Raw genomic sequence first — 55,256 nt, 5'->3', positions numbered from 1 at the left:
CGTCGGGCAGGTGGATGTCGTCGACGGTGATGTTGACCTCGGTGACCTCCAGGCCGGTCATGCGCTCGACCCCCTGGATGACGTTGCGGCGCACCGCGCCGGCGAGGTCGGGGATGGCGACCCCGTACTCCACCACCAGGTCGATGTCGACGGCGGCCTGGCGTTCGCCGACCTCGACGGCCACGCCGCGCGCGGCCGAGGCGGTGGTGCCGCCCCCCGAGACCCGGTCGCGCACGGCGCCGAACGCCCGGGTGGAGCCGCCGCCCATGCGGTGGACGCCGTCGACCTCGCGCGCGGCCATGCCCGCGATCTTGGCGACGACGTGGTCGGCGATGGTGGTGCGGCCGTTGGCCGTGACCAGTTCGCGTCCGGCGCCGCCCCGGGCGCCGCCGGTGGCGCCGCTTTCGCGGGCGCCGGGCACGGTCGGCTCCGCACTGGTGTTCGTCACAGTCGCTCCCCCTGGTCGAATCGGACCGGCCGCCATGCGCGCGGGCCGCGGGCCCTGCGGCGGCTCCCGCACCGGCGCTCGCGGCCGGTGCGCCCCCCTGGCGGACGGCCGCCGGCCGTCGATGTCACGCACTTAAGGACACGGGGAATCGCCGGCGCTCACGCCACCACACAGGTGGCGTGCGCCACAGAAATCCCCGTGCGAGTGAGATTTCACTGTAGCGCTACCGAGGGTAATCAACAATGGTCATGCCGTAATTACACCTGATGAAGTGGGGTGACCGACGACGATGCGAGCGTCGCCCCCGCCACCGCCCGGGCCCCGCCCGCCGGGCGCGCCCGACTCCGCGCTGGTCGCCCGCGCCCAGGACGGCGACGCCGACGCCTTCGAGGCCCTGGTGCGGCGCCACCAGGACACGGTGTACCGGATCGCGCTGCGGGTCCTCGGCCACGAGGGCGACGCCGCCGACGCCGCGCAGGACGCTCTCGTCGCGGCCTGGCACCGGCTGCCCGACCTCGCCGACCCCGCGAGCTTCCGGGCGTGGCTCTACCGCATCGCCGGCCGCCGCGCGCTCAACCTCGCCCGCGCCCGCGCGCCGGAGGCCCCGGCCGACCGCGTCGAGGCCGCGGCCGGCCTGCCCGGACCCGAGCAGCACACCGTCGCCGGCGGCCTGCGCCGGGCGCTCGCGCGGGCGCTGGCCGCGCTCCCACCGGGCCAGCGGGCCTGCTGGGTGCTGCGGGAGCTGGAGGGTATGGGCTACGAGGAGATCGCCGAGGTCGTGGGAGCCGGACCGGACGCGGTGCGCGGGCGCATCCACCGCGCCCGCGCCCGGCTCGTGGAGGAGTTGGCGCCATGGCGGTAGACCCCGGACCCGGCGGCGCGCTGCCGTGCGGCACCGACCCCCAGGAGCTGATCGAGCACCTGGCCGCGGGCGCGCCCACCGGCCACGAGCGCGCCTGCCCGCACTGCCGCGCCGCCGCGGCGGAGTTCGCGCCGCTGCTGGCCGCCCGCGACCGGCTGGCCGGCGAGCCGGTGGCCGCCCCGCCCCGCCTGCTGGACGACGTCATGCGCACGGTGCGCGCCGACCCGCGCTCCCGCCGCGTCTACCGGCTGCCCGGCCAGGAGGCAGGCACCACGCGGGTGCGCCGGCGGGTGGCGGCGGCCCTGCTGCGCACCGCCGCCGAACAGGTGCCCGGGGTGCGGCTCGTCCGCGTGCGCGAACTGCGCCAGGACGCCGACGGCGTGGCCGTGGTGGTCGCGGCGGTGCTGGAGGCGGGCGCGCCCATCCCCGAGACGGCGCGGGCGCTGCGGGAGGCGGTGCGCGCGGCCGGGCGCGCGGGGCTGGGCTGGGAGGTGGCCGCGGTCGACATCGAGGTGGCCGACGTGCGGGGCGGCCCCGAGGGGTGAGCGCGCGCCGTGCGGCCGCACGGCGCGGGCGGGGTCAGCGGAAGACGACGGTGCGCCGGCCGTTGAGCAGCACGCGGCGCTGGGCGTGCCAGTTGACGGCCCGCGCCAAGGCCACGGACTCCAGGTCGCGGCCGATCGCGGTGAGCTGCTCGGGGCTGTGGGTGTGGTCGACCCGCGCGACCTCCTGCTCGATGATGGGGCCTTCGTCGAGGTCGGCGGTGACGTAGTGCGCGGTGGCGCCGATCAGCTTGACCCCGCGCGCGTGCGCCTGGTGGTAGGGCCGCGCGCCCTTGAAGCTGGGCAGGAAGGAGTGGTGGATGTTGATGATCCGCCCCGCCATCTTGGCGCACAGCCGCTCCGACAGCACCTGCATGTAGCGCGCCAGCACCACCAGGTCGATGTCGTAGGAGTCGACCAGTTCCAGCAGCCGCGCCTCCTGGTCGGCCTTGGTGTCGGGGGTGACCGGCAGGTGGTGGAAGTCGAGGTCGTAGGAGCGCGCCAGGAACTCCAGGTCGGGGTGGTTGGAGACCACCGCCGCGATGTCGGCGTCGAGCAGGCCGCTGCGCCGGCGGTAGAGCAGGTCGTTGAGGCAGTGGCCGAACCGGGAGACCATGACGAGCACGCGCGGCCGGACGTCGCGCGGGCGGAGGTCCCACTCCATGTCGAAGTCGGCCGCCAGCGAGGCGAACGCGCCGCGCAGCAGGTCCTCGGCCGCGCCGTCGGCGGGGGCCGCGGTGAACTGCGTGCGCAGGAAGAAGCGGTTGGCGTAGGGGTCGCCGTACTGCTGGCTCTCGGTGATGTTGCAGCCGTGCTGGTACAGCAGGTCGGCCACGCCCGCCACGATGCCCCGGGTGTCGGGGCAGGACAGGGTCAGCACGTACTCGCGCTCGTTGGCACCGGCGCTCATGGGTGGCACTCCCAGGGGTCCGCGGTCGGCATCGAGGTTGCCGGGCCTTTCAGCCTAGCGGCGCCCCGGGACGGCCGGAGCCCTTTCGCCCCGCCTGTGGACGACCGCGCGCCGCCGCGTCCGCCCACGTCAGGCGCTGCCCGGGACACGAAGCCCCCACCGGCGGCGAATCGGACATGAACCTTTTTCACCTTGATGTGCGATCCTCGGGGCATGCCGAGCGACCGCGAGTACTACGACGGGGCCACCAGCCGGCTCAGCGCCCCCTTCGCCATCGTGGACATGGCCGCCTTCCGCGCCAACGCCGCCGACCTCGCCCGGCGCGCCGGCGGGGTACCGGTGCGCGTCGTCACCAAGTCCCTGCGCTGCCGCCACCTCATCCGCGAGGCCCTGGCCCTGCCCGGCTTCGCCGGGGTCATGGCCTTCACCCTGCCCGAGGCCCTGTGGCTGGCCGCCGGCGACGCCGCCGGGCCCGTCAGCGACGACATTCTGGTGGCCTACCCCACCGCCGACACCCGCGCCATCGCCGCCCTGGCCGCCGACCCCGAGGCCGCCGCGCGCATCACGCTCATGATCGACCACACCGACCACCTGGACATGATCTCCGCCGCCGCGCCCGGCCCCGCCCACCCCGTCAAGGTGTGCCTGGACATGGACACCAGCTGGCAGCCCCTGGGCCCGCGCACCCACATCGGCGCCCGGCGCTCCCCCGTGCGCACCCCCGCCCAGGCGGCCGCGCTGGCCCGCGCCGCAGCCGCCCGCCCCGGCCTGCGGCTGGAGGGCGTGATGGCCTACGAGGCGCAGATCGCCGGGGTGGGCGACGCCCCGCCCGGCCGCCCGCTCTACGGCGCCGTGCTGCGCTGGGTGCAGGGCCGCTCGCGGCGGGAGCTGGCCCGGCGCCGCGCCGCGCTCGTGCGGGCGGTGCGCGGTGTCGCCGACATCCGGTTCGTCAACGGCGGCGGCACCGGCAGCGTGCACACCACCCGCCGCGAGCGCGCGGTGACCGAGGTCGCGGCCGGCTCCGGGCTGTACCACCCGGCGCTGTTCGACCACTTCACCGGGTTCACCGGGCGCCCGGCGGCGCTGTTCGCGCTGCCCGTGGTGCGCCGCCCCGGCCCCGGGGTGGCGACCGTGCTGGGCGGGGGCTACCTCGCCTCGGGCCCGCCCGACCCGGCCCGCCTGCCCCGGCCGCACCTGCCGGCGGGGCTGTCCTACAGCCCCACCGAGGGCGCCGGCGAGGTGCAGACGCCGCTCCTGGGCGCCGCCGCCGACTCCCTGCGGATCGGCGACCGCGTGTGGCTGCGCCACGCTAAGGCGGGCGAGCTGTGCGAGCGGTTCGGCGAACTCCACCTGGTCGAGGGCCCCGACCCCGACGACGTCACCGCCGTGCCCACCTACCGGGGCGAGGGCAAGGCGTTCCTGTAGCGCGCGCCCGGGCGGGGCCCCGGACACGCCGAAGGGGAGGGCGGGCGCCCTCCCCTTCGCGGTGTGCGCGGATCAGCGGCCGCGCCGCGACCTGCGCACCATGGCGATCAGGCCGACCGTGAGGGCCAGCCCCACGCCCGCGCCGAGGATCAGGACCTCGGGCGAGAGCCGGGCGCGCGAGGTGTAGGTGGACACCACCTCGCCGTCGCCCTGGACGAGCACGCTGCCCTCCGGGGGCTCGACGACGTGGCTGTCCAGCCGCACCGCGCCGCCGCCGGCCACCAGCGCGCGCGCCTCCTCGGCCAGGTGGGAGCCCGCGCCGCGGACCCGCTGCCAGCCGCGCCGCGCGACGTTGGCCGGCTTGGTGCGGTCGGCGATCTCGTCGACCGTCTGGGCCAGGCGGCGCTGCACGCGTTCGATCTCGGCCTGCACAGTCGCGGGGTCGCGCGGTGCCGCCGCGGGGTCGCGTTCCTCCATAAAGCGCTTCCTTCCGCTACCGCAGGGTGGTCGCCTGAGAGGAGCCGGGGGTGGCCTCCCGCTCTGAGGCACCCCCTCCGGGGTCGTCGGAGCGCGTGAAGCCCAGGGCGCCTTCGATTCCGTCCACGACACGGAAGAAGTCCAGCGTGGACAACCACAGTTTATAGACGATCGCCACCTCGAACGCGAGGAGCAAAACACCCGCGATCACGGCGATCGCGACAATCGCGGACGGGGCGGCCGCACCGGCCAGCGGCGCCAGCACGAACACCGCCATCTGGAACTCGATGCCGCTGACCAGGTGGGTGCGCACCCGGTGGGCGCGCAGGAACTCCCAGAACCGCTGGTACCAGGGGAACCGGGACCGGAACTCCTGGTGCAGGTCGACCTTTGGCAGCCGCACGTCGGGCTGCTTGCCGGCGTCGCGGTCGTAGCGCGACTCCTTCTCGGTCTGGGTGCGCAGGATGTGCTCCAGCACCGAGATCCCGTGCCGCAGCACGGCCTGCTCGCCCTGGTCGCTCAGCGGGCGCCGGGCGCCGGTGTCCTCGGGCTCCAGCATGGACAGCTCGGCGCGGGCCCGCTCCAGGGCCCCGGCGATGCGCGAGCGCATCTCGCGGCGCACCTTGTAGACCTGGAGCGCGTTGAGGTAGCGCAGCATGTCCACGAACACCACGGCCAGCGCCATCCAGACGAACACCACCTGGCCGGTGAGCACGTACTGGCCGCCCATCAGGGCGATGGCGCACACCAGCACCCGCAGCCGGTCGAAGAGGTAGTCCATCCACGAGCCGAACAGGGTCTCGCGGTCGGTGAGCCGGGCCAGCTTGCCGTCCATGCAGTCGACCAGGAAGCACAGGTAGTACAGCAGGGCGCCCAGCAGCAGGAACGGCCACCACGCCACCGCGAAGGCCGCCGCCGCGCCAAGACCCAGGAACAGCGCGCTGACGGTGAGCTGGTTGGGGGTGATGCGCGTCCGGTTGGCGATCACGCGGACGAGGCGCACGGCGAGGGGGTCGGCGAACGCGACGGTCCACCAGGAGTCACGCGTCCGCAGCGTGCGCTCCTTGACCTCCTCCAGCGTGAAACCAGACATCGTCGAAAGAACTCCAGACGCGAAGCGGATGAGCTTCCACCCTGCGCGGCCCGCCGGGCGCGTCCGGCGGCCGGGGGACGCCGCCCGAGTCTACGCAGCCCACGGCCGCTGTACGCGCACCCAGCGCGCAGGTGCCGACCACCCTAGGGGATGTCCGGGCGCGACGCCCCTCCCGCCGGGCAACCGAGTTCTGTTCGCAACCGAACGCGCGCCGTGTTCACCACCGCGCAACACCGGCCGCCGCTCCCCGGGCGTCCGCGCGGCGCCTAGGCTGGATCGGCGAAGCCCCATTGACCAGCGGTTCAAGGAGACCAGTGAGCGAGACCACCGTCCGGCTGCAGCCCGGCGACACCGCGCCCGACTTCACCCTCACCGCCGACGACGGCGGCAAGGTCAGCCTCGCCGACGTGCTGGCCGGCGGCAGGCGCGTCGTGCTGTACTTCTACCCCGCGGCGATGACCCCGGGCTGCACCACCGAGGCGTGCGACTTCCGCGACAGCCTCGGCGACTTCTCCGGCGCCGGCGTCGCCGTGCTGGGCGTCTCCCCCGACGCCCCCGAGCGCCTCGCGCGGTTCCGCGAGCAGGAGGGCTTGACCTTCCCGCTGCTCAGCGACCCCGAGAAGGAGGTGCTGCGCGCCTACGGGGCTTTCGGCGAGAAGAAGAACTACGGCCGCGTCGTGCAGGGGGTCATCCGCTCCACGTTCGTGATCGACCCCGACGGCACCGTGGCCAAGGCGTTCTACAACGTGAAGGCCACCGGGCACGTCGCGCGGATCAAGCGCGAACTCGGCCTGGGCTGAGGCGCTCCCCGGCGCCGGCCGGGCGGCCCGGTCGGCGCCGCCCGGCACCCGGCTTCCCGGCGGCCCGCGCCGGGCCGGCGGGGGCGCTGACCAGCGGATCGGGCCGGTGCGGGCGGCGGGTGCGGCGCGCCCGGCCGGCCCGCCGCCGACTTGCGCATCGGCGGTGGCGGTGCCACCCTCGGACGGACGACCCGGCCGCCGCCCGCCCGCACCGGCCCGCGCCGCCGGTCGTTCGGGGCCGTAGCCCAACGGCAGGAGGCACCAGGTTTAGGTCCTGTTCAGTGCGGGTTCGAATCCCGCCGGCCCCACAGCGGCAGCCGTCGCCTTCCGGGTGCCGCCGCGCACCGGCGCGGCGGCATCCCTCGTGCTCTCCGGCGCGTGCTCAGGATCGTGTTCAGGCCAGTCGGCCCCGTTGAGGGTGAACGCCTCGGGCGCCGGGTCGGCCCCCGACCACGTGCCGTTGAACCCGAGGTCCACCGACGCGCCCGGGCCCAGGCGGCCGCTCCAGGCGGCGTTGGCGGCCGTGACCCGCGTGCCCTCCTGGGGCCACACCGCGTTCCAGCCCGCGGCCGGCCGCTGCCCGGCGGCCGGCTCGCAGCCGAGTCCGCCGCTCAGGTCGGGGTCGCCTGCTTCCTGCTCAGCGGGTCGGCGATGTTCTCCAGCGACCGGCGGGCGACCTCGATGCCCAGCATCCACTGCACCAGCCCGGCGCCGATCATCAGCCCCGCGCCCAGGTAGTAGCCGGACGCCACCATCGCGACCTCCCCGGTGGCCACCAGGGCGCCGAACAGGCCCGGCCCCAGCACGCCGCCCAGCGCCGTTCCCACCGCGTAGAACAGGGCGATGGCCTGCGGGCGCGTCTCCATCGGGAACACCTCGCTGACGGTCAGGTAGGCCGAACTGGCCCCGGCCGAGGCGAGGAAGAACACCGCGCACCAGCAGGCGGTCACGGTCACCGCGTCCAGCGCGCCGGCCTGGAACAGCAGCCCGGTGCCTACCAGCAGCAGCCCCGATCCGGCGTAGGTCCCCGCGATCATCGGCCTGCGCCCCACCGAGTCGAACAGCGGCCCCAGCAGCACCGGGCCCAGGAAGTTGCCCAGCGCCAGCGGGATGATGAACAGCGGCGCGGTGTCGGAGGACACGTCGAAGAACGCGGTCAGCACCAGCGCCTGGGTGAAGAACACCGCGTTGTAGAGGAACGCCTGCCCGGCGAACAGCGCCAGCCCCACCACCGTGCGCCTCGGGTAGGTCCGCGCGAAGGTGCGGGCCAGTTCGGCGAAGGTGGTCCGGCTGCGCTGCTCCAGGGTGATGCCCTCGCCCGCCGGCGGCAGCCGGTCGCGGTGCGTCTCGCGCTCGACCTCCTCCTCGATGCCGCGCACCACCCGCTCGGCCTCCTCCTCGCGGCCGTGGATGACCAGCCAGCGCGGGCTCTCCGGGACGATCCGGCGCACCACCAGGATGACCAGGCCCAGCACCCCGCCCACGGCGAACAGCAGCCGCCAGCCCACGAACTCCGGGAGCAGGTCGGGGTTGAGCAGCGGGTAGGCCATGGCGGCCCCCACCGCCGCGCCCAGCCAGTAGGAGCCGTTGACCATGAGCGACACCCGCCCGCGCAGCCGCGCCGGGACCATCTCGTCGATGGCGGAGTTGATGGCTGCGTACTCGCCGCCGATCCCGAACCCGGTGAAGAACCGGCAGAGGTAGAACCACCAGACGCTGCCCGAGAACGCGGTGAGCACGGTCGCCGCCAGGTACACCCCGAGGGTGACCAGGAAGATCTTGCGCCGCCCCAGCCGCTCGGTGAGGTGGCCGAAGAACAGCGCGCCCAGGCACGCGCCGACCACGTAGACCGACGCGGCCGTGCCGACCTGCCCCTCGGTGATGCCCAGGCCGCTCGCGTCCTCGGTGATGCGCGAACCGATCGACCCGACGATGGTGACCTCAAGGCCGTCGAGGATCCACACGCTGCCCAGGCCCAGGAGGATCAGCCAGTGCCAGCGCGCCCAGGGGAGCCGGTCGAGTCGTGCGGGGATGTCGGTGGTGACGCTCATGGAGCACCACCTACCTCGGCCGCCGGAGGTTTAACTCCGGTTGCCCCGCGGTCGGGCGGTGGCACCGCGCCCACCTGGGCCGACGCGCCGCTCCCGGTTCAGCACGAGGCCGTCAGGGCCGGAACAGCAGCGCCCACAGCACCACCGCCAGCAGCGCGAGCACGCCCACGGCCACGGCGGCCACCACCGGCAGCGGGCTCCCGCCCCGGTGCTTGCCCGAACTGGTCAGCCCCAGCGTGTCGGTGGAGTCGCGGATGGAGGTCAGCAGGTGCCCCACCGACTCCGGCCGGTGGCGCTGCAGCCGTTCCTGGAACTGCGACACCGAGTCCGAGACGGAGTCCTGCAGCTCGCTCACCGACTCCTGCAGGGAGTGGCGCAGCACCTGCGCGCCCTGCCGGAAGTGCTCGCGGGCGGCCTCCATGCCCTTCTCGGATTCGGCCGCCGGATCGCCGGGATCGGGGTCGCCGTCCTCGCCGCCGTCGGGGTCGTCGGCGCCCTGCTCGTGGCGGCCGCCGCCCGCGCCCGCGCCGGCGGTCGAGGCGCCGCGCCGCTCGTGCCGGCCCTCGCGCGCCGGAGGCGGCACCACCGGGCGCGGCGAGGTCTGCTCGGCCGACCGCGCCGCGGTCTCGGGGCTGGTCTCGGGCGCCCACGGCGCCAGGGCCGCGATCCGCAGCATCTTGGTGGCGTTCTCGGCGGTGAGGCGGTCGCCCGGCTGGACGTGCAGCAGCCCCGCGAGCACCGGCGCCAGCGGCCCGGCGTTCTGCGCGATGGCGGGCTCCTCCAGTTCGGCGCCCTTGAGGATGCGGATGTAGCCCTTGCGGTCGTAGGGCGGGTGGCCCTCGACGGCGGCGTAGAGCGTGGCGCCCAGCGACCACAGGTCGGACTCCGGTCCGACGGGGCCGGCCTTGGCGCGCTCGGGCGGGATGTAGGACGGCGAGCCGATGATGCGGCCCGAGGCGGTCAGCGCGGACTCCCCGGTCCAGGCGGCCAGCCCGAAGTCGGTGAGCACGACGCGGCCGCTCTCGCTGATCATGACGTTCTCGGGCTTGACGTCGCGGTGCACGATGCCCTCGTCGTGGGCGACCTTGAGCGCGTCGATCAGCTGGAGGCCGATCTCGGCCACGCGCTGGTAGGGCAGCGGCCCGGCGACCTGCACGATCTCGGCGAGGGTGCGCGCCTCGACGTACTCCATGACGATCCAGGGGCGGTCGTCCTCGTCCACCACGTCGAGCACGGTGACCACGCCGGGGTGGGTGAGGCGCGCCGCGACGCGGGCCTCGCGCGTGGTGCGCTGAAGCAGGGACTCGCGCTCGGCCGAACTGACGTCGCTGGGCAGCCGCAGCTCCTTGACCGCGACCTGGCGGTCGAGGACGAGGTCGGTGGCCAGCCAGACGGTGCCGACACCGCCGCGCGCGATCTCGCCGCGGAGTTCGTAGCGGCCCGCGAGCACGCGGCCCGCCGCCGTGGCGGCGGGGTCCGCCGGGAGCACGGACCCGGACCGCCGCACCGGCCGGTCCGTCTCGGGCTTCTCGATGGAGGACACGGTCAGTCAGCGGGTCTCGTCACGGGCCACGGCGGCCTCCTGCTGGCTCTTGCGGTCGCTGCGCGTGCCGCGCTCACATGCACGGATCATCGTTTATACCAGGCGGAACCGGCGTTGAAGCAGGTGGTTGCCGGATCACAGTCGATTAGGTTCGGTTTCGTTATGTGTCCACCGGGGGGCGGCGCGCACCGCGCCGCCCGTCCGCGGGGGTCAGCTCCACAGCGACTCGGGGTCGCGCACCGTGACCGGTCCGATCGCCAGCTCGCCCAGCGGGCCCTCTAGGCGCTTGGCGTCGCCGGCCACGATGGTCACCAGCTCCTCGGGGCGCAGGTACTCCCGCGCGCCCTCGGCGAGGTCCTCGGCGGTGATCGCCTCGAAGCCGGCGCGCAGCCGGTCGACGTGGTCGTCGGGCAGGTCGTGCACGACGATCTCGACGAGCGCGGCGGCCAGGCTGCGCGGGGTGGAGTAGGTGACCGGCAGGCCCACGGTGTTGGACTCGCGCACCGCCGACAGCTCCGCCTCGGTGACGCCGTCGCGGCGCAGCTTGTCGATCTCGCCGAGGGTGGCGGTGATGGAGTGCGCGGTGGTGTCGCGCTCGACCTGGGTGCTCACCAGGAACACGCCGCTGTCGCGGCGCAGGTCGAACCGGCAGCCGGCGCCGTAGGTGTAGCCCAGGCGCTCGCGCAGCTCCAGGTTGAGCCGCGAGGTGAACATGCCGCCGAGGACGTCGCCGACCCCGTCGGCGCGGGGCAGGTCGATCTCGGCGCGCGAGGGCGCGCGGTGCGCCATGATCAGCGCCGACTGCACGGAGTCGGGGCGGTCGATGACGAGCACGCGGGGCAGCTCCCCCGGCGCGGACTCCGGCGCGGTGCGGGGGACCTCGGGGGTGGCCGCGGCGTCGCCGAAGACGCGGGCGCCCAGCTCCTCCAGGTCGACGCCCGACAGGTCGCCCACCACCACGAGCGTGCCCGCCACGCCCGCGATCGATTCGGCGTGGAACGCGCGGACGGCGTCGGGCGTGATGTCCTTGAGCCGGACCGGGGCGCCGCTCAGCGGTGTGGCGTAGCGCCCGGTGAAGAGCTGCCCGCCGATGGCGCGGGTGGCCAGCGTGGAGGGCACCGAGGCGTCCAGCCAGAACCGCTCCAGGATCTGGTCGCGGCGGCGCACCACGTCGTCGTCGCGCAGCGCCGGGGTGCGCACGGCCTCGGCGAGCAGCGCGGTGGCGTCGGCCAGCCGGTTGGTGGGCGCGTCGACGCCGGTCACGAAGCTGTCCCAGGTCACCCGCGAGACCCACTCGGCGCCGTGCCGCTCCAGCGCGGGCGCCAGCGAGCTGTTGCCCTGGACGCCGTCCTCCAGCGCCTCGTTGGTGAGCGCGGCGACCCCCATGCGGTCCAGCGGCTCGCTCCCGCCGCCGGCCGGGTGCACCAGCCGCACCGAGGCGAACAGCTGGCCGGGGGCGTCGATGGCCACCACGGTGCCGTTGTTCACGCGCAGGCGGCGCGGCTTGGGGAACGCGTAGGACTTCGGGTCGCCGAGCACGGGGCGGGTCTGCAGCATGCGGGTCGGACTCTCTCTTCGCGGATGAGGGCGCCGGGAACGGCCCGGCGGCGGACTCGGGGTGCGGGGCGCGGCGGGCCGGGTCAGGCCGCCGGCCGCTCGCCCGCCTCGGTGTCGTCGGGGTCGAAGCGCACCGACAGCATGTTCTCGGGCACCAGCACCCGCTTGGCCTGGTCCACGATGTCGTCGGTGGTGACCTCGGCCCAGCGCTGCGGCCAGGTGTAGGCCAGCTCAGGGTCGCCGAAGAGCTGCGTGCAGGCGCTGATGCTGTCGGCCAGCCCGCTGGGGTGGGACAGGGTCTGGAGGTGGTCGCGCTCCAGCACGGCGCGGGCGCGCTCCAGCTCCTCGTCGGTGATGCCCTCGGCGAGCTTCTCGGTCTCCTCGATCATGGCGGCCTCAAGGTCGTCGCCGCTCACGCCCTCGCGGGCGATCATGTTCACCAGCATCAGGCTGGGGGTGTAGCGGAACGGCAGGAGGTCGGCCGCGGCGCCGCCGTCGTCGGCGGCCAGGCCGCGCTCCAGCACCAGGCGGCGGTACAGGCGGCTGCCCTGGCCCTGGCCCAGCACGGCCGAGGCCAGGTGCAGGACGTCGAAGTCGCGGTCGCCGTAGGGCGCCACCCGGTAGCCCAGGAACACGCCGGGGGCGGGCACGGCCTCGACGACGCGGTCGCGCACCGGGCCGCCGATGGGGCCGGTGAGGGCGGCGTCGGGCGCCTCGGCCGCCGAGGGCCGCGCGGGGATGCCGCCGAAATAGCGCTCCACGCGGTCGCGGACGTCCTGGGGGTCGAGGTTGCTGACCACGGTGAGCACGGCGTTGTCGGGGCCGTAGTGGCGCTTGTGGAAGGACAGCACGTAGTCGAGGTCGGCGGCGTCGAGGTCGGCCATCGACCCGATCGTGGAGTGGTGGTAGGGGTGGCCCTCGGGGTAGCCCAGCCGCAGGATGCGCTCCAGCGCGGTGCCGTAGGGCTGGTTGTCGTAGCGCTGGCGGCGCTCGTTCTTGACGACGTCGCGCTGGTTGTCGAGGACCTCCTGGGACATGCCCTCGCGCAGGGTGGCCAGGCGGTCGGCCTCCAGCCACAGCACCAGGTCGAGGGCGTGCTCGGGCACGGTCTCGTAGTAGTTGGTGCGGTCGGTGGAGGTGGAGGCGTTGATGTCGCCGCCCAGGCGCTCGACGGCGTCGAAGTGCTCGCCCTTGGCGACGTTGCCGCTGCCCTGGAACATCAGGTGCTCGAAGAGGTGGGCGAACCCGGTGCGGCCGGGCAGCTCGTGGCGGGAGCCCACGCCGTACCACAGGTTCACGGCGGCCACCTGGGGGGTCGCCGCCGGCGCGGTCACCAGGCGTAGTCCGTTGTCCAGCGTGAATTGGCGGACCCGTCGCGCCGCACCGTTGGTGGTCACCTGTTCTCGCACCCCTTGCCCACTGGTCGTCCGGCAGTCGTCCTTGTGCCCCGAGCCTATGTCCTCACGCCCCCGCGCGGGTACGGGACGCACACGAAATCGCCCTGTGCGACCGGCCCGGCGCGCCGCGCGCCCTCACGAGCGCTCCCACACCGCGTCTCCGGAGGGGGCGGTGAGGTCGACCTCGGCTCCCCAGTCGCGAAACGTCATCTCGACGTGGCCGGGGCCGTCGTCGGTGTCCATGTCGGCCAGCACCACGCGCGGCAGGTAGTGGTCGTCGACCCACACGGTGAAGCTGATCTCGCGCACGCCCTGGGCGTAGAGGTCCTGGAGCACCCGCCAGGCCCCGCCGGTGCCGCCGACGTGGGCCATGCCGTCGACCACCGCGAAGGTGGCCCGGTAGCCGCTGGTGCGGACGCCGTCGACGGTGCGCCCGCCGGCGGGCACCAGGTCGCCCGCCCCGGCGATCATGCTCCAGTCGCGGATGCCGGCGATGGCGCGGATGGCCTCGCTGTAGAGCGCGCGCGGCTCGGGCGGGTCCTCGAAGTCGGCGCGGGAGCGCCGGATCCAGGTGGTGCCCTCGGGCATGCCCTCGGTGGTGGGCGGCCGCAGGAAGAACGCGTCGCCCACGGCCACGGCGCGCGCGGAGTAGTCGTCGCCCTCGCGGCTGGTCATGTCCAGGCGGGCGGTGAAGTCGATCGACTCCGCGGAGTGGAAGGCGTAGCCGCCCTCGGCCGCGGCGCGGCGCACCCCGCCCAGCGAGGCGGTGGCGCTGTAGCGGGCGGTGCCGCGGGTCAGCACGGCCTCCTCGATGGCCGCCACCAGCGCCTCGGGGTCCTCGGGGGTGGCCTCGGGCGTGGGGACGGGGGTGTCGGGGTCGCCGGCGGTGGGGCCGGACCCGGGAGGGGCCGGGGGGCCGCCGGAGGGCGTGCCGGACCCGGGGGTCTCGGCGCCGGAGCCCGGGGAGCCCTCGGCGGAGGGGGAGGCCGACTCCGCGGAGCCGCCTCCGGCGCCGCCCTCGGGCGCGCTGACGCAGCCGCCCACGGCGACGGCGAGGGCGCCCGCGGCGAGCGCCATCGGGAGGGAGCGTCTACCCATGGTGCCCATGGCGGCCATTCTCCCCGAAGCGCCCGCGCGGGGATACGGGATCGCGGACGCGGATCGGCCGGTGGGGGCGCCAATCCGGGCGCGTGCGCCCCAGGCGGCGCACCGGTCCCGCCGGCCCCGCGCGGGGCGGCCCGGCGGCCCGGTCGGACGACCCGGCCACCCGGTCACCCCGGCACCCGGCGGCCCGGTTCGCGCCCGCCGGCGGGCGGGTGCGCGGGTCCTCAGCCGGTGCGGCGCAGCAGCCGCAGCGACCCGCGGGCGCCGATCTCGGTGAAGGCGCCGCCCTCCAGGGCCCGGCGGTAGATGTTGTAGGGCGGCCGGCCGCCGTCGGCGGGGTCGGGGAACACGTCGTGGATGGCCAGCACCCCGCCGGGCGCCACGTGCGGGCTCCAGCCCGCCAGGTCGGCCTGGGCGGCCTCCTCGGTGTGGCCGCCGTCGATGAAGAGCATGCCCAGCGGCACCGTCCACAGCCGGGCGGCGGCGGCCGAGCGCGCCACGACGGCCACGACGTGGTCCTCCAGGCCGGCCGCGGCCATGGTGCGGCGGAACTCGCGCAGGGTGTCGATGCGCCCGGTGCGGGGGTCGACCAGCTCGGGGTCGTGGTACTCCCAGCCCTCCTGGTGCTCCTCGGAGCCGTGGTGGTGGTCGACGGTGACGACCGTGCCGCCGGCCGCGCGCGCCGCGGCGCCCAGGAACACGGTGGACTTCCCGCAGTAGGTGCCGATCTCCAGCACCGGGCCCAGGGCGGCGTGCTCCAGGGCCGCCCGGTACAGCGCCAGGCCCTCGTCGGTGGGCATGAAGCCCTTGGCCGCCTCGGCGACGCGCACCAGGTCGGCCGGCATCGGGGCAAAGTCCTCCGCCTGCGCGGTGCCGCTCACGCGCCGCCCCCCTTGGCTCCCAGGGCGGCCACCAGCCGCTCGGCGGCGGCGTCGAGCACCTCGTCGCGCTTGCAGAACGCGAAGCGCACCAGGTGGCGGCCCTCCTCGACGTTGTCGTAGAGCACCTGGGCGGGCACGGCGGCCACCCCGGCGCGGTGCGGCAGCGAGCGGGCCAGCTCGATGCCGTCGGCAAACCCCAGCGGCCGGATGTCGGTGAGGACGAAGTAGGTGCCCTGGGGCCGCAGCACGTCCAGCCCGGCGGAGCTCAGCCCCGCGCACAGCCGGTCGCGCTTGCGCTGGAGCGCGTCGCGCTGGGCGCGCACCCAGGCGGCCTCGCCCTCCAGCGCCTCGGCCACCGCCAGCTGCAGGGCGCCGTTGGCGGTGAAGGTGAGGAACTGGTTGACGGTGCGGGCCGCGCGCACCAGCGGCTCGGGGCCCATCACCCAGCCGGTCTTCCAGGCGGTGACGGAGAACGTCTTGCCCACCGAGGACACCGACAGGGTGCGCTCGGCCATGCCGGGCAGGGTGGCCAGCGGCACGTGCTCGGCGCCGTCGAAGACGAGGTGCTCGTAGACCTCGTCGGTGAGGGCGATGAGGTCGTGCTCTTGGCAGACCGCGGCGATCTCCGCCAGCTCCGCGCGGGTGAACACGGTGCCGGTGGGGTTGTGCGGGGTGTTGACCACGACCATCCGGGTGCGCGGGCCCACGGCGGCGCGCAGCTCGGCGGGGTCGAAGGTGAACCGGCCGCCGTCGGCGGGGGCGGGGCGCAGGGTGACCGGCCGCCGCACGCCCCCCGCCAGGGCCACGACCGCGGCGTAGGAGTCGTACATCGGCTCGAACAGCACGACCTCGTCGCCGGGTTCCACCAGGCCCAGGACGCCGGCGGCGATCCCGGCGGTGGCGCCGACGGTGACGTAGACCTCGGTGTCGGGGTCCAGTTCGACGCCGTAGCGGCGGCGGCGGTCGGCGGCCACGGCCGCGCGCAGCTCCGGCCGGCCGGGGCCGGGCGGGTACTGGTTGACGCCCTCCCGGATGTGGCGGGCCGCGGCCTCCAGCAGGGAGCGCGGGCCGTCGGTGTCGGGGAAGCCCTGGCCGAGGTTGATGGCGCCGGTCTCGGCGGCCAGCCGGCTCATCTCGGCGAAGATCGTCTCGCCGAAGGGGCGCATGCGCGCAACTAGGGGTTCGTCCACACCGGGCAGCATAGACGTCCGGCCCCGCGCGCCACGGGGCGGCGGCGGGGTCAGGACGCGCGGGCGCGCCGGCTGCGGACCTCGCGGAGGGCGGCGCCCAGCCGGGCCATGTCCTCGTCGCTGCAGCTCTCGACGAACCGCAGCATGGTGGTGTGGGGGTCGCCGCAGCCGCTGAAGACCTCGCGCATGACGCGGGCGGTGTGCTCCTCGCGGGACTCCCGCGGCCAGTACTGCCAGGCACGCCCGCACTTGCGGCGGTCGAGCAGGCCCTTGTGGAAGAGGATGTTGGTCACGGTCATGACCGTGGTGTAGGCGACGTCGCGGTCGTAGTCCATGGACTCGCGGACCTCGCGCACGGCCAGGGGGCGGTCCGCCCGCCACAGCGCGTCCATGATGGCCGACTCCAGCTCACCGAACTCCCTGATCGCCACCCCGCCCCTCCCCCTTCGCGCCGCCCGGACCGCCTGTGTCTGCGCGTCATGCTAGAAGCGCCGGGGGCGGCCGGGGGGTGGAACGCGTGGCGGCGCGCAGATCCGGCGGCGCACCCGGGCACGAGGTTGCGTTCCACTGTGCACACGTGCGCGGCGGCCGAGCTTTCGCGCGCGGGGGCCGGGGCGGCCGGGTGCCGGAGGCGGGGCCGGCCGGTCAGACCGGACGGCCGATGATCTCGGCCAGGTAGGCGCGGGTCTGCTCGCCGAGGTCGCGCGGCACCACGTAGGGGCGTTCGGCGTTGACGTCGGGCCACAGGTCGCGCAGGTCCTCGGCGCTGCCCTCGCCCAGCGCGGCGCCGGGGCCCTCGGCGACGAACACGCGGGCCACCCGGCCCCCGCCCACCGAGTAGACCTCGCCGGTGGTCTCGCAGTCCTCGTGGACCAGCCAGACCACGGCCGGGGTGACGCGCTCGGGGCTGAGCAGGGTCTCGGCACCGGCCGGGTACAGGCCCTTGGCCTCGGGGCTGTAGGCGACGGGCGCGATGGCGTTGGCGGTGATGTCGTACTTGGCGCCCTCGATGGCCAGGGTCTTGGTGAGCCCGATGACGCCCATCTTGGCGGCGGCGTAGTTGCTCTGCCCGAAGTTGCCGAACAGCCCCGAGGGCGAGGTCGTGTTGACGATGCGGCCGTAGCCGTTGCCGCGCATGTGGCCGAAGGCGGCGCGGGTGACGAGGAAGGTGCCGCGCAGGTGCACGCCCACGACGGTGTCCCAGTCGGCGGTGCCGAGGTTGACGAACGCGCGGTCGCGCAGCATCCCGGCGCTGTTGACGACGATGTCGACCCGGCCGTAGGTGTCCAGCGCGGTCTCGACGAGCGCCTGGGCGCCGTCCTCGGTGGTGATGTCGTCGGTGCTGACCGTCACGGTGCCGCCCTTGGCGCGGACGCGTTCGGCGGTGGACTCCACGGACTCGGCGGCGGTGTCGGCGGTACCGGGGTCGGGCGAGGAGCCGCCGGACTCGTTGGCGACCACCTTGGCACCCCGCCGCGCCAGCTCGACGGCGTGCGCGCGGCCCAGGCCCCGGCCCGCGCCCGTGACGATCGCGACACGCCCGTCGAAGCGCAGCTCCGGCATTGTCTTCCTCCAGTGGTGCGTTGGGCGCCGTATGAGGGGGGTCGGGAGTCCGTCCGGCGCACACGTGTTTCCTACCCCGTTCGGCCGCCGGTCTCCCAGCGGGGGCCGGGGGTCCCCGGCGGTCACCCTACGTCGCGCGGCGCGGCGGACACGCCCGGAGGGGCGGCGCCACGCCGGGCGCCCGTTCCCGCCCGGCCCGGCGGGCCCGGGTAAGCGCGGGGCGCGGTCCGGACCTGCCCCCTCGCCCGGCGAAACCCCCGTGTTCCGCCGGACTCGGAACCAGCCGTCCTGTCCGGACCGCGCACATGACGTGAGACGCGGCCGCCCGCGGACCGGTTCCCGGCGGGCCACGGCGCGGCCCCGGGCGAAACCGCGGCGGAATCCGCCCCGCGGGGAGGGTTGAGGGGCGCGGCGAGCGGGCATGGTGTGCGGCACCGGCCGTCGGTCACCCCCGCGGCCGCGGCGGCGGCCCGCCGCCGCGGACCCCGCCCTGACCTGTCCTTTCACCGTCGCCCCGGTGCTTGGCAGGTCACGCGGAGGTCCGCCGGCGGTCAAGCCGCGTTCATCGGCGTGTGAAGGATTGTTAGGTATCTCCCAGTCCGGTACCGGTCTCGGTTCCCCATTGCCGTGCCTGGACAAGTAGCCTGTTACCCGAGATTGCTGACCCGGGCGCGTGTCCCGGCGGCCTTGTGGAGCCGTCACACCTTGAGCCCGCCCTGAGTAGCGGCCATCTCGGTATACACACATTCACAAGCGAGCTGCGGAAGAGGGCGATCTCCGCCGTGTCGTCTGAGGCGTCTCAACCCCTGACAGATTTCGGCCCCAACGAGTGGCTGGTCGAGGAGCTGTACGAGAAGTACCTGAACGACCCCAACTCCGTTGACAAGGCATGGTGGAACTTCTTCGCCGACTACAAGTCCGGCGTTCCCCAGAAGAACAACGGAGCCGGCAAGGGTGCGTCGGCCACGGGCACCCCGGCCGCCAAGGGCGCTGACAGCGCCGCCAAGGGCGCGCCGTCCGGCGGCGCCGGGGCCCCTGCCGCGTCCGGCGGCTCCGCCAACGGCAAGGCCAAGGCCGCGCCGGCCGCGGAGTCCGGCAAGCCGGTCGACGAAGCGCTGAAGGTGACCGAGGAGCGCCTGCGCGGCGCCGCGGCCCGCACGGCGACCAACATGGAGTCCAGCCTCACCCTGCCCACCGCCACGAGCGTGCGCGCGGTGCCGGTGAAGCTGCTGTTCGACAACCGCATCGTCATCAACAACCACCTGCGGCGCGGCCGCGGGGGCAAGGTGTCCTTCACCCACATCATCGGCTACGCCATGGTGAAGGCCCTGGAGTCGATGCCGGAGATGAACTACTCCTACACCGAGGTCGACGGCAAGCCGGGCGTGGCAAAGCCCGAGCACGTCAACTTCGGCCTGGCCATCGACCTCCAGAAGCCCGACGGTTCGCGGCAGCTGGTCGTGCCCAGCATCAAGGCCGCCGACACCATGGACTTCAAGGAGTTCTGGAACGGCTACGAGGACCTCGTCCGCAAGGCCCGCGGGAACAAGCTGACGGTCGCCGACTTCCAGGGCACCACCATCAGCCTGACCAACCCCGGCGGCATCGGCACGGTGCACTCGGTGCCGCGCCTGATGCCCGGCCAGGGCGTCATCCTGGGCGTGGGCGCCATGGAGTACCCCGCCGAGTTCCAGGGCGCCGCGCCGGAGACCCTGAACAACCTGGCGGTCAGCAAGGTCATGACGCTGACCTCCACCTATGACCACCGGATCATCCAGGGCGCCCAGTCGGGCGAGTTCCTGCGCCGCATCCACCAGCTGCTGCTGGGCGAGGACGGCTTCTACGACGAGATCTTCCGGTCGCTGCGGCTGCCCTACGAGCCGGTGCGCTGGGTCCAGGACATCGCGGTCACCGGCCACAACCAGCTCGACAAGGCCAGCCGGGTCCAGGAGCTGATCCACGCCTACCGGGTCCGCGGCCACCTCATGGCCGACACCGACCCGCTGGAGTACCACCAGCGCCGCCACCCCGACCTGGACATCCTCCAGCACGGGCTGACCCTGTGGGACCTGGAGCGCGAGTTCCCCACCGGCGGGTTCGGCGGCAAGCCGGTCATGAAGCTGCGCGACGTGCTCGGCGTGCTGCGCGACACCTACTGCCGCACCGTCGGCATCGAGTACATGCACATCCAGAGCCCCGAAGAGCGGGAGTGGATCCAGGCGCATGTCGAGCGCGAGCACGAGAAGGTCAGCCGCGACGAGCAGCTGCACATCCTGCGCCGGCTGAACAACGCCGAGGCGTTCGAGACCTTCCTGCAGACCAAGTACGTCGGCCAGAAGCGGTTCTCGCTTGAGGGCGGCGAGTCCCTGATCCCGCTGCTCGACGGCGTGATCACCCGCGCGGCAAAGGCCGAGCTGGACGAGGTCGTCATCGGCATGGCCCACCGCGGCCGGCTGAACGTGCTCGCCAACATCTGCGGCAAGTCCTACGCCCAGATCTTCGGCGAGTTCGAGGGCAACCTCGACCCCCGCAGCGCGCACGGCTCGGGCGACGTCAAGTACCACCTGGGCACCGAGGGCACGTTCGAGACCCCCGACGGCGAGAAGATCGCGATCTCGCTGGCGGCCAACCCGAGCCACCTGGAGACCGTCGACCCGGTCGCCGAGGGCATCGTCCGCGCCAAGCAGGACGTGCTGGACAAGGGCCCGCACGGGTTCACCGTCCTGCCGCTGCTGGTGCACGGCGACGCCGCGTTCGCCGGGCAGGGCGTGGTCGCCGAGACCCTCAACCTGTCGCAGCTGCGCGGCTACCGCACCGGCGGCACGGTGCACGTCATCGTGAACAACCAGGTGGGCTTCACCACCTCGCCGGCCGACAGCCGCTCCAGCGTCTACGCCACCGACGTCGCCCGCATGGTGCAGGCGCCGATCTTCCACGTCAACGGCGACGACCCCGAGGCCGTCGTCCGGGTGGCCCAGCTGGCGTTCGACTACCGGCAGACGTTCAACAAGGACGTCGTCATCGACCTCGTGTGCTACCGCCGCCGCGGCCACAACGAGAGCGACAACCCGGCGTTCACCCAGCCGCTGATGTACGACGTGATCGACTCCAAGCGGTCCACGCGCAAGCTCTACACCGAGGCGCTGATCGGGCGGGGCGACATCACGCTGGAGGAGGCCGAGCAGGCGCTGCGCGACTACCAGCAGCAGCTGGAGCGCGCCTTCACCGAGACCCGCGAGGCCGTGCGCAAGCCGGTCGAGCCGGGCGCGGTGATCAAGCCCGAGGTCTTCGACGAGGTCCGCATCGACCACGCGGCCGTGGGCACCGCCATCAGCGCCGAGGTCGTCAAGCAGGTCATCGACACCCAGGTCAGCCTGCCCGAGGGCTTCACGGTGCACCCGCGCCTCAAGCCGCAGCTGGAGCGGCGCGCGCAGATGGTCGAGGACGACGCCCTCGACTGGGCCACCGGCGAGATGCTGGCGATGGGCTCCCTGCTGATCGAGGAGCACCCGGTGCGCCTGGTCGGCCAGGACACCCGGCGCGGCACGTTCGGCCAGCGGCACGCCGCCCTGGTCGACCGCAAGACCGGCGAGGTCCACACCCCGCTGAAGAAGTTCGACAAGGGCACCTCGAAGTTCTACGTGCACGACTCCCTGCTCAGCGAGTACGCGGCGCTGGGCTTCGAGTACGGCTACTCCGTGGTGCGGCCCGACGCCCTGGTGGCGTGGGAGGCCCAGTTCGGCGACTTCGTCAACGGCGCCCAGACCGTCATCGACGAGTACATCAGCGCCGGCGAGCAGAAGTGGGGCCAGCGCTCCAGCGTGGTGCTGCTGCTGCCGCACGGGTACGAGGGCCAGGGCCCCGACCACTCCTCGGCCCGCATCGAGCGGTTCCTGCAGCTGTGCGCGCAGGAGAACATGACCGTCGCGCTGCCGACCACGCCGGCCAACTACTTCCACCTGCTGCGCTGGCAGGTGAAGTCGCAGTACCGCCGGCCGCTGATCGTCTTCACGACCAAGGTCATGCTGCGCCTGAAGGCCGCCACCTCGCCCGTCAGCGACTTCACGTCGGGCGCGTTCCAGCCGGTCATCCCCGACCCGTCGGGGGTCGACCCCAAGGCCGTGCGCCGCGTGGTGCTGTGCTCGGGCAAGGTCTACTACGAACTGGCCGCCGCCCGGCAGCGCACCGGCGACACCACCACCGCCCTGGTGCGGGTGGAGCGCCTGTACCCGCTGCCGATCGACGAGATCCGCCAGGTGCTGTCGGCCTACCCCAACGCCGGCGAGGTGCTGTGGGTCCAGGAGGAGCCCGCCAACATGGGCGCCTGGCCGTTCGTGGCCCTGGTGTTCTCCGAGCAGCTGGACCGCCCGTTCACCCGGGTCTCGCGCCCGGCCAGCTCGGCGCCCGCCGCGGGCTCGGGCAAGCGCCACGACGTCGAGCAGCAGGCCCTCATCAACACGGTGTTCCCCCCGGCGGACTGACCTCCGCACCGGGCCGGCCGGGCGCCCGCGGGCTGCCCGGCCGGCCCCGCGGACGTCCCGTCCGGGGCCGGCCACCGGCGACAGGACAGCGCGATGTACTACACCGACCGTGGAATCGAGGAGCTGGAGCAGCGCCGCGGCGAGGACGAGGTCACCCTGGCCTGGCTCGCGGAGCAGCTGCGCGTCTTCACCGACCTCCACCCCGAGTTCGAGACCCCCGTGGAGCGGCTCGCCACCTGGCTGGCCCGCCTCGACGACGACGTCGACGACCTTGAGGACTGACGGCTTTTCCCACCCCTGAGCGGGCCCCGGGCACACGCCCGGGGCCCGCTCCGCGTACGGCGCCGGTCGGCGCCCGCCGCCCCCGGAGGCGGTGCGGCCGGAGGGGGTCCTCCGGCTCGGACCGGGCGGCGGCCGCCCCTCCCCACCCCCGGCGGTGCTCCGGGTCATCCCTGGTCGACCCCCGAAGAATCGCGACATATCTTGAAAGGGCGGCACTCGCGACATAACGTGAGTTGCATCAGCACTTCGAGCCGAAAGGTATCGCGATGGCGCGTTGGACCATCGACCAGCCGACGACACGGACCCTCGACGGGATCGTGGCGCTGCGCGTCCGTATCATCGGCGGTCATGTCAACATCCTGCCCACGGACGACCCGGTCACCGTGGAGGTCTCCGACATCGTCGGCGAGCCGGTGCTCCTCACGCAGGAGGCGGGCATCCTCACCGTCACCTATGAGGACCTCACCGGCAGCGGGCTGCTGGAGCGCCTGCGCCCGGTGCAGCTGTCGGGGTACCGGGGGGTGAACCGGCGCGCCGCCACGGTGAGTCTGCGGGTGCCGCGCGACTGCCCGGTCGAGGTGACCACGCTCTCGGCGCCCGTGGTGGTGGCCGGGCTGACCGCCAAGACGCAGCTGCGCACCGCCTCGGCCGACATCACCGCCGACGGGCTCGGCGGAGAGGTCGAGGTCAACACCGTCTCCGGCAGCGTCTCCGCCCGCAACCTCCACGGCAACCTGCGCTTCAACACCGTCAACGGGCAGGTCGCGGTCGCCGGCGGCCGGCTGTCCGACCTCAGCGGCAAGACCGCCTCGGGCGCGTTCCTGGCCGATGTCGAGGTCGCGCCGTCGGGCCGGGTCCGGCTGGGCTCCATCTCCGGCGAGATCGCCCTGCGCGTGCCCGCCGAGACCTCGGCCGCCGTCGAACTCCGCTCGGCCACCGGCAAGCTGTCCTCGGACTTCACCCTGGACCGGCGCGACCTGCCCGGCCGCGGCGGGCTCAGCGGGAAGATCGGCGGCGGTGTCGACCCCGCCGCGATCTCCACCACCACCGTCTCGGGCTCGGTCGCGCTGCTCCGCCGCGAGCCCGACGCCCCTGCCGCCATCCCGAGGGGGAACGACGCATGAGCACCATCTTCGGACACGGACGCCTGCGGCTCTACCTGCTCAAGCTGCTGGACGAGAGCCCGCGGCACGGCTACGAGATCATCAGCCTGCTGCGCGACCGCTTCCTGGGGGTGTACTCCCCCTCCCCCGGCACCATCTACCCTCGCCTGGCGCGGCTGGAGGAGGAGGGGCTGGTCACCCACGAGGAGGTCAACGGCCGCAAGGTCTACCGCCTCACCGACAAGGGCCGCGAGGAGCTGCGCAACCGCCGCTCCGACCTGGACGACCTGGAGCGCGAGATCACCGACTCGGTGCGCGACGTCGCCCAGGCGGTCAAGGAGGACGTCCGGCACACCATCAGCTCGCTGCGCCGGGATCTGAAGTCCGCCGGGGCCGGTCGGCGCCCGCGCGGCGAGGAGCGGCGCGCCGGGGACTCCGCCGGCACGGGCGCCCAGGCCGGCGCCGGGACCGGTGCGGGCGCGGCCGGGTCGCCCTCGGGCGAGGGCGAGGCCACCGGCCAGGGCACCCGCTCCGGGACCTGGTGGGGCCGCGACTGGGAGCGGTTCGCCACCGGGTTCGGCCCGTGGGGCAGGCGCTCCTCAAGCGAGCGCCCCGAGTTCGACGAGGCGCTGCGCGACTTCACCGAGCGGGTGCGCGGCGTGGTGCGCGAGGCCGGCCACGTGGGCGAGTCGGCGGCGCACGATTTGCGGCGCATCCTGGACGACACCATCGAGGTCATCCGCCGCGACGTCGCGGCGTGGGGCCCGCGCGAGTCCGGAGGGGCGTCCACGCCGGAGTCCTCCGGCACGGCCGACCGGCCGGACGCCGAAGGCACGGCGGGTGCGGCGGCCTCAGCGGACGCGCCGGGGTCGGCGGGCGCCCCCGGCGCGGCGGGCGGCACCCGGCCCGGCGGCGCGGCCGAGGCGGTGCAGGACTCCTCCCCCGACGGCGGCGCCGGGACACCGGCGGCGGGCCCGCGCGACCCCTGGGGCGCCGCGGTGGGCGAGGAGGCCCCTCAGCCGGGCTCCGGCCACGGGGGCACCCCCTCCGCCACCGAGACGGCCGCGGGCGACCCCTGGGGCACCGCCGTGGGCGAGGGAGCCCAGGAGCGGTCCGGTACCGGAGCGGCGCAGGGCGCGGCCGAGGACGGCCCCGCCGAGAACCCGGCCGGCGCCGGTGGCACCGGTGCCACCGGCGCGCCCGCGGGCGACCCCTGGGGCACCGCCGTCAGCGAGGACGCCGAGCAGCGGCGCGAGGAGCGCGGCAACGGGTCCACCGGCGGCTGACCCCGCGCCGCGCGGCGCCTCGGCGCCGCCCACGGGCGGAGGCGGAAACGAGCACGCGGCGGGCGCCGTCCTGGGACGGCGCCCGCCGCCGCGTGCGCTCCCGCCGCCGGGCCGTGCGGGACCGCCCGCGCGGTGTGCGGGCGGGGCGCGGCCGCCGCCCCGCTCATCCCGCGGCGGCACCGCTCAGGAGCCGACCCGGAACACGACCTTGCCGAACAGCTCCCCCTGCTCCATCGCCGCGAAGCCCTCGGCCGCGCGCTCCAGGGGGAGCACCCGGTCGATCTCGGGGCGCACCCCGGTGCGGGCGCAGAACTCGGTGAGGCGGCGGAGTTCGTCGCGGGTGCCCATGGTGGAGCCGATGACCGACAACTGGAGGAAGAACGTCCGCGTCAGCTCGGCCGGCGGCGCCTCGCCGCTGGTGGCGCCGCAGACGATGATCGAGCCCCCGGGCCGCAGGGACCGCACCGAGTGCGCCCACGTGGCCTCGCCGACGCTCTCGAACACCGCGTCGACCTTCTCCGGCAGCCGCTCGCCCGTGGGCAGGGCCGCGTAGGCGCCCAGGCGCAGGGCGCGGTCGCGCTTGGCGGCGTCGCGGCTCGTGGCGTACACCCGGTGCCCCGTGGCGCTCGCGAGCCGGATGAGGGCGCTGGCGACACCGCCCCCGGCGCCCTGGACCAGCACGGTGGAGCCCGGGCCCAGCGCGGCGCGGGTGAACAGCATGCGGTAGGCCGTGAGCCAGGCGGTGGGCAGGCAGGCCGCCTCCTCGAACGACAGCTCCGGCGGCTTGGGCACGAGGTTGCGGCGCGGCACCGCGACCTTTTCGGCCAGCGTGCCGGGGTGGACCTCCGACAGCAGCGAGCGGCGGGGGTCGCGGGTCTCGTCGCCGCCGCCGGCGTCGGGGTCGCCGATGACGGCGTGCACCACCACCTCGTTGCCGTCCTCGTCCACACCGGCGGCATCGCATCCCAGGACCATCGGCAGCCGGTCCGGTGACAGCCCCACGCCGCGCAGGCTCCACAGGTCGTGGTGGTTGAGCGCGGCGGCCTTCACGGTGACCGTGGTCCAGCCCTCCGGCGGCGCGGGATCGGGACGCTCACCCGCTTCGAGACCGGACAGGGGGTTCGTCTTGTCGATGCGTGCGGCGGTGATAGCGAACATGGCCCCGACCCTAACCACTGCCGCCCCGGCCGGGCACGGCGGCCCGCTTGGGCATTCGCGCCCCGGCCGCCACCGCTTTCCCATCTCGGACACCTGGTCGGGGTATCGGATACTCGTAGAATGTCCGCCAAGAGACATTCCCGGGTGGAAATCGACGGCCCGGGGGCGCGACGGCATTGGGACCCGGCGGCGCGGCCGGCGCCGTCCGCCTCCCCTGACCACAATCGGCGTTTTCGGCCGGACCGCGCGGGCTCTCCCGTCGAGTAGCCTTCCCCCATCCCGCTTCGGCCTCTCCCCCCGAATAGGAGGCTCCCGTGGCACCCGCTCACAACCCCACGGCCCGCCGACGCCGCCTGGGCGTCGAATTGCGCCGTCTTCGGGAAAACGCCGGAATGACCGGTGAAGAGGCCGCCGAGCTCATGTCGTGGTCGGGCAGCAAGCTGTCCCGGATCGAGCGCGGCCAGGTCGCCACGAATTCCGACGACGTTCGCGACCTGCTCGAACTCTACGGCGTCGACGACCCCGCGCTGCGCCAGACGCTGGTGATGCTCGCGCGGGAGTCCCGCCGCCGCGGCTGGTGGCATGTCTACGGCGACGTGATGCCCGAGCGCTTCGAGGTGTACCTCGGCCTCGAACCCGAGGCGACCATGCTGCGCTTCTTCCAGGCCCAGATCGTACCGGGGCTTTTCCAGACCGCGGAATACGCCGAGGCGCTGATGCAGGCGCACCCCGCCCCGGTTTCGGACGACGAGGTCAAACGCCGCACGGAGCTGCGCATCCGGCGCCAGGAACTGCTCTTCAGCGAGTCGCCCCCGCACATCTGGGCACTCCTGGACGAGTCAGTACTCTACCGACCAATCGGCGGTCCGCAGGTCATGGCCGCACAACTACGGCATTTGCTTGAGATACATGAAAGATCGCACGTAACCATACAGATCGTGCCGTTCAACGCCGGTGCTCATTCAGGTCTTAACGGATCTTTCGACATCCTTGAGTTCCCAGAGTCCGACATCCACGCGCCGCGCCTCGTACATGTGGAGAATCTGACGAGCAGCCTCTACATCGAAAAGGCCAAAGAAGTGCGCTTCTACACCGTCGCGTTCGAGCACCTGCGGACTGCGGCGCTGCATCCCGAGCGCACCCGCGAGGTCATCGGCGACGTGGAGCGGCGCCTTCGGGCCGAGGTGGAGAGGGGGAATGAAGTTGAGACATGAGAGGAGCGCGGCATGTCCGCGACTGAATCCGGTGAACCCGCGGATAGGGCACTGCCCTCCGCACAACCTGCCCGCCGCGTCCGCGCAGCGAGCGTGGTGCGGTGAGCGGGGTTGCCTTTGAGCCGAAGGACGCGGCGGGGGCGCGATGGCGCCGGAGCACCTACAGCGGGACGGGAGGAGGACAGTGCGTCGAGGTGACCGAGCGGCACGCCGGTGTCTGGGTGCGCGACTCCCGGGTGCCCGAAGGGGCCGTGCTGAGCTTCCCCGCTGACGCGTGGGCGGCCTTCATCGAGGCCGCCGTGCGCGAGGACCTCTAGGGGTCCGCAGAAGCGGAAAACCCCCAGGTCCCCCCGGGGGTTGGTGATCCGGAGCGGGAGAACCCCGCTCCGGATCGACTACGCAGAACTACCGTTCCACTACGAACGGGCAACACCGTCGCTGCGCGCCTGCTCGGCGACCGCGGCGGCCACCGCCGGCACCACCCGCTCGTCGAAGGTGCTGGGGATGATGTAGTCGGCCGACAGGTCGTCGCCCACCAGGTCGGCGATCGCGTCGGCCGCGGCCAGCTTCATGGCCTCGGTGACGTCCGTGGCCCGCGCGTCCAGCGCCCCGCGGAACACTCCGGGGAACGCCAGCACGTTGTTGATCTGGTTGGGGAAGTCGCTGCGCCCGGTGGCCACGACACTGGCGTGGCGGCGCGCGACCTCGGGGTGGACCTCGGGGTTGGGATTGGCCATCGCGAACACGGTCGCCTGGGGCGCCATGGTGGCCACGACCGACTCGGGGACCTCGCCGGCCGACAGGCCGATGAAGACGTCGGCGCCCTCCAGCGCGGTCTCGATCGACCCCTGCAGCCCGGCGCGGTTGCTGATGGCCGCCAGCTCCTCCTTGACGGGGGTCAGGCCCTCGCGCCCGGAGTAGATGACGCCCTTGCTGTCGGCCACGGCGATGTCGCCGATCCCGCCGTCGACCAGCATCTTGGTGACCGCGACCCCGGCGGCGCCCGCGCCCGAGACCACCACCCGCAGGTCGGCCAGCGTGCGCCCGGTCAGCCGCGCGGCGTTGCGCAGGGCCGCCACGGTCACGATGGCGGTGCCGTGCTGGTCGTCGTGGAACACCGGGATGTCCAGGCGCTCGCGCAGCCGGCGCTCGATCTCGAAGCAGCGCGGCGCCGCGATGTCCTCCAGGTTGATACCGCCGAAGGACGGGGCCATGCGCGCCACGGTCTCGACGATGTCGTCCACGCCGTCGCAGGACAGCGCGATCGGCACGGCGTCGACCCCGGCGAACTGGCGGAACAGCAGGGCCTTGCCCTCCATCACCGGCAGGGACGCCTCGGGCCCGATGTCGCCCAGCCCCAGCACCGCCGAGCCGTCGGTGACCACGGCCACGACCGAGCTCTTCCAGGTGTAGGTGTTGACGAGTTCGGGCGTGTCGGCGATCGCGGTGCACACCCGGGCCACCCCGGGGGTGTAGGCGAGGGCGAGCCCCTCGTGGTCGGTGACCTCCACGGACGGCTCCACGTGCAGCTTGCCGCCCTGGTGCAGCGCGAACGCCGGATCGTCGTCCAGCCGGGAATGGGAATCAGTGATCGACATTACTGTGCAAACCCCTCAAGGTTCGAAGCGCCCGCGCCGGCCATGACGGGGCGCCTGGGATGCCTGGCAGGTGGCGGGGGCGGCGCGCGGAGGACACCGGTGCTAGGGGGCTCTCGCGAAACAAGCGGCCGACCTGGGCAGATACGGTAGAAGGAGCCGGGCTCCGCGGCTCGTATGCGAGCGCGTCGCCGCCGTGTGTAACCGGGGGTGACCCGTTATCCAATCCTCTCACAACGGTAACCGCACGCACATGCCGGGTCGGCGACCATAAAGATTTCACGTTCGCACGAACGTCCGTGCGGTGCGCCCAAGAGCGGGAACCGCGGACGCCGGGTAGCCTTCCGCCGTCCGCCCAGAAGAAGGAGATCTCGTGGCCATGCTGAAGCACCTGGCCGTGCCGGCAGTCCACCTCAGACGCGCCCCGTACCTGGCGGGCGCCGTGGCCGCCGTGCTGGCGCTGTCCGCCTGCGGGGGCGGCGACGGCTCGGGCGGTGGCGGCGGAGGCGAGGAGGACCCCACGGCCATCCCCACCGAGACCCCCTCGGTCGAGGCCGACCCCGAACTGGCCGAGATGGTCCCCCAGGAGCTTCGCGACGAGGGCACCATCACCATCGGCACCGACTCCAGCTACGCCCCCTCGGAGTTCCTGGCCCCCGACGGCTCCACCATCGTCGGCTTCGACGTGCAGCTGTTCAACGCGGTCGCGGCCAAGCTGGACCTCCAGCCCAAGTGGGAGAGCGCCTCGTTCGGCACGATCGTCGAGGGTGTGGACACCGGCAAGTACGACGTCGGCGTCTCGTCCTTCACGATCAACGAGGAGCGCCTGGAGCAGGCCAACATGGTCAGCTACTACACCGTGGGCACCCAGTGGTTCACCGCCGCGGGCAACCCGGACGGTGTCGACCCCGACAACGCCTGCGGCCTCAACGTCGCCGTGCAGGCCAACACCGTCCAGGTCGAGGACATCCAGGCCCGCAGCGAGCAGTGCGAGGAGGACGGCAAGGAGCCGATCACGATCAACCAGTTCGAGGGCCAGGACCAGGCCACCGAGTCGATCATCTCCGGCCGCAACGACGCCGGCCTGGCCGACATGCCGGTGGCGGTCTACGCGGTGCAGCAGACCGGCGGCCAACTGGAGACCCTGGGCGAGCAGTACGAGGCCGCCCCCTACGGCGCGGTGGTCGCCAAGGACAACACCGAACTGGCCGAGGCCATCGCCGCCGGCTACCAGAGCATCATGGACGACGGCACCTACACCGAGATCCTCGCCAACTGGGAACTGGACGAGCAGGGCACCCTGGACAAGGCCGAGGTCAACCCGGAGCTTGAGGGTTAGTCGCGCGTGAGCACTTCTGACGACGACACCGCCGGCACCGCCGGCGCCCGGCCGTCGGACGGCACGGCGGCCGGCCAGTCCCCTCCCGAGGCCATCAAGGCGGTCCCGGTGCGCCACCCGGGCCGCTGGGTCGCGGCGGCCCTGCTGCTGCTGTTCGCCGCGATGTTCGTGAACATGCTGGTCACGAACGACGCCTTCGACTGGCCCTTCCTGTTCGAGAACATGTTCTCCCAGCCGGTGCTGGTCGGTGTGCGCACCACGCTGATCCTGGCGGCGGTGTCGCTGGCGATCGGCATCGTCATCGGCATCGTCGTGGCCATCATGCGGCTGTCGGACAACCCGATCCTGGTCGGCCTGGGCTGGCTCTACACCTGGTTCTTCCGGGCGGTGCCCCGGATCGTGCTGTGCGTGCTGTTCGGCAACATCGCGATCCTGTACCAGACCCTGGAGTTCGGGATCCCGTTCGACAACTACTGGCTGCCGCTGCTGGGGATCGAGGGCGACGCCCGCTTCTACTCGGTGCCCATGACCACCCTGCTGAGCCCGTTCGTGGCGGCCGTGATCGCGCTGTCGCTGTCGCAGGGCGGCTACATGGCCGAGATCGTGCGCGCGGGCCTGCTGTCGGTCGACAAGGGCCAGAGCGAGGCCGCCCAGGCGCTGGGCATGAGCCGCGGCCAGGTGCTGCGGCGGATCACGCTGCCCCAGGCGCTGCGGGTCATCGTGCCGCCCACGGGCAACGAGGCGTCGGCCATCCTGAAGGACACGTCGCTGGTGTCGGCCATTCCCCTGACCACGGAGCTGTTCTTCCAGCTCCAGCAGGTCGGCGCGCGCACCTTCAACCTGTTCCCGATGCTGGTGGCGGCCTGCCTGTGGTACCTGATGATCACCAGCGTGCTGATGGTGGGCCAGTACTACCTGGAGCGCAGCTTCACCCGCGGCGACCGGGGGGCGCAGGAGCAGGTGCGGCGGATCAAGAGTAGGGCGGCGAGTTGACACAAGACACTGGTGCCAACGCGGGCGCGGGGGGCGCGGCGGACACGGCGAGCGCCCCGGGCGACGCACAGCCCGGCGTCGTGACCGGCCCCGGCGACGACCGCATGGTGGTCGCCGAGAACGTGCACAAGAGCTTCGGGCGGCTGGAGGTGCTGCGCGGCATCGACCTGGAGGTCCGGCGCGGCGAGGTGATGTGCGTGGTCGGGCCCTCGGGCTCGGGCAAGTCCACCTTCCTGCGCTGCATCAACCACCTGGAGAAGATCACCGCCGGGCGGCTGTGGGTCAACGGCCACCTCATGGGCTACCGCCAGCGCGGCGGGCGGCTGTATGAGCTGCACGACACCCAGGTGGCCCGCCAGCGGCGCGGGATCGGGATGGTGTTCCAGAACTTCAACCTGTTCCCGCACATGACCGTGCTGGGCAACGTCATGGAGGCGCCGGTCCAGGTCAACCGCGAGCCCCGCGGCGAGGCGCGCGAGAACGCGCTGCGGCTGCTGGCGCGCGTGGGTCTGGAGGAGAAGGCGGGGGCCTACCCCCGCCAGCTCTCGGGCGGGCAGCAGCAGCGCGTGGCCATCGCGCGGGCGCTGGCCATGCGGCCCGACCTCATGCTGTTCGACGAGCCCACCAGCGCGCTGGACCCCGAACTCGTCGGCGAGGTGCTGGACGTGATGAAGGGCCTGGCCGAGGAGGGCATGACCATGGTCGTGGTCACCCACGAGATGGGATTCGCCCGCGAGGTCGGCGACAGCCTGGTGTTCATGGACGGCGGCGTGGTGGTGGAGTCGGGCTCTCCTCGCGAGGTGCTCGGCAACCCCCGGCAGGAGCGCACCAAGGCGTTCCTCTCCAAGGTCCTCTGAACGGTCCTGCGGCCCTGGGCACGGTCCGCTGACCGGGCCGCCCGCGGCCGTGCCGCGATCGGCCGCGGGCGGCGGGGCCCGGCCGCCTTCCGGCCGGCCCCGTCGCCCGCCCGTATTGCCGTCATTCGCTATCATTTCGAGGTTTTTACGTGTTTGTTCGGTCCCGCACTCCGCGCGCCGCCCGCGCCGGCCGTGCGCGCCGCGCCCGACGAGGAGAGCCGTGATCCGCCCCGCCCGCCCCGACGACGTGCCCGAGATCCACCGGCTGGTCCGCGAGCTGGCCGAGTACGAGAAGTCGCTGGAGGAGGCCACCGCCACCGAGGAGCAGCTGCGCACGGCGCTGTTCGGCGAGGACCCGGCCGCCTGGGTGCACATCGCCGAGCACGTGCCCGACGACGGCGGCCCCGCCGTGGTCGCCGGGTTCGCGCTGTGGTTCCGCAACTTCTCCACCTGGACCGGCAACCCCGGCGTCTACCTGGAGGACCTCTACGTCCGCCCCGAGTACCGGGGCCGGGGCTACGGCAAGGCGCTGCTGGTGGAGCTGGCCCGCATCTGCGTCGAGCGGGGCTACGACCGCCTGCAGTGGTGGGTGCTGGACTGGAACACCCCCTCGATCGAGTTCTACCGCTCGCTGGGCGCCCGGCCCATGGACGAGTGGACGACGATGCGCGTCGACGGCCCGGCGCTGCGCTCGCTGGCCGGTTAGCCCGGCCCCGCGCGGCTGTCCGAGACTAGTCGGGGACGGTGCGATGACACGGGCGCAGGCGTGTGCACCGGCGCCGGACCGAAACAAGATAGATTGCTTTCAAGCGGCAATCCCGCTGCCCGAAGGAGGGACGTGACCGAAGAAACCGCCGCACCGTCCGCCGGTGCCACCGAGGTACGCGACGCCGTCACCGTCAGGATGCCGGCCGACAGCGCCTACCTCAGCGTGCTGCGCACGGCCACGGCGGGCCTGGCGGCCCGACTCGACTTCACCCTCGACGAGATCGAGGACCTGCGCATCGGTGTCGACGAAGCCTGCGCGATGCTGCTCACCCAGGCGCTGCCGGGCACGGACCTGACCACCGACTTCGAACTCACCGGCGACGGCATGCGCATCTCCGTCTCGGTGCTGACCGCCGACGGCCGGCTCCCCGCGCGCGACACGTTCGCCTGGACCGTCCTCTCGGCGCTTGCCGGAGAGGTCGACGCCGGTGTCGGCCCTGACGACCGCGTCTCCATCGTCCTGCACAAACGCCGCGGCATGGTGGAGTCGGCGTGAGCGAAAGGGGGCCCGCTCTGACGGCGAAGACTGAGCACGCGGTACCCGACCGTGCCCGTGCGCGCGAGCTGTTCGAGCGCCTGAGCGAGCTTCCCGAGGACGCTCCCGAACGGCAGCGCATCCGCGACGAACTGGTCGAGCTGCACCTGCCCCTCGTCGAGTACCTCGCCCGGCGCTTCCGCAACCGGGGCGAGTGGCTCGACGACCTCACGCAGGTCGCCACGATCGGCCTGATCAAGTCGATCGACCGCTTCGACCTCGAACGCGGCGTGGAGTTCTCCACCTACGCCACTCCCACCATCGTGGGCGAGATCAAGCGGCACTTCCGCGACAAGGGCTGGGCGGTGCGGGTTCCGCGCCGGCTCCAGGAGCTGAAGCTGTCGCTGACCAAGGCCGTCAGCGACCTCTCCCAACGCGAGGGCCGCGCACCGACCGTCCACGAGCTTGCCGAGCACCTGGGCATGACCGAGGAGGAGGTGCTGGAGGGCCTGGAGTCCGCCAACGCCTACTCCACGGTGTCCCTGGACGCCCCCGACAGCGGCGACGAGGACGCCCCGGCGGTCGCCGACTCCCTGGGCATCATCGACGACTCCCTCGAAGGCGTGGAGTACCGCGAGTCGCTCAAGCCGCTGCTGGAGCAGCTGCCCCCGCGCGAGAAGCGCATCCTGCTGCTCCGGTTCTTCGGCAACATGACCCAGTCGCAGATCGCCCAGGAGCTGGGGATCTCCCAGATGCACGTGTCGCGGCTGCTGGCGCGCACGCTGGCCCAGCTGCGGCAGGCGCTCACCACCGACGACTGACCCGCCCGGATGAGGGCCGTGCGGCGCGGGCCGCGCGGCCTACCGGGGCCCGCGCCCGCCCGGCGCGGAGTCGTCGTCGGCCGGGAACAGGGTGGCGGTGGTGGCCGGCGCCAGCACCAGCGCGGCCCCGGCCGCGGCCGTCGCCGCCAGGACCGCCGCGATCGCGTACTGCTCGCTGGTCACCATGTAGTAGGCGATCACCAGCACGAAGACGTGGGTCAGCACAACCGGCGTGCGCGCCCAGTTGCGCAGGTGCCACAGCCCCCAGGCGGTGTAGCCCACGGCCGCCGCGGCGGCGAACGCCAGCACGGCCAGGGGGAGCGCGGAGCCCGCGTCGGCGGCCTCGCCGAGCAGCGTGCCGATCAGAACGTAGCCGCCGCCGACCGCGAGAGCGGCCGCCACCAGCGCCTGGACGGCGGCGGCGAGGGTGATGGTGATGGGGCGCGAAGACACGTTCCAGCCTAGCGGCCCCCGCGGCGCGCCCCGCCCCGCCTCCCGCCCCGCCCCCTCCCTCACCGCGCGGCGCTCGCGGCGGTCCCCCGGGCCGACCGCGCGGCGGACCGCTCCCCGATGATCACTACACTGAGACCCGTGCGCGCCCTCTTCATCGTCAACCCGCAGGCGACCACGACCACCCCGCGCTCCCGCGACGTGCTGGTCGGTGCCATCGCCCGCGAGATGGAGCTGGACGTCGCCCAGACCGAGTACCGCGACCACGCCCGCGAACTCGCCCAGCAGGCCGCGGGCGAGGGCTACGAGCTGGTCATCAGCCTCGGCGGCGACGGCACGGTGAACGAGGTCGTCAACGGCCTGCTGACCACCCCCGAGGGCCTGCCCCGGCCGAGCTTCGCCGCCCTGCCCGGCGGCAGCGCCAACGTGTTCATCCGGGCGCTGGGCCTGCCCGCCGATCCCATCGAGGCCACCGGCGCGATGCTGGAGGCGGTGCGCTCGGGCGAACGCCGGACCGTGGGGCTGGGCCGGGTGCTCACCGACCAGGACGACCGCTACTTCACCTTCTGCGCCGGGTTCGGCTGGGACGCCGACGTGGTGCACGAGGTCGAGCGGCAGCGCCACCGGGGGCGCCGGGCCTCGCCCGGCCTCTACATCGCGCTGGCGCTCAAGATGTTCCTGCGCGGCGAGGTCGCCGTGCGGTCGCTGCGGATCGAGGCCCCCGGCCGCGACCCCGTGCGCGACCTGTACTTCGCGCTGGTCACCAACACCACCCCGTGGACCTACGCGGGCGCGGTGCCGGTGCAGCCCACCCCGCGGTCGCGGTTCGAGCTTGGCCTGGACCTGTTCGCGCTCACCCAGATGAACACCGCGCGCACCGCGCAACTGCTGCGCCAGATGCTGTCGCACAAGGGAGTCCCGCCCTACGGTCCGGGCTTTGTCACCTGGCACGACCAGTCCGAGGTGACCATTACCTCACGCTCTCCCCGCGCGTTCCAGATCGACGGCGAGTACCTCGGCCACCGCCGGCGGGTCAATCTCCAATCCGTACCAAAGGCATTACGAATCGTCGGTTAATCCGCGGGAAATATCGCGTCGATAACACCTGTGACGCACACGACACGCCGAAGCCCAGGTTGGCTCAGCGGCACTCTTGCATGCGCCGATCAACCCTGTCACGCTCAAAGTGTCGCCGCACGTTACGGGCGAGTTAAAGAGTGTTTCCAGGTCACAGAGCGCGGCGCGGCTTTGTGGGGCCCTGTCGACTCTCCCTGCACGCCCGGCCGTCCGGGTCTGCCGGACCAGGCGTCAACGACGACAGCGACCCGTCGGTCGTCCACGACTTAGTGAATCCGTTCACAATTCGTTCACAAGCGCACGCTTCCCTCACTGTGAGGAGTGATCCGCATGGACTGGCGCCACCACGCCGCCTGCCGTGACGAGGACCCCGAACTGTTCTTCCCCATCGGCAACTCCGGTCCGGCCGTGCTCCAGATCGAAGAGGCCAAGGCCGTGTGCCGCTCCTGTCCGGTGAGTGCCGCGTGTCTGCGCTGGGCGCTGGAGACCGGCCAGGACGGCGGTGTCTGGGGCGGCATGAGCGAGGACGAACGCCGCGCGCTGAAGCGCCGCCGCACCCCCGTGGGAGCCATGCTCCGCGCCTGAGCGGACGTCTCCCCCGGGACTTCCCCCGAGCAGGCCCGCCGGGCACCGGCCCGCGCCGCTCCCCGTCCGCGCAGTGACCCCGCCTCTGTTATCACGTCCGCCGCACCCGGTGCCGGAGCGGACGTGGCCGCAGAAGCGGGATCGCCGCCGGGAGCGGACCCACCGCCGGCCGGTCCCGGCCCCCGCACCCCGGCCGCCCGCTCCCCCGCTAGGGCAGCGACGCGGTGTGGTGCTCCACCGGCAGCTCGATGGCCACCCGGGTGCCGCCGTCCTCGCGCGGCTTGACCTCCAGTGAGCCGCCCAGCTCGCCGACGACCAGCGTCCGCACGATCTGCAGGCCCAGGCTGGCCGTGCTCTCCATGTCGAAGTCGTCGGGCAGCCCTCCCCCGTCGTCGGTGACCTCGATCAGCAGCCGGCCGCCCCTCCCCTCGGCGTCGAGCGGGGGGTCCACGCGCTGGGCGCGGACCTCGATCCGCCCGGGGCCGTAGGACAGCCCGTGCTCCACGGCATTCTGCACCAGCTCGGTGAGCACCATCGACAGCGGGGTGGCCACCAGCGCCGACAGCAGCCCGAAGTGGCCCGAGCGGCGCGGCACCACGGCGGCCTCGGTGGAGGACACCTCGGCCGCCATCTCGATCACCCGGTCGGCGATGTCGTCGAAGTCGACGATCTCGTCGGGGGTGTGCGACAGCATCTCGTGCACGATGGCGATGGAGCCCACCCGGCGCACCGCCTCGTCCAGGGCGGCCCGCCCCTCGGGCACGTGCAGCCGCCGCGACTGGAGCCGCAGCAGCGCCGCCACCGTCTGCAGGTTGTTCTTCACCCGGTGGTGGATCTCGCGGATGGTGGCGTCCTTGGTCATCAGCTCGCGTTCGCGCCGCCGCAGCTCGGTGACGTCGCGGACCATGACCAGCGCGCCGATCCGCACACCGCCCACCACCAGCGGGATGGAGCGCAGCTGGATGGTGGACCCGCGCGCCTCGACCTCGGCCTCCTGGGGCACGCGGCCGCCGGCGGTCCAGGTCAGCGACTCGTCGCGGGCGTCGCCGGCCGCCGCCAGCTCCAGCGTGGTCTGGGCCAGCCGGGTGCCCACCAGGTCGGCGGTCAGGCCCAGGCGCCGGTAGGCCGACAGCGCGTTGGGGCTGGCGTAGACCACCTCGCCGTCCTGGTCCAGCCGCAGCAGGCCGTCGCCCACGCGGGGCGAGCGCACCATCAGCGGCCCCTGGTCGCTGAAGGGGAAGGCCCCCTCGGCGATCATCTGCGCGAGGTCGCTGGCGCTCTGCAGGTAGGTCAGCTCCAGCCGGCTGGGCGTGCGCGCCGAGCTGAGGTTGGTACTGCGCTGGATCACCCCGATCAGCTTGCCGTCGCGGCGCACCGGGATGGTCTCCTCGCGCACCGGGACCCCGCCCGACCAGTCGGGGTCGCCCTCGCGGCAGATGCGGCCCTCGGTCCAGGCGCGGTCGATCAGGCCGCGCCGGCCGGACACCCTGGTGGGCTCGGGCGGCGCCGCGATCTCGGTCACGTCGCCGTCGCGCAGCACGGTCTCGACCAGGTCGTCCTGGAAGGCCGTGGGGCCCGTGGTCGGGCGCATCTGCGAGACCGCCACCCACCCGGTGTCGTCGCGCAGCCGCACCCAGAGCACCAGGTCGGCGAAGGAGAGGTCGGCCAGGAGCTGCCAGTCCGACACCAGGGAGTGGAACCACTCCAGATCGGCGGTCTTGAGCGCCGTATAGCGTCGGATGAGATCACTGAGGTGAGGCACTAACAAATCATCCCACGGTTGCGGGCATACTCATAGGAATGCACTCGACCAGTGGTCCAAACCAATAGTGTCCGGGGAAGCGGTGGAGGGGTCCGACGTGACGGGTCAGCGAACGCTCGAAGACGGTCACCGAGTTCCAAAGTACTACCAGGTCAAGAAGCTGCTCCTGGAACTCATCGAGGCCATGCCGGCCGGCAACCCGGTCCCGCCGGAGCGCGCGCTCGCGGCCCAGTTCGGCACCTCGCGCACAACCGTGCGCCAGGCGCTGACCGAGATGGTGGTCGAGGGCCGGCTGCTGCGCATCCAGGGCAAGGGCACGTTCGTGGCCAAGCCCAAGGTCGCCCAGGTGCTCCAGCTCACCAGCTACACCCAGGAGATGCGCTCCCACGGGCTGCACCCGGCCACCCGCATCCTCGACGTGAGCTACATCAACGCCGACGACCAGCTGGCCGAGCTGCTGGCGATCCGCTCGGGCGGGCGGGTGCTGCGCATCGAGCGGCTGCGGCTGGCCAACGGCGAGCCCATGGCGGTGGAGACCGCCCACCTGGCGGCCCGGCGCTTTCCGGGCCTGCGCCGCCAGCTCGACCGCTACGCCTCGCTGTACGAGGCGCTGGCCAGCGCCTACGAGGTCCGCCTGGTCGAGGCCGAGGCCACCATCGAGACCGTGCTGGCCACCCCCAACGAGGCGCGGCTGCTGGGCGTGGACGTCGGCCTGCCCCTGGTGCTGCACTGCCAGCACAGCTTCGACGGCGAGGGCCACCCGGTGGAGTGGGTGCGCTCGCTCTACCGCGGCGACCGGTACAAGTTCGTCACCCGGCTGCGCCCGCCCGAGGTGGAGTGACCGGCCGGGCCCGCCCCTGCCCCTTGCCCGGGTGTGGGCGGTGTCACTAGGCTCGGGGCGACTTACCCACCGGTAGCATCGGTGGGCCCCGCCCCACCGCCCCCGCCGCACCCAAAAGGAGTGTGCCGCCCAGCATGCCCACGCCGCCGCCCTCCCCGCCGACCCCTTTCCACGGCCGCCTGTCCGGCCACGGCGGCACACACGCCGTCGAGGTCGCCCGCCACCACGGCATCGACACGATGTTCACCCTCAGCGGCGGCCACGTCTTCCCGCTCTACGACGGCGCGGTGAAGCCCGAGCCCACCATGCGGCTGCTGGACGTCCGCCACGAGCAGACCGCGGTGTTCGCGGCCGAGGCCGTCGGCAAGCTCACCCGCCGCGCCGGCCTGGCCGTGGTGACCGCCGGCCCGGGGGTCACCAACGTCGTCAGCGGCGTGGCCACCGCCCACTTCAACGGCTCGCCGCTGGTGGTGGTCGGCGGCCGGGCCCCTGACGGCCGGTGGGGGCAGGGCCTGCTGCAGGAACTGGACCAGCCGCCGCTGCTGGAGACCATCACCAAGCGCGCCTGGACCGTGCACGCCACCGACGGGATCGGCGCGGCCGTGGACGAGGCCGCCATGCTGGCCAACACCGCGCACCGCGGCCCGGTCTTCCTCGACATCCCCATGGACCGGCTCTACGACCAGGCCGAGACCGACCTCGCCGGCGCCCCCGCGCCCGCCGACCGCACCCCCGACCCCGAGGCCGTCGCCGAGGTCGCCCGGCTGCTGAGCGAGGCCGAGCGCCCGGTGCTCGTCTACGGCTCCGACGTCTGGCTCGACGGCGCCGAGCGGGCCGCCCTGGAGGCCGCCGAGGAACTGGGGGTGCCGGTCGTCACCAACGGCCAGGGCCGCGGCGTGCTCCCGGGCGGCCACCCGCTGCTGGCCAGCCGCGCGCGCGGCGCCGCGCTGGGCCGCGCCGACCTCGTGGTGGTCGTGGGCACCCCGCTGGACTTCCGGCTGGGCCACGGCCTGTTCGGCGGCAGGGACGGCGCGCCGCCGGCCAAGGTGGTGCACGTGGCCGACTCCCCCGCCCAGCTCACCCGGCACATGACCCCGGTGGCCGCGGTGTCCGGCGACCTGTCGGCGGCGCTGCGCGGGATCGCCGAGGCCGCCAAGCCCACGGCGGCGGCGGCCCGCTGGCGCGCCGAGATCGCCGAGGCGGCGGCAGCGGCCGTCGCCGCCGACGCCGAGGCCCTGGCCAGCGACGCCGACCCCATCCACCCGGCGCGCGTCTACGGCGAACTGAACCGGCTGCTGGACGACGACGCGGTCGTGATCGGCGACGGCGGCGACTTCGTCTCCTACGCCGGCAAGTACATCGAGCCCAAGCACCCCGGCCAGTGGCTGGACCCCGGCCCGTTCGGCTGCCTGGGCACCGGCATGGGCTACTCCATCGCCGCCCGGCTGTCGCGGCCCTCCTCCCAGGTCGTGACCCTGCTGGGCGACGGCGCCGCCGGGTTCTCGCTGATGGACGTCGACACCCTGGTGCGCCACCGGCTGCCGGTGGTGATGGTGTGCGGCAACAACGGCATCTGGGGCCTGGAGAAGGCGCCCATGCAGATGATCTACGGCTACGACGTGATCGCCGAACTGACCCCCCAGACCCGCTACGACGAGGTCGTGCGGGCCCTGGGCGGCGGCGGCGAACTGGTCACCGACCCCGCCGAGATCGGCCCGGCCCTGCGCCGCGCGTTCGACTCCGGGGTGCCCTACCTGGTCAACATCGCCACCGACCCCGGCAACGTCTACCCGCGCAAGACCATGGGGGTCTAGGCGCGGGCCCCGGCGGTGAACCGGGCGCGGTTCACCACCACCCGCTCGACCGTGCCGCGCGCCACCGCGCGGCCGTCGGGATGGGCCAGGGCGACGTCGAAGACCAGGCGCCGGCCGTCGACCAGGCGCAGCCGCGCCTCGGCGCGGACCACGGCGCCCACGGGCGAGGCCGCCAGGTGCGACAGCGCGACCTCGGTGCCCACCGTGGTCTCGCCCTCGGCGAGGCGGCCGGTGAGGGCGGCCACCGTGGCGGCCTCGGCCAGCGCGAGCGCGCGCGGGGTGCCCAGCACGTCGACGTCTCCGCTGCCCAGGGCGGCGGCGGTGTCCTCGGCGCCCACCCGCAGTTCGGCGGCGCCCCGGAGTCCTTCGGTGATGGCCATGGCGCACGAACCTACCCCAGCGCGCGGCCGGGCGGGCCGGCCCGCGCGGGCGGGGGTCAGGACTCCACGACCGCCAGCAGGTCGCCCTCCTGCACGACGTCGCCCTCGTCCACCTGGATGCTGATGACCCGGCCGGGGTCCTCGACCTGGACCGGGACCTCCATCTTCATGGACTCCAGAACGAACAGGGTGTCGCCTTCGTCCACGCGGTCGCCCTCGGCCGCGTTCACCTTGAAGACGTTCGCCACCATCTCGGCGCGGATCTCGGCCATTGCGCACTCCTCAACGGGACGTCGCGGGCTTCGACCGGCCGCGGGCCGCACCCGGGGTGCGCGCCGCGCGGACGGTGCCCTCGCCTGTGGGCACTACCCGCCGTACGCCCGCGCACGCCAGGGGCAGCGGTCAGCGGCGCTCGCTGGACCGGGCGATGACGCGGGCCGCGGCCTCGACCACCTCGGGGTCGTACTCGGTGCCGGCGTCCATGCGCAGCCGCTCCAGCGCCGACTGCACCCGCTCGGAGTCGGCGGAGTCGCTGACCAGGTCGTCGATGGCGTTGGCGACCTTGATGATCCGGCTGCCCAGCGGCGGGGGGTCGTTGCCGCTGTCGCCGGTGCAGGGCTCGCACTGGCGCCGGACCAGCTCGGCCACGGTGTCGAGCACGCCGGTCTCGCGGATGACCGCCGACCCCAGCTCGGCGATGCGCCGCTGCTCGCGCGGCAGGGCGTAGACGGTGGCGCCGTTGGCGATGGGGTCGCGCAGGGAGAGCTGGCCGATGTCGTGCATCAGCGCGGCGTACTCCAGCTCCAGCAGCTCCGACTCGCGCATGCCCAGCTCGGTGCCGATGGTCTTGGCCAGGCGGCTGACCCGCCGGGAGTGGCCGGTGGCCACGTATCCGCCGACCTCGGTGACCCGCGACAGCGCGCGCACGGTCTGCAGGTAGGTGAGCCGGATCTCGGCGAAGCGGCGGAACGCGACCTGGGTGACCAGCAGCGGCGCCGTGAACACCAGCAGCCCGGCCAGGCCGGTGACCGAGCTGGCCAGCGCGATGAGGATGCCCGAGGAGCCGATGGCCATGCCCAGGCCGGAGTGGGCGCGCAGCTCGTCGCGCAGCGCAACGGCGAACCTGCCGCGCAGCGGCTCGGCGCGGATGGCGGCGGCGATCACGGCGTCGGTGAGCCAGCCGGCGAGCACCAGGCCCGCCATGATCACCAGGACCAGCCACCAGTCGATCGTCTGCGGCGTGGGCGCCAGCTCCGAGACGTAGGGCCGGAACGGCAGGGTCATCACCACGATGATCATCACGCGGCGGGCGAGGTCGCCCCAGTCGGGGGTGCGCCCGGCGGCGATGTGCGGGAGTTCGCCCAGAGCGAACCCCATGGTGACCACCGCCAGGACCTGCCACGACGAGTGGTGGACGGCGTGGCCGCCGATGCTGAGCAGGAAGGTGTAGCCGATGGCGCCGGCCGAGGCCACGGGCGCGACCTCGCGGTGGCCCGGCAGGGTGATGCGGGCCAGCTCGCCCACGGCGATGAGCACCCCGAACGCCAGCGCGGTGCGGGGGTCGACGAACCCGGTGACCAGGGTCCACAGCAGCGACCCGCCGGAGAAGGCCGCCGCCACCACGATGACCAGGGAGCGCATTGGTTCGCGCACCCCCCAGCGGCGCGCGGTGCGCGGCGGGTGCGTGCCCTGCGCGTCGCGGGTCATCATCACTCGGCCTCCCCCGCGACGCGCAGCGGAACGCTGGGGTCGTCGTGGTCCTGGCTGGCGACCTCGGCGGACTCGTCGTCGCTGGGCGGCTCCACGATGTCGGGCGACTCCCAGCCCTGCTCGCCCACCGCCGCGATCAGGGCGTCGACCATCGTGGGGTCGAACTGCGGGCCGGCGCCGCGCCGCAGCTCGTCGATGGCCTCCTCGATCGAGCGGGCCTTGCGGTAGGACCGGGTGGAGGTCATGCAGTCGAAGGCGTCGGCCACCGAGATGATCCGCGCGAACTCGGGGATGTCGTGGCCGGCCAGCCCCATGGGGTAGCCGCGCCCGTCCATGCGCTCGTGGTGGTGCATGATCCCGGCCAGCGCCTCGTCGAGGAACCCGATCTCGCGGACGATCTCGTAGCCGCGCATCGGGTGCAGCTGGATGGCGGCGTACTCCTCCTCGGTGAGCTTGCCGGGCTTCTGCAGCACCTTGGTGGGCACGCCCAGCTTGCCGACGTCGTGCAGCATCCCGGCGTAGCGGATGGTCTGCACCCGCTCGGCGTGCATGCCCAGCTCCTGGGCGATCATGGCCGAGGCCTTGGCGACGCGCATGCAGTGGCCGCGCGTGTAGTAGTCCTTGGTCTCGACGGCCTGGCACAGGGTGGCCAGGGTGGCCTCGTGCGCGCGCTGCTCGGCCACGCACTGGTCGAACGCCCACCGCGCGATGAACAGCGGCAGCAGCACCAGCAGGATGGCCAGGGCGCCCACCACCCCCCAGATGGCGGCGATGAACAGGCCGAGCATGCCGTAGCCCAGGGACGCCAGCTCCAGGGTGGCCAGGGTGCGCCAGCGGATGCGGTGCGGGCGGCGCAGGTGCACCACGCCGAGGTACCACATCAGGCCGCCCATCAGCGCGCCGTTGATGGCCGAGTGCACCAGCAGGGCGGCGCAGAAGGGCACCAGCGCCCACGGGAAGTCGTCGTGCTGGGGCGGCCCCAGCTCACCCCCCAGGGCGAGGTAGACGTGCCCGGCGGCGTAGCCGGCCAGCGCGTACTGGCCGCCGTTGAACAGCCGCTTGACGAAGTTCTGCCGACGCAGGATGAAGGGGGTGGAGAAGAAGGTCGCCACCGCCACCCCGACCGGGCCGACCAGCACGATGGCGGCCAGGGAGACGGAGACGCTGGGCGAGATTCCGGCTCGGCCGGTGTCGATGGTGGTGCCGATGGTCTCGGCGACCACCATCAGGATGATGAGCAGCACCAGGGTGGCGGGATCGATGCCCTCGTACGGCCCGAGCGCCATGACGGCGATGGCGCCGAGAACGACGAGGCCGACGTACAACCGCGCCGCTCCAGGAAGCGAACGCAATTTCTGGTACCTCCCACCCCAAAGCCGACCGAACCGTCATCGTTTCATCGATCCCGTTCTACCACCAGGTCCAACCGTTCACGGTCGTCTCGATGCCGGTCGCGTTGAACGCCATCGGGACCATTTCAGCGGTGAGTGCGGCCATGGTCGTCCCCCTCTTACGGATCGGCGCCGCCGCGCCCGGCAAGCTCCCCCATGGGCGCGGGGCGCGAATTGCCCCATACGGTGAATATGTTGGCCAGTTTAACGGGCGGCGCGAGCACCCCGATTTCCCCAGACCGGCCCGGCCGCCGGGTGGGGGAAACGCCAGGCCCCGATTCCGTGGAATGAGGAAATCCGAATCAGCATCGTAGATATGCTGATCACGCTCCGCCACGGGTGCGCACCCGCCTCCCCCGGCATTCGCCGCCCATTCCGCGAAGAACGCCCCCTTGCGGCGGCCCCATCGACCTCGGGATATGACGCTGTGTAGTCACATGCGCCGCACCACTCCGGATAGCCCCGGCACACCGGCTCGTCCAATTTTTGACCAAAATCAGGAACGCACCCGGGCGTGTCGCGGCCCGCCCAGAGGGCAGCCGGTGACCAAAAAGCGGAACCCCGGCACCGATGAACAACAATCCCTCGCATTTTCCCTGAAAACACCAGAAAATAGGCGCGCCCAGCCCGCGCCGAACACGCTCCGCGAGGGGTGGGGAAATGGCCGCCGGCGGCAGCGGGATCCCCCCGCCCGCCATTCCCCGGCCGGGCGCGGCCGCAACGGCGCCGCGAAGGACGCCGGCGCCCCCGGACACGACGCAGCGGCCGGCCGCCGTGGGGCGGCCGGCCGCTGTCCGGCGTCAGGGTGTCGGGGCCCGGGCGGGCAAAGCCGCCGGCCCCGCGGGCCCGCCGGCCGAGCTAGTCGACGCCCTCGCGCACCTGGAGGTCGGCGCGGGCGGCCTCCAAGCGGTGCAGGACCTTGCTGCGCAGGTCGGTGGGCACGGGGTCGGAGCCGCAGTGCTTGGCCACGAGCTTCTTCACGACCTCTTCCAGGCCGTACTCCGCCAGGCACGGCGAGCACTCGTCCAGGTGCTCGCGGATGTCGGCGTAGTTGTGATCGTCCAGCTCCCCGTCGATGTAGGCGTATACCTTCGCCAGCACCTCCGAGCACGGGGTAGCGTGCTCTCCACCGCAGCTCATCGCTGGTCCCTCCGACTCGCCCCGCCGTTCGCCGACCCGTCGACGGCCATTCCCCCGCCGTCGGACGCCTGCAGGATCCCGCGGTCGACCGCGTACTCCTCCAGCATCGAACGCAGCTGGCGTCTACCGCGGTGCAGCCGCGACATGACCGTGCCGATCGGGGTCTCCATGATCTCGGCGACCTCCTTGTAGGCGAAGCCTTCGACGTCGGCGAGGTAGACGGCGATCCGGAAGTCCTCGGGCAGCTCCTGGAGGGCTCGCTTGACGTCGGTGTCGGGCAGATGCTCCAGCGCCTCGGCCTCGGCCGACTTCAGCCCGGAGGAGGAGTGCGAGGCCGCCTGCGCGAGCTGCCAGTCCTCGACGTCCTCGGTACCGGCCTGCCGGGGCTCGCGCTGCTTCTTGCGGTAGGAGTTGATAAAGGTGTTGGTGAGGATCCGATACAGCCACGCCTTGAGGTTCGTCCCCTCCTTGAACTGGTGGAACGAACCGAACGCCTTGGCGAACGTCTCCTGGACGAGGTCCTCGGCGTCGGAGGGGTTGCGGGTCATCCGCAGTGCCGCCGAATAGAGCTGGTCCAAGTACGGGAGCACGTCCCGCTCGAACCGAGCCCCCTGCTCGTCGAGTGTCTCCTGGCCCTGATTCAAGCCCGCCTGCCTCCTTGTGCTGGCCTCCCGTGGGGCAACCGTAGCCTCACGATACGACGCCGCGGGAGCGGAGGGCACATTCGCACCGGGCGGGGCCTGGCCCGGGGGGACGACAACGAAGTCAGCGGTAGCCGTAGGCATTGACCTGCCTTTACTCTCCTGGTCTGGCCGTCGGGGAGCGCGGCGGGCGGCACCGCGCCACGCCTCCGGCGGCCCGCCGGATGGTGATGTGCATGCCAACAACGTGCCGAGCGCACTGATTCCGCCTAGGGTGCGGTTACGTGCGGCACAGATCTTTCGGTTTCCGCCCGACCGCGGAGGTGACCCCCGCGGGAGTCCGGGTAAAACCCTCTGCAAAGACGTGGGAGAGGAGCATGCGTGCGACCGTCCTCCAGTTCCGCGTCGGGCCCCGCGGCCGCGCCGGCCGGCGCCGATCCGGTGGCTGAGGCCCATCAGGCGCGCTCCGCCGCCGCGCACTTCGCGTCGGGCGACTCCCTGTCCGCCTACTGGCGGTTCTACTGGGCGGTGGCCGACGCCCAGCTCGCCCGGTGGCTGCCCGCCGAGCCCGGCCGCATCCTGGACCTGTCCGCGCCCGACTTCCGGGGCGCGCCCCGCGCCGTGGCCGCCGGCCACGACGTGGTCACCCTGCTGCCCTCGGCCGACTCCCGGCCGCGGCGGCCACTCACCCTGGTCAACGGGCACGCGCGCACCGCGCGGCGCACCGCGCCCGGGCGGCTGCGGGCGGTGGTGGGCGACACCACCTTCCTCTCCGGGTTCGCCGACTCCGCCTTCGACGGCGTGGTCGCCGACAACCGGGTGCTCTCCCGCCACCTGGCCACCGAGGCGTCCCTGGTCGAGATCGCGCGCGTGCTGCGGCCGGGCGGTCGGGTGCTTTTGTGCGTCGACTCCGTGGTGCTGGGCATGGCGCTGCTGGCCGAGCAGGACTGCTGGCCCGAGCTGAGCTTCGCCCCCAGCGCCGACGTGCTCCTGGTGCCCTGGCCCGACGGCTCCATCACGCGCTGCTTCACCGGCGAGCAGCTCGGCGAGGTGCTGACCGACGTCGGCCTGGAGCCGGAGTGGGTGCGCCCGCGCACCGTGCTGTCGGCCTCAACGGTCGAGGGGATGCTCTCCCGCGACCCCCACGCCATGGGCCGCCTCGTCGAGATGGAGCTGCGGGCCGCGGAGTCCGACGACTACGTGGGCGTGCACCTGCTGGCCAGCGCCCGCAAGCCCGGCTGAGCCGCCGCGCCCCGGCGCGGGGCGCGGCGGTGGGGTGCGGCCGGCCGCGGGCGCCCGCGGCCGGCCGCACCGGTCGGCTACTCCTGGCGCGGCCCCGGCCCCTCGGCCATGGGCAGGTACACCCGCTTGCCGCGGTCGGCGAACTCCGCGGACTTGTCGCGCATGCCCTTGTCGATGGCCTCGACCGTGGACAGGCCGTTCTCCTCGGCGTAGCGGCGCACGTCCTGCGTGATCTTCATCGAGCAGAACTTCGGGCCGCACATCGAGCAGAAGTGCGCGGTCTTGGCCGGCTGGGCGGGCAGCGTCTCATCGTGGAAGGACTGCGCCGTCTCGGGGTCCAGGGCCAGGTGGAACTGGTCCTGCCAGCGGAACTCGAAGCGCGCCGCCGACAGCGCGTCGTCCCACTCCTGGGCCCGCGGGTGGCCCTTGGCGAGGTCGGCCGAGTGCGCCGCCAGCTTGTAGGTGATGACGCCGGTCTTGACGTCGTCGCGGTTGGGCAGCCCCAGGTGCTCCTTGGGGGTGACGTAGCAGAGCATGGCGGTGCCGTGCCAGGCGATCTGCGCCGCGCCGATGGCCGAGGTGATGTGGTCGTAGCCCGGCGCGATGTCGGTGGCCAGCGGACCCAGGGTGTAGAACGGGGCCTCGCCGCACAGCTCCTCCTCCAGCCGCACGTTCTCGGCGATCTTGTGCAGCGGCACGTGGCCGGGGCCCTCGATCATCACCTGCACGTCGTGGGAGCGGGCGATGTGGGTCAGCTCCCCCAGCGTGCGCAGCTCGGCGAACTGCGCCTCGTCGTTGGCGTCGGCGATGGAGCCCGGCCGCAGGCCGTCGCCCAGCGAGAACGTGATGTCGTAGGCGCGGAAGATCTCGCACAGCTCCGCGAAGTGCGTGTAGAGGAAGCTCTCTTGATGGTGGGCCAGGCACCAGGCCGCCATGATCGAGCCGCCGCGCGAGACGATCCCGGTGACCCGCCGGGCGGTCAGCGGGACGTAGCGCAGCAGCACGCCGGCGTGCACCGTCATGTAGTCGACACCCTGCTCGGCCTGCTCGATCACGGTGTCGCGGTAGACCTCCCAGCTCAGCGCCGCGGGGTCGCCGTTGACCTTCTCCAGCGCCTGGTAGATCGGCACGGTGCCCACCGGCACCGGCGCGTTGCGCAGGATCCACTCGCGGGTCTCGTGGATGCGCCTGCCGGTGGACAGGTCCATGATCGTGTCGGCGCCCCAGCGGGTGGCCCACACCATCTTCTCGACCTCCTCGGCGACCGAGGAGGTGACGGCGGAGTTGCCGATGTTGGCGTTGATCTTCACCAGGAAGTTCTTGCCGATGACCATCGGCTCGGACTCCGGGTGGCACCGGTTGGCCGGGATCACCGCGCGGCCCACGGCCACCTCCGAGCGCACGAACTCGGGGTCGACGCCCTCGCGGGCGGCGGCGAAGCGCATCTCGGGGGTGATGGTGCCGGCCCTGGCGTGGGCCAGTTGGGTGACCGCGCCGCCCACGGGCGCGCGGCCGGCGATCCAGTCGGCGCGCAGCCGGGGCAGGCCCGCGTGCACGTCGATGCCCTCGGCGGCGGCGGAGTCGGTGTAGGGGCCGGAGGTGTCGTACAGGTCGATGTGGCTGCCGTTGGCCAGCGCCACCCGCCGGTGGGGCACCCGGAGCGCCGGGCCGCCGTCGGCGGTTCCGGGGACCTCCAGGTAGACCTTTTCCGAACCCATGATGGGTCCGGTGGTCACGGTGGGCTGGACGCTTCGGTCGTCGAGTGCCGTCAAGGCACGCCTCCCTACGTCGGAATTACCCGAACAGGTTCTGCGGTCGGCGGCGCCGGCCCCGTTCTCGGGGCAGCCGCCCTCTCAGCCCGCCAAGGCGCGAGCTCCCGCGGTGGTCGCTATGCGCCGCGCCCGCCGTCGGCCGCCGACGGGCGCGGGTTGTACGGGTCAGCGGAGCGGAGCACCGTGGCCACGGTGTGTCACCGTCCACATGACCGGGGCCACCATACCCAGGGCGGGCACGCGGGTTAAAGCCCCGGGTGCGTGATCGCGGTGCGGGCGGGGCTCGGGTGGCGCACGGGGCGGATGAGGCGGGCCGGCCGCTCTTAAAACAGGGTGGCGTCCTCGGGGGCGGGGGGTTCGGGGGCCGCCGGAGCGAGCAGTTCGGGGCCGTTGTTGCGGACGCTGTTGACGGCCGTGCTCACCGGCCGGACCTCGAAGTCGGCGACGGGGGTGGCCGACAGCGCCCGCCGGAGGTCGTCGGGGCCCGACGCGGGGTCGAGCCAGGTGGCCCACAGCTCGGGCGGCACCACCACGGGCATGCGCTCGTGGATGCCGGCCAGTTCGGGGGCGGCCTCGGTGGTGACGATGGTGCAGCTCCACAGCCAGGCGCGGGGGTCGTCGTCGGCGCGGCCGGGGTCGCGCCAGCGCTCGAACAGCCCGGCCAGCGCCAGCGGGGCGCCGTCGGCGTAGCCGATGGCGTAGGGCCGCTTGCGGGACTTGGCCTTGCGCCGCTGGTGGGCGGGGTCGGTGGCCGGGGAGGTGCCGGCCTCGGCGGTGCCGGGGGCGTCCTGGGGCAGCAGCTGCCACTCGTAGTAGGCGTCGGCGGGGATGAGGCAGCGGCGGCGGGCGAACGCGGCGCGGTAGGCCGGCTTCTCGGCGACGGTCTCGCTGCGGGCGTTGATCATCTTGTAGCCGACGCCGGGGTCCTTGGCCCACGAGGGCACCAGGCCCCAGCGCAGCGTGCCCAGGGAGCGCGGGCCCCGGTGCGCGGGCGCGGCGCCCCGGGCGGCCTCGCCGGGCGGGGTGCCCAGCACGGCGTAGACGGTCTTGCCGGGGGCGACGTTGTAGTCGGGCGCCAGCTCCTCCAGCGGCGGCCACGCGCGGGTGTCGACGGGGCCCGGCGCGCCCGGCGCCCGGTCCGCACCCGGCACCGCGTGGTCGTCGGACTCGGGGAAGTCGAACGCCAGCTGCAGCTCGTGGGCGTTGCGGGATTGGGCATAGCGACCGCACATGGCGATCAGCCTAGCCGCGCGCCACGACGGTACCGCCGCCCGCCGGCCGCCACCGGCGTCCGCGCGGCCGGGCTCAGGCGGCGCCCGCCACCCGGATCTCGGGCTCGTGGCGCACCGGGAAGTTCACCGAGCGGGCGATGAAGCACGCCCGGTGCGCCCGCTCGTGCAGCTCGGCCGCGGCCCCGACCATGCCCGCCTCGGCCACGGTGACCACCGGGTGCAGGGTGACCTCGGTGAACTCACCGGAGGAGTCGCGGTGGGTGACCATGGTGCCGGTCGCGGTGTCGGTGTAGGCCACCACGTTGACCCCCGCGGCCACCGACAGCGCCAGGTAGGACAGCATGTGGCACTCGCTGAGCGCGGCCACGAGCAGGTCCTCGGGGTTCCACCGCGCGGGGTCGCCCCGGAACGCCGCGTCGGCCGAGCCCGGCAGCGTGGGCCGCCCCTCGGCGGTGATGTCGTGGGAGCGCTCGTAGGCGCGGTACCCGGCGGTGCCCGACCCGGTGTTCCCCGTCCAGCGCACCGCGACCTCGTAGTGGTGGCTCTTGTCCGCCATTGCCCTGCCTCCCGCTCCGCGCCGTGGGCGGCCGCGGCCGCCCGCTCCTAGGTCCAGCCTGCCCGGCCGCGCCGCCGCGACCCACAGCGGGGCCGGGGCGGGGCCGTTAACCTTGAGGCATGCCCGACTCCGCGCCGCACTGGCCCGCCCCCGTCGCCCGCACACCCGTGGACGCCACGGTCACGCTGCCCGGCTCCAAGTCGATGACCAACCGCGCGCTGATCATCGCGGCGCTGTCGGAGACCCCCAGTGTGGTCCGCCGCCCCCTGCGCAGCCGCGACACCGACCTTATGGCCGCCGCGCTGCGCGCCATGGGTGTCACCGTCACCCCCGACGGCGACGACTGGGCGGTGGTGCCCGCACCGCCGCGCGGCCCGGCGCGGGTCGACGTCGGCAACGCCGGCACCGTGATGCGCTTCGCCCCGCCGGTGGCCGCCCTGGCCGAGGGCCCGGTGGAGTTCGACGGCGACCCCCGCGCGCGCGAGCGGCCCGTGGGCCCGCTGCTGGCGGCGCTGCGCGCGCTGGGCGCCGACATCGACGACGGCGGGCGCGGCGCGCTGCCGGTGACCGTGCGCGGCAGCGGGTCGGTGCGCGGCGGCGCGGTCACCCTCGACGCCTCGGGGTCCTCCCAGTTCGTCTCGGCGCTGCTGCTGTCGGGCGCGCGCTTCGAGCGGGGTGTGGAGGTCCGCCACGACGGCCCGCCGGTGCCCTCCCGCCCCCACCTGGACATGACCGTCGAGATGCTGCGGGCGGCGGGTGTGTCCGTCGACACCGCCGAGCCCGACGTCTGGCGGGTGGCGCCGGGTCCGGTGAAGGCCGCCGAGGTCGTGGTCGAGCCCGACCTCTCCAACGCCGCGCCGTTCCTGGCCGCCGCCCTGGTCACCGGCGGCCGGGTCACCATCGCCGGCTGGCCGGAGCGCACCACCCAGCCCGGCGACGCCCTGCGCGGGATCTTCGCCGAGATGGGCGGCGAGGTCTCCCGCACCGCCGAGGGCCTGACCCTGCGCGGCACCGGCGAGGTCCGGGGCATCACCGCCGACCTGCGCGAGGTCGGCGAGCTGACCCCCACGGTGGCCGCCGTGGCCGCGCTGGCCGCCACCCCCTCGCGGCTGACCGGGATCGCCCACCTGCGCCGGCACGAGACCGACCGGATCGCGGCCCTGGTCCGCGAGATCAACGCCCTGGGCGGCGACGCCGAGGAGCTGCCCGACGGCCTGGTGGTCCGGCCGCGCCCGCTGCGCGGCGGGGTGTTCCACTCCTACGACGACCACCGGATGGCCACGTCCGGCGCGGTGATCGGCCTGGCGGTGCCCGGGGTGGAGGTGGAGAACATCGCCACGACCGCCAAGACTCTGCCCGACTTCCCCGGCCTGTGGGCCGAGGTGGCGCGGTGAGCGGCGGGCGGCGCCCCCTGGACGAGGACGACGTCCGGGTCCGGGCGCGCGGCGGCTCCCGGCCGCGCACCCGCATCCGCCCCAAGCACGAGGACGCCCGCGAGGGGTTCGTCACCGCCGTCGACCGCGGCCGCTACCGCTGCCTGGTCGAGGACCGCCCGGTGGTCGCCATGAAGGCGCGCGAACTGGGGCGCGGCAGCATCGTCGTGGGCGACCGCGTGGCCCTGGTGGGCGACCTGTCGGGCCGCCCCGACACCCTGGCCCGCGTGGTGCGGGTCGAGGAGCGCCGCTCGGTGCTGCGCCGCACCGCCGACGACACCGACCCCGTCGAGCGCGTGATCGTGGCCAACGCCGACCAGTTGGTGATCGTGGCGGCGCTGGCCGACCCCGACCCCCAGCCCCGCTTCATCGACCGCTGCCTGGTCGCGGCCGTCGACGCCGGACTGGACCCCCTGCTGTGCCTGACCAAGGCCGACCTCGCCGGCCCCGACGACCTGCTGCGCACCTACGCCGGCCTGGACGTCCCCCACGTCGTCACACGCCGCGACCAGGGCCTGGACGCCCTCAGCGCCCGCCTGGCGGGGCGCACCAGCGTGCTGATCGGCTCCTCGGGTGTGGGCAAGTCCACCCTGGTCAACCTGCTGGTGCCCGCCGCCGCGCGGGCGGTGGGCGACGTCAACCCGGTCACCGGGCGGGGCCGGCACACCTCCACCTCGGCGGTGGCGCTGCCGTTCGAGGGCGGCTGGATCATCGACACCCCGGGCGTGCGCAGCTTCGGGCTGGCCCACATCAGCCCCGACGACGTGGTGGCCGGGTTCGCCGACCTGGCCGAGGCGGTGGCCGCGTGCCCGCCGGGCTGCCCGCACACGGCGGGCGCGCCCGGCTGCGGGCTGGACGCGGGCGTGGCCGACGGCGTGCTCGCCCCCGACCGGGTGGCGTCCCTGCGCCGCCTGCTCAGCAGCCGCGAACCGGGTGACGACCGCGCCTGAGAGGCCCTCCGACCTGGCCGAATGCGGTCACCGGCGGCGCACGGGGTGCGTGCGGCGGATGTGACAGGTGTATATTCCTGTGCCGCCGATTCCGTTTTCCACCCTTTTGGACTTATCTCATGATCATCTGGCGCGGCTGGGGCATTCTCGTCCTGCTGATCACCGGACTGTGCTGCGTACCCGCCGGGCTCGTCACCGAGGCCGTGCTGGGCAGCGACCTGGCGCTCTTCGGCGTCTCGGGCGGCATGGTGGTCGCCGGCGTGGCTGTCTTCTTCATCGGCCAGCGGCTCAACGCCCCGCGGCAGGGGTTCCACCCGCAGACCGGACAGCCCGTCCTGTACCGCAACCAGCACACGTTCTTCTTCGTGCCCATGCAGTACTTCGCCTTCGTGCTGCTGGCGGTGAGCGTGGTGCTGCTCATCTCGACGCTGCTGGGCCTGGTCGTCTGATCCCCAGCTCGTCCAGCCGGTCCAGCATGTCCCCGGTGTCGCGGTAGACCCGGTAGGCGCCGGTGCGCTCCAGCTCGTCGCGGCCGTAGCCGCCCGACAGCACGCCGACCCCCAGCGCGCCGGCGCGGCGGGCCGCCAGCAGGTCCCACACGCTGTCGCCGACCACCATGGCGCCGCGCGGGTCCACCCCCAGGTGGGCCGCCGCGGCGAGGAACAGGTCGGGGTCGGGCTTGGCGTGGCGCACCTGGTCGCGGGTCACCATCGGGGTGTCCTCGGGCAGCCCGAGGATCCCCAGCGCGGTGCGCGCGGTCTCGGCGCGGCCGCTGGTGGCGATGGCCCACTTCACGCCCCGCTCGGTCAGCGCGCGCAGCAGCTCGGGCGCGCCGGGCAGCGGGCGCACCGAGTCGTGCTGGCGCAGGTACTCCTCGGCGTGCCGGCGCTGGATCTCCTCGACCTCCTCGGCCGACAGCTCCAGGCCGGTCTCACGCATCAGCGCCGACACGAACAGGCCGCCGCTCATGCCGATACGGCGGTGGATGCGCCACACCGCGAGGTCGATCCCCATGGCCGCCAGCGCGGTGCGCCAGGCGATCACGTGCTGGTAGACGCTGTCCACCAGCGTGCCGTCGAGGTCGAACAGGAACGCGGGCGGCTCCGGGGCCGGGTACTGGACCATGGTCGTCTCACTCACGCCACCACCCTCTCACCCGGCGCCCGCGCGCACCCGCACGGGCGCACGGTGTCGGCGTGCGCCCCGGCGGCGCTCAGCGGCGGGCGTGGCCGCTGACCGCGCCGATCATGCCGTGCACCGCCAGCTCCACCCGCCGCGCCGCCTGGTCGGGGTCGGTGGGCAGCAGCACGTAGGACAGGATCAGCCGCAGCGCGACCTCGGCCACGGCCTCGGCGTCGGCGCGCCCGACCTCCGGCAGCCGCTCCAGCAGGCAGTCGGCCATCCGCGAGCCCAGCTCCACGTGCAGCGGCTCGGCCCGCGTGGTCAGCACGGGCAGCAGTTCGGAGTCGCCGGTGATCACCGCGCCCAGCAGCGGGTTCTCCGCCGAGGCCGCCAGCGCCCACCGGGCCGACTCCGCCACCGCGTGGGCGGGGTCCTCGCCGGCGCCGCTCAGGATGCGCTCGACGGTGTCGAGGAACTGGCCGGCCTCGCGCACCACCACCGCCTGGAGCAGGCCCTCCTTGCTGCCGAACTCGTTGTAGAGGGTCTGGCGGGACACCCCCGCGGCGGCGGCGATGTCGGCCATGCGCATCCGCGCCCACCGCCCGGCCACGACCTCGACGTAGGCCGCGTCCAGCAGCCGGGTCCGCGTGGCGGAGCCTTCCGGCGGCGGAGTCGGCCGCCCGTTCGCGTGGGTCATGCGGTCATACTGTCACGTGAGGCGCGTCGGCTCGCGTCCTTCCCCGCCCGGCCGCCGGGCGGATCAGCAGGGGCGCCGTCGCCCGCACCGGCCGTTGGAAAGGTAGCGTTAGCCGCCATGGCGTCCTATGACGATGATCTGCGTCTGGCCCACGTCCTCGCCGACGCGGCCGACGACATCTCCCTCAAGCACTTCCGCGCACTCGACCTCAAGGTGGACACCAAGCCCGACCTCACCCCGGTCACC

54 protein-coding genes and 1 tRNA gene (2 of these 55 running past the window's edge) are annotated in these 55,256 nt (G+C 73.5%); 26 read left to right on the top strand and 29 right to left on the bottom strand.

The genetic code is table 11. The features are described from left to right. Positions 1 to 448, bottom strand: the 5' portion of a protein-coding gene (locus tag HNR12_RS21235; RefSeq protein ID WP_338119809.1) for an Asp23/Gls24 family envelope stress response protein. 50 nt of this gene lie to the left of the window's left edge; only the first 448 of its 498 coding nucleotides appear in the window; it begins with the start codon at positions 446 to 448; its stop codon lies off the left edge, out of view. A gap of 289 nt (positions 449 to 737) precedes the next feature. Here HNR12_RS21235 and HNR12_RS21230 point away from each other — a divergent pair, with 289 nt between their 5' ends. Then, positions 738 to 1,310, top strand: coding sequence for an RNA polymerase sigma factor (locus HNR12_RS21230; RefSeq protein WP_179769227.1), 573 nt, complete (start codon positions 738 to 740; stop codon positions 1,308 to 1,310). Next, entirely contained in the window at positions 1,301 to 1,855 is a 555-nt protein-coding gene (locus tag HNR12_RS21225; protein ID WP_179769226.1) for an Asp23/Gls24 family envelope stress response protein, read from the top strand. The genes HNR12_RS21230 and HNR12_RS21225 overlap by 10 nt, the downstream gene beginning before the upstream one ends. Positions 1,856 to 1,889: 34 nt before the next feature. On the opposite strand, the gene purU is transcribed toward HNR12_RS21225, so the two are convergent. Beyond that, a complete protein-coding gene (purU, locus tag HNR12_RS21220) occupies positions 1,890 to 2,762 on the bottom strand; it encodes a formyltetrahydrofolate deformylase (protein ID WP_179769225.1) in 873 nt (290 codons plus the stop codon). A gap of 213 nt (positions 2,763 to 2,975) precedes the next feature. Between purU and HNR12_RS21215 the strand changes: the two genes are divergently transcribed. After that, positions 2,976 to 4,187 carry an alanine racemase gene (locus tag HNR12_RS21215; protein WP_179769224.1) on the top strand — a complete coding sequence of 404 codons (1,212 nt, stop codon included), beginning with the start codon at positions 2,976 to 2,978 and terminating at the stop codon, positions 4,185 to 4,187. A 72-nt stretch (positions 4,188 to 4,259) separates the two neighbouring features. Here the strand turns inward: HNR12_RS21215 and HNR12_RS21210 are convergent, their stop codons facing one another. Beyond that, positions 4,260 to 4,664, bottom strand: a complete 405-nt coding sequence (locus HNR12_RS21210; protein ID WP_179769223.1) for a DUF3618 domain-containing protein — start codon at positions 4,662 to 4,664, stop codon at positions 4,260 to 4,262. Between the two features lie 16 nt (positions 4,665 to 4,680). Beyond that, on the bottom strand, positions 4,681 to 5,757 hold the full coding sequence (locus tag HNR12_RS21205; protein ID WP_179769222.1) for a CDP-alcohol phosphatidyltransferase family protein: 1,077 nt from the start codon (positions 5,755 to 5,757) through the stop codon (positions 4,681 to 4,683). Between the two features lie 314 nt (positions 5,758 to 6,071). Here HNR12_RS21205 and bcp point away from each other — a divergent pair, with 314 nt between their 5' ends. Then, positions 6,072 to 6,557, top strand: a complete 486-nt coding sequence (gene bcp / locus HNR12_RS21200; protein WP_179769221.1) for a thioredoxin-dependent thiol peroxidase — start codon at positions 6,072 to 6,074, stop codon at positions 6,555 to 6,557. 234 nt (positions 6,558 to 6,791) lie between these two features. Next, positions 6,792 to 6,865: transfer RNA gene (locus HNR12_RS21195), tRNA-Leu, on the top strand. On the opposite strand, the gene HNR12_RS29805 is transcribed toward HNR12_RS21195, so the two are convergent. From HNR12_RS29805 to HNR12_RS21145, 10 genes are all read right to left on the bottom strand, one after another. Beyond that, positions 6,825 to 7,253, bottom strand: a complete 429-nt coding sequence (locus tag HNR12_RS29805) for a cellulose binding domain-containing protein (RefSeq protein ID WP_179770789.1) — start codon at positions 7,251 to 7,253, stop codon at positions 6,825 to 6,827. The genes HNR12_RS21195 and HNR12_RS29805 overlap by 41 nt on opposite strands. Further along, entirely contained in the window at positions 7,169 to 8,608 is a 1,440-nt protein-coding gene (locus tag HNR12_RS21185) for an MFS transporter (protein WP_179769220.1), read from the bottom strand. The genes HNR12_RS29805 and HNR12_RS21185 overlap by 85 nt, the downstream gene beginning before the upstream one ends. A 112-nt stretch (positions 8,609 to 8,720) precedes the next feature. After that, positions 8,721 to 10,097 carry a serine/threonine-protein kinase gene (locus HNR12_RS21180; protein WP_179770788.1) on the bottom strand — a complete coding sequence of 459 codons (1,377 nt, stop codon included), beginning with the start codon at positions 10,095 to 10,097 and terminating at the stop codon, positions 8,721 to 8,723. A 264-nt stretch (positions 10,098 to 10,361) separates the two neighbouring features. Next, positions 10,362 to 11,708, bottom strand: a complete 1,347-nt coding sequence (locus HNR12_RS21175) for a M16 family metallopeptidase (protein WP_179769219.1) — start codon at positions 11,706 to 11,708, stop codon at positions 10,362 to 10,364. A gap of 83 nt (positions 11,709 to 11,791) precedes the next feature. After that, a complete protein-coding gene (locus tag HNR12_RS21170; protein ID WP_179769218.1) occupies positions 11,792 to 13,105 on the bottom strand; it encodes an insulinase family protein in 1,314 nt (437 codons plus the stop codon). Positions 13,106 to 13,240: 135 nt separating this feature from the next. After that, on the bottom strand, positions 13,241 to 14,203 hold the full coding sequence (locus HNR12_RS21165) for a hypothetical protein (RefSeq protein WP_179769217.1): 963 nt from the start codon (positions 14,201 to 14,203) through the stop codon (positions 13,241 to 13,243). A gap of 230 nt (positions 14,204 to 14,433) precedes the next feature. After that, positions 14,434 to 15,054 carry a class I SAM-dependent methyltransferase gene (locus HNR12_RS21160; protein ID WP_179770787.1) on the bottom strand — a complete coding sequence of 207 codons (621 nt, stop codon included), beginning with the start codon at positions 15,052 to 15,054 and terminating at the stop codon, positions 14,434 to 14,436. A 32-nt stretch (positions 15,055 to 15,086) separates the two neighbouring features. Then, positions 15,087 to 16,280, bottom strand: a complete 1,194-nt coding sequence (locus tag HNR12_RS21155) for a pyridoxal phosphate-dependent aminotransferase (RefSeq protein ID WP_308118422.1) — start codon at positions 16,278 to 16,280, stop codon at positions 15,087 to 15,089. A gap of 50 nt (positions 16,281 to 16,330) precedes the next feature. Next, positions 16,331 to 16,705, bottom strand: a complete 375-nt coding sequence (locus HNR12_RS21150; RefSeq protein ID WP_179770786.1) for a BlaI/MecI/CopY family transcriptional regulator — start codon at positions 16,703 to 16,705, stop codon at positions 16,331 to 16,333. 220 nt (positions 16,706 to 16,925) lie between these two features. After that, the gene (locus HNR12_RS21145; protein WP_179769215.1) at positions 16,926 to 17,843 is read right to left on the bottom strand and encodes an SDR family NAD(P)-dependent oxidoreductase; all 918 of its coding nucleotides are present in this window, start codon (positions 17,841 to 17,843) and stop codon (positions 16,926 to 16,928) included. Between the two features lie 782 nt (positions 17,844 to 18,625). Between HNR12_RS21145 and HNR12_RS21140 the strand changes: the two genes are divergently transcribed. From HNR12_RS21140 to HNR12_RS29570, 4 genes are all read left to right on the top strand, one after another. Next, positions 18,626 to 22,324 (top strand): multifunctional oxoglutarate decarboxylase/oxoglutarate dehydrogenase thiamine pyrophosphate-binding subunit/dihydrolipoyllysine-residue succinyltransferase subunit, encoded by a 3,699-nt coding sequence (locus HNR12_RS21140; RefSeq protein WP_179769214.1) that lies wholly within the window; start codon positions 18,626 to 18,628, stop codon positions 22,322 to 22,324. 93 nt (positions 22,325 to 22,417) lie between these two features. Continuing rightward, positions 22,418 to 22,606, top strand: a complete 189-nt coding sequence (locus HNR12_RS21135; protein ID WP_179769213.1) for a DUF6104 family protein — start codon at positions 22,418 to 22,420, stop codon at positions 22,604 to 22,606. Between the two features lie 266 nt (positions 22,607 to 22,872). Then, positions 22,873 to 23,730 (top strand): DUF4097 family beta strand repeat-containing protein, encoded by an 858-nt coding sequence (locus HNR12_RS21130; RefSeq protein WP_179769212.1) that lies wholly within the window; start codon positions 22,873 to 22,875, stop codon positions 23,728 to 23,730. Next, positions 23,727 to 24,995: a helix-turn-helix transcriptional regulator gene (locus tag HNR12_RS29570; RefSeq protein ID WP_179769211.1), complete on the top strand. Its 1,269-nt coding sequence runs from the start codon at positions 23,727 to 23,729 to the stop codon at positions 24,993 to 24,995. Before HNR12_RS21130 ends, HNR12_RS29570 begins: the two co-directional genes overlap by 4 nt. A 183-nt stretch (positions 24,996 to 25,178) precedes the next feature. Here the strand turns inward: HNR12_RS29570 and HNR12_RS21120 are convergent, their stop codons facing one another. After that, complete coding sequence (locus HNR12_RS21120; RefSeq protein ID WP_179769210.1) at positions 25,179 to 26,153, bottom strand: zinc-binding dehydrogenase; 975 nt, start codon at positions 26,151 to 26,153, stop codon at positions 25,179 to 25,181. A gap of 314 nt (positions 26,154 to 26,467) precedes the next feature. Between HNR12_RS21120 and HNR12_RS21115 the strand changes: the two genes are divergently transcribed. Further along, on the top strand, positions 26,468 to 27,367 hold the full coding sequence (locus HNR12_RS21115) for a Scr1 family TA system antitoxin-like transcriptional regulator (protein ID WP_179769209.1): 900 nt from the start codon (positions 26,468 to 26,470) through the stop codon (positions 27,365 to 27,367). Positions 27,368 to 27,468: 101 nt separating this feature from the next. Further along, positions 27,469 to 27,684: a DUF397 domain-containing protein gene (locus tag HNR12_RS21110; RefSeq protein ID WP_179769208.1), complete on the top strand. Its 216-nt coding sequence runs from the start codon at positions 27,469 to 27,471 to the stop codon at positions 27,682 to 27,684. A gap of 99 nt (positions 27,685 to 27,783) precedes the next feature. Here the strand turns inward: HNR12_RS21110 and HNR12_RS21105 are convergent, their stop codons facing one another. Further along, a complete protein-coding gene (locus HNR12_RS21105; RefSeq protein WP_179769207.1) occupies positions 27,784 to 28,965 on the bottom strand; it encodes an NAD(P)-dependent malic enzyme in 1,182 nt (393 codons plus the stop codon). A gap of 376 nt (positions 28,966 to 29,341) precedes the next feature. Here HNR12_RS21105 and HNR12_RS21100 point away from each other — a divergent pair, with 376 nt between their 5' ends. The 6 genes from HNR12_RS21100 (at position 29,342) to HNR12_RS21075 (ending at position 34,215) form a co-directional block, all read left to right on the top strand. Further along, the gene (locus tag HNR12_RS21100) at positions 29,342 to 30,301 is read left to right on the top strand and encodes an ABC transporter substrate-binding protein (RefSeq protein ID WP_179770785.1); all 960 of its coding nucleotides are present in this window, start codon (positions 29,342 to 29,344) and stop codon (positions 30,299 to 30,301) included. Between the two features lie 6 nt (positions 30,302 to 30,307). Then, positions 30,308 to 31,294 carry an amino acid ABC transporter permease gene (locus HNR12_RS21095; RefSeq protein ID WP_372451060.1) on the top strand — a complete coding sequence of 329 codons (987 nt, stop codon included), beginning with the start codon at positions 30,308 to 30,310 and terminating at the stop codon, positions 31,292 to 31,294. A gap of 104 nt (positions 31,295 to 31,398) precedes the next feature. Then, the gene (locus tag HNR12_RS21090) at positions 31,399 to 32,151 is read left to right on the top strand and encodes an amino acid ABC transporter ATP-binding protein (protein ID WP_179770783.1); all 753 of its coding nucleotides are present in this window, start codon (positions 31,399 to 31,401) and stop codon (positions 32,149 to 32,151) included. A gap of 220 nt (positions 32,152 to 32,371) precedes the next feature. Continuing rightward, positions 32,372 to 32,857 (top strand): GNAT family N-acetyltransferase, encoded by a 486-nt coding sequence (locus HNR12_RS21085; RefSeq protein ID WP_179769206.1) that lies wholly within the window; start codon positions 32,372 to 32,374, stop codon positions 32,855 to 32,857. A gap of 132 nt (positions 32,858 to 32,989) precedes the next feature. After that, on the top strand, positions 32,990 to 33,415 hold the full coding sequence (locus HNR12_RS21080) for an anti-sigma factor (RefSeq protein WP_179769205.1): 426 nt from the start codon (positions 32,990 to 32,992) through the stop codon (positions 33,413 to 33,415). Positions 33,416 to 33,483: 68 nt separating this feature from the next. After that, a complete protein-coding gene (locus HNR12_RS21075; protein WP_246425671.1) occupies positions 33,484 to 34,215 on the top strand; it encodes an RNA polymerase sigma factor SigF in 732 nt (243 codons plus the stop codon). A 39-nt stretch (positions 34,216 to 34,254) separates the two neighbouring features. Here the strand turns inward: HNR12_RS21075 and HNR12_RS21070 are convergent, their stop codons facing one another. Next, entirely contained in the window at positions 34,255 to 34,668 is a 414-nt protein-coding gene (locus HNR12_RS21070; protein WP_179769204.1) for a hypothetical protein, read from the bottom strand. A gap of 138 nt (positions 34,669 to 34,806) precedes the next feature. Between HNR12_RS21070 and HNR12_RS21065 the strand changes: the two genes are divergently transcribed. Both HNR12_RS21065 and HNR12_RS21060 read left to right on the top strand, forming a co-directional pair. Further along, positions 34,807 to 35,742, top strand: a complete 936-nt coding sequence (locus HNR12_RS21065; protein WP_179769203.1) for a diacylglycerol/lipid kinase family protein — start codon at positions 34,807 to 34,809, stop codon at positions 35,740 to 35,742. Positions 35,743 to 36,072: 330 nt separating this feature from the next. After that, positions 36,073 to 36,327, top strand: a complete 255-nt coding sequence (locus HNR12_RS21060) for a WhiB family transcriptional regulator (RefSeq protein ID WP_179769202.1) — start codon at positions 36,073 to 36,075, stop codon at positions 36,325 to 36,327. Between the two features lie 208 nt (positions 36,328 to 36,535). On the opposite strand, the gene HNR12_RS21055 is transcribed toward HNR12_RS21060, so the two are convergent. Further along, positions 36,536 to 38,089, bottom strand: coding sequence for a sensor histidine kinase (locus HNR12_RS21055; RefSeq protein ID WP_179769201.1), 1,554 nt, complete (start codon positions 38,087 to 38,089; stop codon positions 36,536 to 36,538). Between the two features lie 97 nt (positions 38,090 to 38,186). Here HNR12_RS21055 and HNR12_RS21050 point away from each other — a divergent pair, with 97 nt between their 5' ends. Continuing rightward, a complete protein-coding gene (locus HNR12_RS21050) occupies positions 38,187 to 38,930 on the top strand; it encodes a GntR family transcriptional regulator (RefSeq protein WP_179769200.1) in 744 nt (247 codons plus the stop codon). Positions 38,931 to 39,064: 134 nt separating this feature from the next. Further along, positions 39,065 to 40,744, top strand: coding sequence for an acetolactate synthase (locus tag HNR12_RS21045; RefSeq protein WP_179769199.1), 1,680 nt, complete (start codon positions 39,065 to 39,067; stop codon positions 40,742 to 40,744). Here HNR12_RS21045 and HNR12_RS21040 read toward each other — a convergent pair. The 6 genes from HNR12_RS21040 to HNR12_RS21015 all read right to left on the bottom strand — a co-directional run bounded on the left by HNR12_RS21040 (position 40,741) and on the right by HNR12_RS21015 (position 46,009). Continuing rightward, a complete protein-coding gene (locus HNR12_RS21040; protein WP_179769198.1) occupies positions 40,741 to 41,124 on the bottom strand; it encodes a thioesterase family protein in 384 nt (127 codons plus the stop codon). The genes HNR12_RS21045 and HNR12_RS21040 overlap by 4 nt on opposite strands. A gap of 56 nt (positions 41,125 to 41,180) precedes the next feature. Then, positions 41,181 to 41,396: a biotin/lipoyl-binding carrier protein gene (locus HNR12_RS21035; protein WP_179769197.1), complete on the bottom strand. Its 216-nt coding sequence runs from the start codon at positions 41,394 to 41,396 to the stop codon at positions 41,181 to 41,183. Between the two features lie 130 nt (positions 41,397 to 41,526). Then, entirely contained in the window at positions 41,527 to 42,834 is a 1,308-nt protein-coding gene (locus tag HNR12_RS21030) for an HD-GYP domain-containing protein (RefSeq protein WP_179769196.1), read from the bottom strand. Then, positions 42,834 to 44,120 carry an HD-GYP domain-containing protein gene (locus HNR12_RS21025; RefSeq protein ID WP_179769195.1) on the bottom strand — a complete coding sequence of 429 codons (1,287 nt, stop codon included), beginning with the start codon at positions 44,118 to 44,120 and terminating at the stop codon, positions 42,834 to 42,836. The genes HNR12_RS21030 and HNR12_RS21025 overlap by 1 nt, the downstream gene beginning before the upstream one ends. Positions 44,121 to 45,083: 963 nt before the next feature. Then, positions 45,084 to 45,365 carry a mycothiol system anti-sigma-R factor gene (gene rsrA, locus HNR12_RS21020; protein WP_179769194.1) on the bottom strand — a complete coding sequence of 94 codons (282 nt, stop codon included), beginning with the start codon at positions 45,363 to 45,365 and terminating at the stop codon, positions 45,084 to 45,086. Further along, entirely contained in the window at positions 45,362 to 46,009 is a 648-nt protein-coding gene (locus tag HNR12_RS21015) for a sigma-70 family RNA polymerase sigma factor (RefSeq protein ID WP_179769193.1), read from the bottom strand. Before HNR12_RS21015 ends, rsrA begins: the two co-directional genes overlap by 4 nt. Positions 46,010 to 46,447: 438 nt before the next feature. Here HNR12_RS21015 and HNR12_RS21010 point away from each other — a divergent pair, with 438 nt between their 5' ends. After that, a complete protein-coding gene (locus HNR12_RS21010) occupies positions 46,448 to 47,248 on the top strand; it encodes a class I SAM-dependent methyltransferase (protein ID WP_308118585.1) in 801 nt (266 codons plus the stop codon). Positions 47,249 to 47,325: 77 nt separating this feature from the next. Here the strand turns inward: HNR12_RS21010 and thiC are convergent, their stop codons facing one another. The 3 genes from thiC to HNR12_RS20995 all read right to left on the bottom strand — a co-directional run bounded on the left by thiC (position 47,326) and on the right by HNR12_RS20995 (position 50,808). Then, positions 47,326 to 49,020, bottom strand: a complete 1,695-nt coding sequence (thiC, locus tag HNR12_RS21005) for a phosphomethylpyrimidine synthase ThiC (protein ID WP_274613966.1) — start codon at positions 49,018 to 49,020, stop codon at positions 47,326 to 47,328. A gap of 323 nt (positions 49,021 to 49,343) precedes the next feature. Next, positions 49,344 to 50,252, bottom strand: coding sequence for an SOS response-associated peptidase (locus tag HNR12_RS21000; RefSeq protein WP_179769191.1), 909 nt, complete (start codon positions 50,250 to 50,252; stop codon positions 49,344 to 49,346). A 73-nt stretch (positions 50,253 to 50,325) separates the two neighbouring features. After that, positions 50,326 to 50,808 carry an OsmC family protein gene (locus tag HNR12_RS20995; protein ID WP_179769190.1) on the bottom strand — a complete coding sequence of 161 codons (483 nt, stop codon included), beginning with the start codon at positions 50,806 to 50,808 and terminating at the stop codon, positions 50,326 to 50,328. 119 nt (positions 50,809 to 50,927) lie between these two features. On the opposite strand from HNR12_RS20995, the gene aroA reads away from it, so the two are divergent. From aroA to HNR12_RS20980, 3 genes are all read left to right on the top strand, one after another. Next, complete coding sequence (aroA, locus tag HNR12_RS20990; RefSeq protein WP_179769189.1) at positions 50,928 to 52,202, top strand: 3-phosphoshikimate 1-carboxyvinyltransferase; 1,275 nt, start codon at positions 50,928 to 50,930, stop codon at positions 52,200 to 52,202. Further along, positions 52,199 to 53,191 (top strand): ribosome small subunit-dependent GTPase A, encoded by a 993-nt coding sequence (rsgA, locus tag HNR12_RS20985; protein ID WP_179769188.1) that lies wholly within the window; start codon positions 52,199 to 52,201, stop codon positions 53,189 to 53,191. The genes aroA and rsgA overlap by 4 nt, the downstream gene beginning before the upstream one ends. A gap of 119 nt (positions 53,192 to 53,310) precedes the next feature. Next, positions 53,311 to 53,640: a hypothetical protein gene (locus HNR12_RS20980; RefSeq protein ID WP_179769187.1), complete on the top strand. Its 330-nt coding sequence runs from the start codon at positions 53,311 to 53,313 to the stop codon at positions 53,638 to 53,640. On the opposite strand, the gene HNR12_RS20975 is transcribed toward HNR12_RS20980, so the two are convergent. Together HNR12_RS20975 and HNR12_RS20970 are read right to left on the bottom strand one after the other, a co-directional pair. Beyond that, the gene (locus HNR12_RS20975) at positions 53,609 to 54,316 is read right to left on the bottom strand and encodes an HAD family hydrolase (RefSeq protein WP_179770780.1); all 708 of its coding nucleotides are present in this window, start codon (positions 54,314 to 54,316) and stop codon (positions 53,609 to 53,611) included. The genes HNR12_RS20980 and HNR12_RS20975 overlap by 32 nt on opposite strands. A gap of 88 nt (positions 54,317 to 54,404) precedes the next feature. Next, positions 54,405 to 55,010: a TetR/AcrR family transcriptional regulator gene (locus tag HNR12_RS20970; protein WP_179769186.1), complete on the bottom strand. Its 606-nt coding sequence runs from the start codon at positions 55,008 to 55,010 to the stop codon at positions 54,405 to 54,407. 117 nt (positions 55,011 to 55,127) lie between these two features. Here HNR12_RS20970 and hisN point away from each other — a divergent pair, with 117 nt between their 5' ends. Continuing rightward, positions 55,128 to 55,256: the 5' end (the start) of a histidinol-phosphatase gene (gene hisN / locus HNR12_RS20965; RefSeq protein ID WP_179769185.1), read on the top strand. 696 nt of this gene lie beyond the right edge of the window; 129 of the gene's 825 nt are visible here — the first part of the coding sequence; its start codon is at positions 55,128 to 55,130; the stop codon falls past the right edge of the window.

The organism is Streptomonospora nanhaiensis (assembly GCF_013410565.1).
GTDB classification, from domain to species: domain Bacteria; phylum Actinomycetota; class Actinomycetes; order Streptosporangiales; family Streptosporangiaceae; genus Streptomonospora; species Streptomonospora nanhaiensis.
The sequence above is the reverse complement of the archived record's forward strand: the minus strand, read 5'-3'. Positions and strand labels throughout refer to the sequence as shown.

Bases quoted from the DNA above. Each gene is read 5' to 3' on its own strand.
- HNR12_RS21030 (WP_179769196.1), bottom strand. From the start codon at position 42,834: ATGATGACCCGCGACGCGCAGGGCACGCACCCGCCGCGCACCGCGCGC.
- HNR12_RS21165 (WP_179769217.1), bottom strand. From the start codon at position 14,203: ATGGGTAGACGCTCCCTCCCGATGGCGCTCGCCGCGGGCGCCCTCGCC.
- HNR12_RS21035 (WP_179769197.1), bottom strand. From the start codon at position 41,396: ATGGCCGAGATCCGCGCCGAGATGGTGGCGAACGTCTTCAAGGTGAAC.
- HNR12_RS21215 (WP_179769224.1), top strand. From the start codon at position 2,976: ATGCCGAGCGACCGCGAGTACTACGACGGGGCCACCAGCCGGCTCAGC.
- purU (WP_179769225.1), bottom strand. From the start codon at position 2,762: ATGAGCGCCGGTGCCAACGAGCGCGAGTACGTGCTGACCCTGTCCTGC.
- HNR12_RS21230 (WP_179769227.1), top strand. From the start codon at position 738: ATGCGAGCGTCGCCCCCGCCACCGCCCGGGCCCCGCCCGCCGGGCGCG.
- HNR12_RS21210 (WP_179769223.1), bottom strand. From the start codon at position 4,664: ATGGAGGAACGCGACCCCGCGGCGGCACCGCGCGACCCCGCGACTGTG.
- HNR12_RS21060 (WP_179769202.1), top strand. From the start codon at position 36,073: ATGGACTGGCGCCACCACGCCGCCTGCCGTGACGAGGACCCCGAACTG.
- HNR12_RS21130 (WP_179769212.1), top strand. From the start codon at position 22,873: ATGGCGCGTTGGACCATCGACCAGCCGACGACACGGACCCTCGACGGG.
- HNR12_RS21175 (WP_179769219.1), bottom strand. From the start codon at position 11,708: ATGCTGCAGACCCGCCCCGTGCTCGGCGACCCGAAGTCCTACGCGTTC.
- HNR12_RS20995 (WP_179769190.1), bottom strand. From the start codon at position 50,808: ATGGCGGACAAGAGCCACCACTACGAGGTCGCGGTGCGCTGGACGGGG.
- HNR12_RS20970 (WP_179769186.1), bottom strand. From the start codon at position 55,010: ATGACCCACGCGAACGGGCGGCCGACTCCGCCGCCGGAAGGCTCCGCC.
- HNR12_RS21090 (WP_179770783.1), top strand. From the start codon at position 31,399: ATGGTGGTCGCCGAGAACGTGCACAAGAGCTTCGGGCGGCTGGAGGTG.
- HNR12_RS21045 (WP_179769199.1), top strand. From the start codon at position 39,065: ATGCCCACGCCGCCGCCCTCCCCGCCGACCCCTTTCCACGGCCGCCTG.
- HNR12_RS21000 (WP_179769191.1), bottom strand. From the start codon at position 50,252: ATGTGCGGTCGCTATGCCCAATCCCGCAACGCCCACGAGCTGCAGCTG.
- HNR12_RS21105 (WP_179769207.1), bottom strand. From the start codon at position 28,965: ATGTCGATCACTGATTCCCATTCCCGGCTGGACGACGATCCGGCGTTC.
- HNR12_RS21100 (WP_179770785.1), top strand. From the start codon at position 29,342: ATGCTGAAGCACCTGGCCGTGCCGGCAGTCCACCTCAGACGCGCCCCG.
- HNR12_RS20980 (WP_179769187.1), top strand. From the start codon at position 53,311: ATGATCATCTGGCGCGGCTGGGGCATTCTCGTCCTGCTGATCACCGGA.
- HNR12_RS21025 (WP_179769195.1), bottom strand. From the start codon at position 44,120: ATGGCGCTCGGGCCGTACGAGGGCATCGATCCCGCCACCCTGGTGCTG.
- rsrA (WP_179769194.1), bottom strand. From the start codon at position 45,365: ATGAGCTGCGGTGGAGAGCACGCTACCCCGTGCTCGGAGGTGCTGGCG.
- HNR12_RS21185 (WP_179769220.1), bottom strand. From the start codon at position 8,608: ATGAGCGTCACCACCGACATCCCCGCACGACTCGACCGGCTCCCCTGG.
- HNR12_RS21040 (WP_179769198.1), bottom strand. From the start codon at position 41,124: ATGGCCATCACCGAAGGACTCCGGGGCGCCGCCGAACTGCGGGTGGGC.
- HNR12_RS29570 (WP_179769211.1), top strand. From the start codon at position 23,727: ATGAGCACCATCTTCGGACACGGACGCCTGCGGCTCTACCTGCTCAAG.
- HNR12_RS20975 (WP_179770780.1), bottom strand. From the start codon at position 54,316: ATGGTCCAGTACCCGGCCCCGGAGCCGCCCGCGTTCCTGTTCGACCTC.
- HNR12_RS21120 (WP_179769210.1), bottom strand. From the start codon at position 26,153: ATGTTCGCTATCACCGCCGCACGCATCGACAAGACGAACCCCCTGTCC.
- HNR12_RS21135 (WP_179769213.1), top strand. From the start codon at position 22,418: ATGTACTACACCGACCGTGGAATCGAGGAGCTGGAGCAGCGCCGCGGC.
- aroA (WP_179769189.1), top strand. From the start codon at position 50,928: ATGCCCGACTCCGCGCCGCACTGGCCCGCCCCCGTCGCCCGCACACCC.
- HNR12_RS21205 (WP_179769222.1), bottom strand. From the start codon at position 5,757: ATGTCTGGTTTCACGCTGGAGGAGGTCAAGGAGCGCACGCTGCGGACG.
- HNR12_RS21160 (WP_179770787.1), bottom strand. From the start codon at position 15,054: ATGCCGGCCGACCTGGTGCGCGTCGCCGAGGCGGCCAAGGGCTTCATG.
- HNR12_RS21145 (WP_179769215.1), bottom strand. From the start codon at position 17,843: ATGCCGGAGCTGCGCTTCGACGGGCGTGTCGCGATCGTCACGGGCGCG.
- HNR12_RS21225 (WP_179769226.1), top strand. From the start codon at position 1,301: ATGGCGGTAGACCCCGGACCCGGCGGCGCGCTGCCGTGCGGCACCGAC.